Here is a 45,431-nt window from a genome sequence, read left to right as displayed (position 1 = left end):
CCGAGTCGCTTCGCGCGGAGTACGCGGAGACCGAGATCGAGTTCACCACCGTCTTCCCGAACATCGCACACACCGAGCTCGGCAAGGGCGTGTCGGGAATCAAGCTCGTGCCGAAGAGCACTCCCGAGCAGATCGCCGAAGCGATTATCGGTGCCATCGAGCGTCCTCGCCCCTACGTACACATTCCACGGGGCACGGCGATCCTCAATGCCCTGTCGCTCGCGGCCCCTCCGCGAGTACGGGATGCCGCATTCGCGCTCTTGGGTGCGGACCATGCGATGACCGACATCGACGAGAACGAGCGCAAGGACTACGAAAATCGGCTCGAGGAGCTCAAGTAGGACTGAGAATGCCGCCGGGCATTGATTGGGCAGCGCGGCGATGACGAGGAAATCGCGGCGTGGCGACATCTGCCGCGCGGCCATCGCACTGGCCGCAGCCGGCGGGAACCACGCAGTGACCCACCAGGGAATCGACGTGTACCTCGAAATTCCCCGCGGCTCGACGTCGTACTACTACAGGAGTCGAGCCGAGCTCATCGCCGCCGTCGCCCAGCACCTCGCGGAGGAGTCGCGGGCCGAGTTCTCCAGGACCCTCGTGAACGCGGCCGAGGTGGTGGAGGGGCGGGAGTCGCGCAGCTCCGCCGTCATCGGCGAGTACACGGAGCGGCTCGCTACCGAGAGGCGCGAGGAGTGCAGGGCTCGGATAGCGCTGCTGCTCGACCCAGACTGCGGCGACGAGCAGCGCGAGGCGCTCGCCACCTGTCTGTTCTCGCGGGGGGCCGCCGTGGAGCTATGTGCCGCGCGCGGGGAATCTGACCCCGATCGCGCCGCGACCGCGCTACTCGACGGGCTCGAGGGGCGGATCGCCCGGCTTCCGCTCTTCGCGTCGGGTAAACAGGCCGCGCCCGGCCCCGGGCGACATGCCGAGGCCGGGCGCGGAAGGGCGCGTAATGACGTCGCTACTCGGAGATGTGCAGCTCAGGGCGACCCGAGGGCACGGCCGCGGTGGCGCGGGTGTGCAGCTTCTGGCCGGGCACAGTGTTCTTGTCCGTGACACGGACCTCGGCCTTCCACTCGTCTTTCGTGACCGTGACGCCGACGAAGCCGCGCTGGGCATTGCCGAACTTGAACGCCGGACTGAGCTTCTTGTAACCCTGGTTGGCGGCGTCGTTGTCCTCGCCGTCCTTGCCCGAGGCGATCGACGTACCGGCGAACTCGACGCCCACGGCCGGGGAATCGTCCTGGTAATCGCGGCGCAGCTCGGAGAACGCGTTGCGGTGGATGTCGCCGACCATCGAGACGAGGTTCTTTGCTCCGCGCTCCTTCGCCCCGTCGAGGATGCGGTGGCGGGAGGCCTCATATCCGCTCCACCCGTCCATGGAGACGTTGCGCTGCCCGTCCTTTTCGCGCGGCAGATCGGAGATCACGGTCTGGTGGGCGAGCACGTTCCACGCGGTGGGCGAGTCGGTGAGGCCGTCGAGGATCCACTTCTCCTGCTCGTCGCCCGTGATGGTCCGCGAGGGATCGGCCGTCTGCTCGTCCTGCGGGCTGTCCTTGTCCCCGTGGAGCTGGTCGGAACGGTACTGGCGGGTGTCGAGCACGGAGAAGCGCGCGAGGTCGCCGTAGTCGAAGCGGCGGAAGACCGTCATGTCCGGACCGGTAGGGGCAGTGACCCGTGTGGGAGTGTGCTCCCACCACACCTTGAACGCCTGGGCGCGGCGCAGGAGGAACTCGGCCGGGTCGTCGTTGTCCTGGGAGATTTGGCCTGCCCAGTTGTTGTCGACCTCGTGGTCGTCGAATGTGACGACCCACGGCGCAGCGGCGTGCGCCGCCTGCAGCGGGGCCTCGCTTTTGTATAGGCCGTAGCGGAGCCGGTACTGATCGAAGGTGTACGGCTCGGCGCGGACCTCGGGGGTGAGGTGCGACATGTCCCGGATGCCGTTGTCCTTGATCTCGGCCTCGTAGATGTAGTCGCCGAGGAAGAAGATCACGTCGTTGTCGCGCTGGATCATGTCCTCGTACGCATTGAAGTAGCCGTCGGTCCACGCCTGGCACGAGGCCCACGAGAAGGAGAGCTTGTCGAGGGAGGCGCCGACCGGCGCGCTCGTCTTGGTGCGGCCCACCGGGCTCTCCGCCCCGCCCGCGCGGAAGCGGTAGAAGTACTCGCGCCACGGCTGCAGGCCTTTGACGTCGACGTGCACGCTATGGGCGTCGACGGGGGTTGCGATCTCGGTGCCGTTGCCCACCACCTTCGCGAAGGCCTCGTCCTCGGCGATCTCCCACTCCACCGCGACCGGCACGAGCGGCATGCCGCCGCCGATCTCCAGCGGCCTGGGCGCGAGGCGGGTCCAGAGGATCACTGAATCGGGGAGGGGGTCGCCGGAGGCGACGCCGAGCGCGAAGGGGGCGTCGAGCTTGGGGCCCAGCGAGCCGAGGGAGCCGGAGGGGAGCGAGCTCTGCGCCGAGGCCGTGCCGCCGAGCATGGCGGGCGTGAACGCGACGGCCGACACCGCCGCAGTCCACGTGAGGAAGGAGCGGCGCGAGGTGCCTCGCGAAATGGTGATACTGGGAATGTCGATGCGAGGTTTGTCCATGGCTGCATTGCACTCGACACGGGATGCGCGGAAGAAAAGTCGAGGTTGTCCCGGCATTAATGGCAATCGTCGATTGCATGGCCGGGAGATAATCGCCTTCTTTATTCGCTCGCCCTGTCCGCTGGCCGATTCGCTCACCGAAGGGAATGCACCATGAACGCCACGCCAGAGCCCACGGGCCACTACACCGGCGGCCGGATCGGACCGTGGTCGGGAGACCCCGACTCCGGCGAGGTGGAGCTCCAGATGACGGCGGAGGAGGGGGCACCCTCGATGCCCATTCGGATCGACGAGTGCGTTGCGCCGGAACGCATCGCGGTGAGCGCGGGCGAGGGGGCCGAGACGTGGACGCTGCACGGCGAGGTGCGAGTGGATGCGTCCGGCGCCGAAGGCGGTGGCGGCGCCGGTTCAGTGCTTGCCCTGTCGCAGGAGATCTCGGACCCGGAGCAGGCCTCTGCTATCGGGCCGGGCTGGGAGTTCTACATCGACCGACTCGTCGCGGCGGAGACCGGGGGCGATCCCGCGGAGATCGATTTCGACGCCTACTACCCGGGGCAGGCGGATTACTATCGCGGGCTCCTGGGCTAGCGCGGCCGATGCGCCTGGGCGCGCGAGGCGAAGCCGCCCTCCGGGGTGAAGGGCGGCTCCGTCGTCATATGGGGGTTGTTGTGCTCGGCCGGGCCCGGCCGGACAATCAGGCCCGATCCGGCACGGCCGGCTACGGGATGTGGAGCGGGACGGGCGTGCGCTCGACAGCCGAGACGTCGGCGGCCCAGCGCAGTGGGCCCGCGCCCGGGGTCCATCCGGTGAGAAGCGCGGAGATCTTCGTGTCCATCTGTGCGCGCAGGCGGGCGAAGGAGTCGCGGTAGTCCTCGCCGACGTAACCGAGGAGCAACCACCAGGCCCAGGCGACGGCGCCGGCGTTGGCGATGAAGTCCGGGAGGACCGCCACGCCCTCGGTGGCGAGGTCGAGCTCCGCGTCCTCGGTGGTCGCGGCGTTGGCGGCCTCGACCACGATGGAGGCGCGGATGGACATGCAATTCTCCGTGGTGATCGCGTAGGACACGGCCGCCGGGATGAGCACGTCGCACGCCGTGCCGATGATCGACTCGCGGGGCAGCTCGACGACCCCGGCGGGCAGCCCGTCGCGGTCGATCTCGCCGAAGCGATTGCGGGTTTCGAGCAGCGCAGGGATGTCGAGCCCGGCGGGGGAGTAGAGCGTGCCGAGCGCGTCGGCGACGGCCACCACCCGCATCCCTGACTCGTGGAGGTAGAACGCGGCGCCGCCGCCCATCGTGCCGACGCCCTGGACGGCGACGGTGGTGTCGGCGACATTCCACCCGCGGACGCGCGCAGCGGCGAGCGCGGCCTGGGCCACGCCGTAGCCGCCGATCACGTCGCCCAGAAGTCCACCCGGAGCCGGCGCGTTGAGCCCGGCGCGGACGCGCGCCGTGGTCGCGGCCGGATCTACAGAGCGCTCGATCGCCGCGTGATACGACTGCGCCATCCCGAGGCGCGCGAACACGGTGTCGATGAGGTGCTGTGGCACGCCGAGGTCCTCGGCGGTGACCCAGTGGCGGTCGAGGAACGGGTGCATCGCCTCGCAAAAGCGGGTGAGCACGTCGAGGGCGCGGGGGTCCTTCGGGTCGAAATCGATTCCGCCCTTGGCGCCGCCGATGGGCAGATCGAACGCCGCCGTCTTGTTGGACATGCCGCGCGCCAGATCCTCTACTTCTGTGAGGGTGCAGCCGGCGCGCATCCGGGTCCCGCCCGTGGCCATTCCCTGCACGAGGGTGTCGACCACGAGGTGGCCGGTCGCGCCGGTGATCTCGTCGATCCACTGGATCCGCATGTACGGCTCGCGGCCGCGGCGCTCCGCAGTGGGGGTGGGCGCGGGGACCGTGGCGGTGTTCGCCGCGGGAATCGGTGCAGTGGCGGAAAAGGAAGTCCGGGGGACCGCCTGTGCCGCCGAGTTCGGGTTGATCGGCGTGAACGTCATCGTCCTTCGCCTCCTTGCTGGTTCGTCGCTCCGACGGACCTTCATGGGGTCCGCCCTCGTCTTCACAATGGCCCCTGACCAGCGCGGGGTCTACTTACCTTTGTTCCCCGTGAACGTTCATTTTTAATTGACGATCGCCTCATGTTCCGGGCGTGTCGGCGCGCGGCGCCGAGGAGCCTAGTGAGCCTATTGTCGAGGCATGGAGGTCTCGCTACATCGACTCAAGCTGCTCCGCGAACTGCGGTACCGCGGCACGGTCACGGCTGTCGCGGAGGCGCTGCACTACACGACCTCCGCTGTCTCCCAGCAGCTCTCGCTTCTCGAGCGCGAGTCAGGGGCCACCCTTTTCGAGCGCAGGGGCCGGCGCCTAGTGCTCACCGAGGCCGGCTCGCTGCTCGCCGACCATTCGGAGTCGATCCTCGAGGCCGTCGAGAGTGCGGGGAATGCGATCGAATCGCTACGCGACGGGATGACGGCGACACTCACCGCCGGCGTGTGGGCCTCCGTCGCCGCGGGCTTGCTCCCTCGCGGGCTCGAACTGCTCGCCGAGCGCTCGCCGGGCATCGAAGTCCGCTCCGTAGAACTCGCCCCCGAGGCGATCTCCGAGGCGGTCCGGGACGGGAGCCTCGACCTGTCCTTCATCATCGACTATTCGAACTACCCGATGCCCCGCTCCTCGCAGCTCGAACGTGTCGCCATCGCCGCCGAGCGCCTCTACGTAGCCGTGCCCGAGAATGCCGAGGTGGGAGAGGCACCGATCGCGCTGGCGGAGCTCGCGGGGCGCGAGTGGATCCTCGCGGACGCGCAATCGCATTTCGGCCGCGCCGTTCGCCTCGCATGCCGGGAGGCCGGCTTCGAACCGGACGTGCGCCACGCCGTGGGCGAGCAGTCGACGGCGCTGGCCCTTGTCGCGGCGGGGCTCGGGGTCACGCTCGTCTCCGATCTCGGCGCTTTCGTCCTGCCTGAGGGCGTGCGTCTCGTCCCGCTCGAGGAAAGGCTCGAGCGCAACCTCTCGGTCACTTTCCGTGCGCGCGATGCCGATAGGCCCTCTCTCCGCGCCTTCGTGAAGGTGATGTCCGAGGCTGCCATCGACGTGGGCCTCGCCCCGCCGCGCGGGACCACGAGTGTGTGACCTCGAGAACTCGGCGTGATGTTGGCAAGGGTAATAGAAGTGATTTGCATCACACATAGGGCGAAAAATCTGAACACTGGCTTGGAGTGCGTGGCGTGCTGTGGCGGTCGGGTCCGAGATGTGGGCAGAGGCTTGTAGTCGGCAAAAATCCCGCTGAGCGAATGAAAATCGCGGGCGAGCGGCGACAAAGGCTGCCTGCGCGAGATAAACATTCGGAAATCTCCGCAGTTCGGCAGGTCGGAAAACCTGTCCTATGGTCGGGGTTGTGCCGGAGCAGAAAGGTAATGATCTTTCCGGCCGACAAACGAACAGGTCCCGCAAGGGCGCCTGATTGGAGGTACTGGATTCCATGGCCAACTCGATGAAGCGCACTCGTACCGCATCCGTCGCCGCCGGTGTCGGCGCTATCGGCATCGGCGTCGCCCTCTTCGCGCCGGCCTTTGCCCAGGCCGCCGATGCGGCTGGGGAGCCGAGCACCAACCAGGCCGTGACGGCTGGCGAGAACGCGGATCCCGCTGTCGGCACCGACCCGACCGGTGAGAATGCCGGTCAGACCGGTGAGAATGCCGGTCAGACCGGTGAGAATGCCGGTCAGACCGGTGAGAATGCCGGTCAGACCGACGAGAACGCCGGTCAGACCGGCGACTCGCCGGCGGGCGAGAAGCCGTCCGAGGATCCCGAGCCGGGCTCGCTCGATGAGCTCCTCGCGAAGCTCAAGGCGCTCGGCCTCGACACCGCATCTGTCGAGGGCTCGCTCGAGAACCTCCCCGCGGGCTCGCTCGACAACATCGACACTTCCTCGCTGAGCGACCGTCTCCCGGATGCATCGGAGGACGAGCCGACCGAGCCCGAGGCCCCGGCCGGCGATACTGCCGGTCAGACCGAGGACGCGGCCTTCGCGGACACCGCCGCCGATGGCAAGACCACGGAGGACCCCAATGCGCCGAAGGATGAGGAGAAGAAGGGCGTTGTCGCCGACCTCATCAAGAAGCTCCAGGGCTACGGCATCGACACCTCTTCGCTCGAGTCGTCGCTGGAGAACGTCGACACCTCCTCGCTGGACTCGCTCTTCCCGTCGGACGAGGCCCCGACCGATGAGGAGCCGACCGATGAGGAGCCGTCCAAGAACGCTCCGGCCGACGGTGGCGAGGCCGAGCAGACCCCGGCCGCAGGCGACGCCACGGCGACCGCCGGCGCATAACTCACACCGATCGACGTCCCCCGAACGCGAGGGGATGCCGAGGTGAAGGCCACCGCGGCCACGAGGATCCGTCCTCGTGGCCGCGGTGCCTATTTATCTGGGGCGTCGACAGGTATGCCTTGAGCTCAGCGCGAGCCCGGGACGAATCCTCCGGACTTGTCGACGGCGGGACCGGGCGTCCGGCCAGCGGCATACCCGCGCAGGTGGTCGAGGAACTGAGCGGCGAGAGTGTCCCGCCAGCCGGTGACGTCCCCCGACATGTGCGGGCTCACGTGTGCGCCGGGGAGGGACCACAACGGGTCCCCGGAGGGAAGCGGCTCGGTCTCGAGCACGTCGAGATGGGCGGTCACGTGGCCAGAGGCGATGGCCGCCGTCAACGCCTGTTGGTCGACGAGCCCGCCGCGACCGACGTTGATCACGTGCGCGCCACCCGGCAGCGCCGCGATCTCGCCCTCGCGGAGCAGTCCGCGCGTGGCCTCGGTGAGCGGAGCGACCATGACGAGGTGGTCGACGTCGCCGACGTGCTCGGCGAGCCTCGCCGAGTCGACGACCTCGCCGAAATCGGGATCGCCCGAGCGGGGCGTCCTGCCCGCCCCGCGCACCTCGAGGCCCACGGCGCGGAGCAGGCGCGCGATCGCGCGGCCGATCCCGCCCGTGCCCACGACGAGCGCGCGCCTACCTGCGACCCGCGTGGTCTCGCGCCAGCGCCATTCGCCCGAGCGCTGGAGCGCTTCGGTCTCGTGGAGCAATTTATCGTGCGCGAGGACGCAAGCCAGCACGTACTCGGCGATAGGGCCGTCGAAGACCCCGCGCGCATTGGTGAGAAGCACGGGCGAATCGCGGAGCTCGTCGAACAGAATCTTGTCCACCCCGGCCGCCGCGACGTGCACCCAGCGCAGCGCGTCCGCCGCGCCCCATACGGGCTCGAGCGCTCCGGAGAAAATGTCCCAGACAAGGAGAACGTCCGCTCCGGGGAGTGCGGCGCCGAGCGTCTCTGCGGTGGCGATGCGCACATCCGCGATCTCCTCGATCGCGGAGAGGTTGCCGGGTGGTTCGACGCCGTCCCGCGTGAGCAGGACGACGACGGGGCGGGCGGTGTCCGAGTGGGGTGTGGCGCTCATGGCCCCACCGTAGCCTGGCTTACTGCGCGCATCGTGCAGTTCGTCAGATTGTCGACAATCAGACCGTTGACAATCGCTCGGATGGGGCAGCACACTGTCCCCCATGAGCAACGCATCGCTGTCCCCGATCCTCAAGCAGGCGACCCCGGTCGTCGTCGACCACGCCGCCGGATCGTGGATCCACGGCACCGACGGTCGCGACTACCTCGACTTCACCACCGGCATCGGGGTCACGAGCACGGGGCACTGCCACCCGGACGTCGTGGCCGCAGCCCGCGAGCAGTGCGGGAAGATCATCCACGCGCAGTACACGACCGTCATGCACCAGCCGCTCCTCGAACTCACCGACAAGCTCGGGGATGTGGTTCCCGCGGGGCTCGACTCCGTGTTCTACGCGAACTCCGGTTCGGAAGCCGTCGAGGCCGCGCTCCGCCTCGCCCGCATGGCCACGGGGCGCCAGTACATCGTCACGGTCCAGGGAGGCTTCCACGGCAGGACGGTTGCCGCAGCGTCACTGACGACGGCCGGCACGAAATTCTCGGCCGGCTTCGGCCCGCTCATGCCGGGCGTCGCGACCACGGCGTTCCCCGGGGCCCTGCGGCTCGGGATGTCCGAGGACGATGCCGTCGACTACGCGCTCAAGGAGTTCGACTACCTGCTGGCGACGAGGATCGACCCGAAGGAACTGGCCGGCGTCGTCATCGAGCCGTTCCTCGGGGACGGGGGCTATGCGGCGGTGCCGCAGCGCTACCTCGCGGGGCTGCGCGAGCGGACCGAGCGGCACGGGGCGCTGCTCGTACTCGACGAGGTGCAAGCCGGCTGCGGACGGACCGGGAAGTTCTGGGGGCACCAGCACACCGAGGGGCTCACGCCCGATGTGCTCATCACGGCCAAGGGCATCGCCTCGGGCTTCCCCATTTCGGCGATCGCGGCGCCGCGGGCGGTCATGGAAAAGGCATGGCCGGGCTCGCAGGGCGGCACGTACGGCGGCAATGCCGTCGCGGCGGCGGCGGGAGTGGCGACCCTCGGGGTCATCGAGCGCGAGGGACTCGTGGAGAACGCTCGCGTGCGCGGCGAGGAGCTGCTCGCAGCCCTGCGCGCCGAGCTCTCCGGAGTCGGGGAATCCGCCCAGATCGCGGAGATCCGCGGCACCGGGCTGATGATCGGCATCGAGTTCGGCGACCCGTCCGCGAACGCGGGCACCCCCGATTCGGCGGAAGGCGCGCGGCTCGCCGCTGCGGTCCAGAAGGCGTGCATCGACGAGGACCTGCTCACGCTCACCTGCGGTCCCACGGGCAATGTCGTCCGGATCATCCCCCCGCTCGTCGTCACCGCCGAGGAGGTCCGCACTGGCGCCGAGCGATTCGGCCGCGCCGTCCGCCGCGTAGTGGAAGCCTAGCCGCATGGGCACCGGCCGCATGGACACCCGCGCAACCCGCGACAGGAGTGCGGGAACGCAGCGCGACGCAGCCGCCGGGCCGAGCGCGGCGGGCGCCGTCACGGGGGATGGGGCGACGGACGTAGAGCAGTGCGAGGAGCTGTGCGCCGCGCTCCGCGAGGCCGGGCTCGCGCCCGAGTCGAGCACGCGCCGGCGCGCCGAGTACTCCTTCGACGCCTCGAACTACCGCGTGGTCCCGCTCGCCGTGCTGTTCCCTCGCTCCGAGGAGGAGATCGCGGCGGCGCTCGCGGTCTGCCACCGGCTCGGCGTGCCCGCGACCGCGCGCGGCGGCGGCACGTCAATGGCGGGCAACTCCATCGGCACCGGTCTCGTGCTCGACCTATCGCGGCACATGAAATCAGTGCTCGCGGTCGATGAATCGACCGGAACGGCGACCGCGGAGGCGGGGGCTGTGCTCACGCACGTTCGCGCCGCGGTGCACGAGGCGACGGGCTCGCGGCTCACCTTTGCCCCCGATCCCTCAAGCCAGTCGCGAGCATGCCTCGGAGGCGCGATCGGCAACGATGCATGCGGGAACCACTCGGTGCGCCACGGCCGCACAGCCGACGCGGTCGTCGAGCTGCGGCTCGTCACCGCCGAGGGGCTGCGGCTCACGGCGACCCGCCACGGCGTCCGCGCAAGCGTACCCGGAGATGCCGCGGCCGAGGCGCGGGCCGCCGAGCTCACCGAAGCGCTGCACGCGCTCGCCGCCGAACATCTCGCCGCTATCCGGATCGAGCTCGGCCGCATCCCGCGGCAGGTCTCCGGCTACCACCTGCGGCACCTGCTGCCCGAGGAAGGCTTCGACGTCGCCCGCGCGCTCGTGGGCAGCGAGGGCACGTGCGCGGTGGTCACCGCCGCGACGGTCGCGCTCGTGCCGCGAGCCGAGCGCACCTCGCTCATCGTTGCCGGATACGCGGACATCGTCGACGCCGCGCGCGACGTCCCTCTACTTCTGCAGCACCGACCCACGGCCATCGAGGGTGTCGACGAGGTGATCGTCGAGACCATGCGCCAGCGCCGCGGCGCCGATGCCGTCGCCGAGCTCCCCGAGGGCAAGGCGTGGCTCTTTATCGAGGTCGAAGAGCCGGTGGATGACGACGGACGTCCCTCCCCCCTCGCCGACGCGCTCGGCGAGGACCTTCGCGCGCAAGGCCACTCGCTGGACACGCGCGTGGTCCTCGAACCCGGCGAGCGGGCGGATCTCTGGCGCGTCCGCGAGGACGGCGCCGGCCTCAGCTCCCGCCTGCAGGACCCGAAGACGGGGCGGACCTTCGAGACGTGGCCGGGATGGGAGGACGCGGCGGTGCGGCCCGAGCTCCTCGCCGGCTACCTCGCCGAGTTCCGCAAGCTCCTCGCGGAGCACGGACTCACCGGCGTGATGTACGGGCATTTCGGCGCCGGCTGCATGCACATCCGCATCGATTTCGACCTCCGTAGCGCCGCAGGCCGCGCCGTGTTCCGGGCGTTCTGTACCGATGCCGCGCGGCTCGTTGTCCGCCACGAGGGCTCGCTGTCCGGGGAGCACGGGGACGGGCGCGCCCGGTCCGAGCTGCTGCCGCTCATGTATTCCGCGGAGATGCTCGAGGCATTCGCGCGGTTCGTGGAGATCTGGGACCCGGCAGGAATTCTCGCTCCGGGCGGGCTGCGTGCGACACGACCCATGGACGCCGATCTCGCGCTGGCCGGGATCGGGGAGGCGCCTGGCGGAGGCGGCGCTGCCGGGGGTACGGCCGACTCCGAGCTGTCTACGTCCGGCGCTGCCGCCCCGGTGCGCGGGCCCGGACCCGACCTCGGCCTCCTCACTGCGGCCGACGGGCGGCACCCGGTCCAGGCGTGCATCGGCGTGGGCCGCTGCCGCGCGAGCTCCGGCGGGGTGATGTGCCCGTCCTTCCGCGCCACAGGCGACGAGAAGGACTCCACCCGCGGGCGCGCCCGGGTCCTGCAGGAATTCGTCCGCGGGGAGCGGATCGACCGTGACTGGTCCTCGCTGGAGGTCGCCGAATCCCTCGAGCTCTGCCTCTCGTGCAAGGCATGCTCCTCGGACTGCCCCACGGGCGTGGACATGGCGACGTTCAAGTCCGAGTTCCTCCACCACCGCTACGCCCGCCGCCTCCGGCCCATCGCGCACTACACGCTCGGCCTGTTGCCGCTGTGGCTGCGCTTTACCCCCTACGTCGCCGGGCTGCTCAACAAGGTCGTGGCCTCGCGGATCGGAGCGGCGGGCGCGCGCCTCGGCGGCATCGGGCGCGACCGCACGCTGCCCGAATTCGGCTCCGCGAAGGCGCTACGGTCCGAGATGGCGCAGGTTCCCCGCTCTGTGTGGTCGGCAGACGACGCGAACCCGCCTGTCTTCGGTGCCAAGCTCGCAGAAAGATTCGGCCTCACCGGCCGCTCCGGAACGCCGACATCCGCAGCCACCCCGCACGCGGGCCCTATGGAAGTAGTGCTGTTCCTCGACTCGTTTACCCGCGGCTTGCGCCCGCACCTCGCCGGCGCGGCCGCGCGCGTGCTCGGCGGCGCGCACGTCTCGGTCGCATGTAGCGCCGAGCACTGCTGCGGGCTCACACACGTGACCACGGGCCGACTCGGCGCCGCCCGCCGCACGCTCCGGAAGACCGCCGCCTACCTCGATAGACTGCGCGGGGAGGGCGGCGCCGAAGTTCCGGTGGTCGTCGTGGAACCGAGCTGCGCGGCCACCCTGCGCACCGAGCTCCCCCGGCTGGTCTCCACGGAGGCCGAGGGCGTGTCCGCCGAGGAGGCGGCCATGGCGCGGAGGGTCGCCGGCCGCGTCCGCTCCGTGGCCACGCACCTCGCGGATCTCGCCTCGCGGGACGCGGCGCCGGAGTGGCCCGGGGGAGTGGCGCCGTCCGCCGTCATCGTGCAAACGCACTGCCACGAGTACGCGGAGTTCGGCAATCGGGTGCAGCGGCAGGCGCTCGCGGGACTCGGGGTGAGGGAAATCATCGAGGCCACCGGGTGCTGCGGGATCGCTGGCGATTTCGGGTTCACCGCAGGGCACGAGGCCGTGGCCGATGCCGTCGCCGAGCAGGCGCTCGCTCCCGCGCTGCGGGCCCATCCGGACGCGCCTATCCTCACGGATGGGTTCTCCTGTCACGCTCAGGTCATGCACCTGTCCGCGACCGATCCCACCACGCGGGCCGCCGGAGGGGCGCCACGGCGAGGGGCTCACCTGCTCGAGCTCCTCGACCCCGGAACCGGATCCGGCTCCGACCCCCACTTCGGCCCGGAAGCACAGCACGCGACACGACCAGGAGGACACGAATGAGCCGCTCAGTTTCCGAGATCATCGCTTCGCTCGGCACCGGGATCCACATCGACGGGCAATGGCGTGACGCCGCGTCCGGCGACACATTCGAGGTGGACAACCCGGCCACGGGCGAGGTGATCGCCACGCTAGCGAACGGCGGGAAGGCCGATGCCGACGCCGCGATCGACGTGGCCGCCGCGAAGCAAGCCGAGTGGGCGGCCGTTCCCGCGCGCGAGCGCTCGGAGATCCTGCGCCGCGCCTACGAGCTGCTCACCGAGCGCGCCGAGGAGCTCGCCCTGCTCATGACCACCGAGATGGGCAAACCGCTTGCCGAGGCGCGCGGCGAGGTCGCCTACGGTGCCGAGTTCTTCCGCTGGTTCGCCGAGGAGGCCGTGCGCATTCCGGGAGACGCCCGCCTCAGCCCCGACGGCAAGACACGGTTCGTCATCACACACGAGCCGGTCGGGCCGTGCATCCTCATCACCCCGTGGAACTTCCCTATGGCGATGGTGTCGCGGAAGATCGGACCGGCGATCGCCGCGGGCTGCACCATGGTCTACAAGCCCGCCGAGCTCACGCCTCTCACCTCGCTGTACGTTCTCGACGTGCTGCGCGAGGCCGGCCTCCCCGACGGTGTCCTCTCTGTCGTGTGCACGACCGACGCCGGCTCCGTGGTCGAGCCGTGGATCGATTCCGGTAAGGCGCGCAAGCTCTCCTTCACCGGCTCTACGCCCGTAGGGAAGCTGCTCCTCGAGCAGTGCTCGCGCGGCGTGTTGCGCACCTCGATGGAGCTCGGCGGAAACGCCCCGTTCATCGTCTGCGAAGACGCAGACCTCGACGTGGCCGTCGACGCCGCGATGGCCGCGAAGATGCGGAACATGGGCGAGGCCTGCACGGCCGCCAACCGCATTCTCGTCCACCGCTCGGTGCTGCCAGACTTCTCGGCGAAGCTCACCGAACGGATGTCTGCGCTCAACGTAGGCGACGGCGCGGCGGATGGCACCGATGTCGGCCCTCTCGTCGCGGGCAAGGCCGTGGACAAGGTGGTCGAGCTCGTCGACGATGCGGTCGATCGCGGCGCCGAGGTCCTCTGCGGCGGTTCGCGCCCCTCGGGAAACGGATACTTCTACCCGCCGACAGTCCTCTCGGGCGTTTCCGCCGAATCACAGATCATGACCACCGAGATCTTCGGCCCCGTCGCAGCGCTCGTCCCGTTCGACACGGACGACGAGGCGATCGAGATCGCCAATGCCACCGAGTTCGGACTGGTATCGTACGTGATGTCAGAGTCCCTCGACCGCGGGCTCTCCCTCTCGGAGCGGCTCGAGGCCGGCATGGTCGGCCTCAACACCGGGCTCGTCTCGAACCCTGCCGCGCCGTTCGGCGGCATCAAACAGTCCGGGCTCGGTCGCGAGGGCGGGCTCACCGGAATCCAGGAGTTCCTCGAGACGAAGTACTTGGCCATTCCCGTTCGATGACGGCGTAGGTGCCCGGCGCGGCGAGCGCTCCGGGCACCGTCGGTCCTCCTACCGGCCCGCTGCGGTGGTGCTCGTGGTGATCGAAGTCGCGAAAAGCTGATCGATCCCGCCGGCGGCAATGACGTGCTCGGCGACGAGGCCCAGCCCCACGATGATCATGGCGACGCCGGCCACACGGGTGGTGAGGTGTGCGATGCGCGGCCGGGCCGCGAAGAGCCTGCCCGCGCCGAATCCGAGCATCGTGTAGAAGCTGCCGGCGAGGGCGACGTAGAGGATCCCGAGCGCGCCGAGCTGCAGGGGCAACGGCCAGCCGTGATCCGGGGAGGCGAACTGCGGCAGGACCGCGACGAAGAGAAGTAGCCCCTTGGGGTTGAAGCCGCTGACCCCCATCCCGCGCACGACGTGGCCGCGGTCCGGCGCGGGAGCCGCGCCCTCCGCCGTCGTTCCCGAGGCTTCGCCCTTGCTCCGCAGCGCGGAGACGCCGAGGTAGACGAGGTAGCAGGCACCGAAGATGGTGATGAGCGTGAGCGCGACGGGGACGTTCGCGATGATCGGGCCGGCGCCGACGGCGACGAGCGCAGTGAGGACGACGTAGCCGAGCATGAGCCCGAGAACGGGAGGGAGGACGACTCGGTCCTTGGTGCTCGCGCCGAGGACGAATATCCAGTCGGGCCCGGGCACGGCGATGAGCGCGAGCGCGATGCCCGCGAAACCCATCAGTACTGCTAGATCCATGGAAAACCCTCCTTGCGCACCTCCCGATTTTATCGGGAACTGCGCAGAATGGGTTTCCGAGTTTTCTTCGAAAGCAGTGCGTTTGTGGAAAGATATTCGCTATGGATGCCGTAGATCGGAAAATTATTGCTGAACTGCAGGATGATGGGCGATTAAGTGTCACCGAGCTGGCCGCGCGAGTGGGGCTCACTGTGTCGCCGACGCATCGGCGCGTGCGGGACCTCGAAGAGGCGGGCGTGATCGTCGGGTACCGTGCCGTCGTCGAGCCGCGCACGATCGGGCTCGGCTTCGAGGCGCTGTGCTTCGTGACGATGAAGCAGGAGGATCGCGCAACGCTCCTTGGTTTCGAAGACGCGGTAATGGACGTCCCGCACGTGCTGCAGGCGCAGCGGCTCTTCGGCGATCCCGACTACCTTCTGCGTGTGCGGACCGAGGACATGGACTCGTACTCCCGGCTCGAGGACGATGTGCTCTCGACGCTGCCGGGTGTGATGCGGCTCAACTCCACGCTGGTGATGAAGACCTTTGTCGCCGAGCGGCCGTACCCGACGAACCTGTAGATGCGGGGTATGCCTCGACGAGGCGCGGCTAGACCTGGAGCCGCGCGAGGCCGTCGCGCATGTGTTCGGTGAGGGCCTCGCACGCGCGCGACGTGTCTCCGGCGCGGATGGCCTCGGCGAGCTCGCGATGCTCGGCCACGCGGTCCTCGCCGGGCGCGTACGTCGACTGCATGGCGCGCAGGCACATCGAGGTCTCGACGATCACGGTTTCGTGGACACGCGAGAGCCGCTCGCTCCGCGCCGCCTCGACGAGCTCGTGGTGGAAGTCGAGATCCGCGGCCACCATCTCGGGGGAATCGGGGCCTTCGGAGAGCGCGGACATCCGGGCGATCACCTCGTCGAGCGCCGCGGCTGCGGTGTCCTGCACCCCGAGCTCGATGATCCGCTCGATAGCCGAACGCTCGATGGTCGTGCGCAGGAGGTACATGTCCGACACGGCCTCCGGCGTCAGATCCGGGACGAACAGGCCGCGATTGCGGTGCGAGACGAGCAGGCCTTCCTGCGTGAGTCGCTGCATGGCCTCCCGGAGCGGGCCGCGGCTCACGCCGAGCTGGCGCGCGAGCGACGCCTCGCCGAGCTGGGTACCCGGCGGGAACTCTCCGGCCGAGATCGCCCGGCGGAGCGAGCGCGCGATGAGCGCCGGCGTGGACTCCTGGACGACGGGCTCGAGGCCCGTGCCCTGGAACTCGGGGGAGGGGGCTTGCGCGTCGGCGGGCATCACGGTGTTCCCGGAGAGCAGGCATGGACGCGGGGCCGCGGGACGCGCCCGGCGAGCGGGCGCTCGAGCGCCGCGCCGACGCGGACGAGGAGCTGATCGGAGAAGCGGGGGCCGACGAGCTGGACGCCCACGGGAAGCCCGGCGTCGGTCACGCCGCAGGGGAGCGTGAGGGCGGGCTGCTGGGTCATGTTGAAAATGTAGGTATACGGCGTCCACGAGGTCCAATCCGGGCTGTGCCAGCCGGGCGGGACATCGGAGCCGACCGCGAACGGCGCATTGGGCATGGTGGGCGTGACCAGCACGTCGTAGCTCTCGTGGAGCGCGCCGAAGCGCTTGCCCAGCGCCATGCGCACGGCGACCGCGTCGAGGTAGTCCTGCGCGGAGTAGCCGTTGTACCTGGACAGGGCATCGCGGAGGCTGGGGTCGACGTGCTCGACTGCGTCTTCGCCGAAGGGGTGGAGCACGGCGGCGGCGCCCTCGAACCAGAGGACGTGGAAGGCATCGACGGGGTCGGAGAGGCCGAGGTCGACCTGCTCGACCTGCGCGCCGAGTTCGGCTAGCGCGCGCACCGCGCCCTCTACTTCCCGCTCTACGTCCGTAGCGTTGTGGCCGTAGCCGAGGTCGGGGCTGTACGCCACGCGGAGTCCGGCGAGCGGGGCGTCGGCGGGCGCGGCGCCCTCCTGAGCGGCCTCGAGGTACCCGCCGGGCGCGCGCACGGTTGCGGACGGCGGCATCGCGGACCAGTCGCGGGAATCGGGGCGGACCAGCGCATCCATGTAGGCGGCGGTGTCGGCGACAGTGCGGGTCATGGGGCCGGCGTGGGCTAGCGTGCCGAAGGGGCTCGACGGGAACATGGGCACCACCCCGTACGTGGGCTTGAGCGCTACGGTTCCGGTGAATGAGGCGGGGATGCGCACGGAGCCGCCGCCATCGGTGCCCACGGCGAGCGGGCCGAGCCCCGCGGCGACGGCGGCCGCGGCGCCGCCGCTCGAACCGCCGGGTGTGAGGGCCGGATCGTGCGGGTTGCGGGTCGCGCCCATGAGCGGGGAGTCCGTGACCCCCTTCCACGCGAACTCGGGAGTAGTGGTCTTGCCGACGACCACGCAGCCTGCCTCGAGCGTCGCCGAGGTGGCGGGGGCGTCCTCGGTGTAGCGGGAGCGATCCGCGGCGCCCTCGGCATCGGCGAGGAGCCGCGAACCGCGGAAGGTGGGCAGTCCATCGGTGAGGAAGATGTCCTTGATCGTTGCCGGCACCCCATCGAGCGGGCCGCGCGCCTGCCCCTCCTGGATCCGGGCCTCGGCGGCCCGCGCGGCCGTTCGTGCGCCCTCGGCATCGACGAGGCACACAGCGTTGAGTTGCGGGTTGACCCTGTCGATAGCGGCGAGGACCTCCTCGGCGGCCTCGACGGGGGAGAGCGATCCGTCGCGGTACGCGGCGGCGAGCTCGAGCGCGGACAGACCGCAGGTGTCGGAAGAGGTGGAGATGTGGCCAGCAGTCATGGGTGGACCGCCTTCCTCGGAGAGTGTCGATTGTCGACAATCCTACAGCTGAAAATCCCCGCGTCAATGGTTTCCCGGGCCCTCTTTCCGGTCTGACGGCGGACGCTTCGGCGGGTGACCGCCTCCCGCGTCTCCCTCGATCCCCGCAGGTATTCTGCGGTCGTGATCCGCCGTCATCCGCACTGCACACCCCGCTCCGCCATTTCCGTGCTCTCGTTGGTCGTGGTCGCCGGGGTACTCACTGGATGTGGTTCCGGGGAGAACCCGGCCGACGGTGAGGCCGCAGGTACGTCGAGTCCCGCCGCTACGGCGGGCGCCGGCGCGGACAGTCAGGGCGGGGAGAAAACGTCGCCGTCACGCTCTACCTCCGTAAAGCCGAGCGCCACACCCACCCCGACAGAAGTCGAATATTCCGGCTCCGGGGAGTGGGAGTACGCCCACGAGGCCGAAAAGCCCGACGGCGAGGGCGCGCCGATCCCCATCGCCATCCGCGTGGAGAAGGGGCTGCCCATCGACCTCGACGAGACCGCGCAGTTCGTGATGAAGACGCTGCGAGACCCGCGCGGTTGGGAGCCGCTCGACCACGTGTCGTTCGAGCTCGTCCCCGACGAGAGCCAGGCGAGCGCGGTGGTGAGCGTGTCGAGCCCGGGAACCACCGATGAGCTCTGCTCGGGGCTGACAACCAACGGTTACACCTCCTGCCGCGTGGGTGGGGTCGTGGCGATCAACGCCAACCGCTGGCTCGGCGCGACCTCGGACTTCTCGGATGTGACCGTCTACCGGCAATACGTGATCAACCACGAGGTCGGGCATGCGATCGGCCACGACCACGAGTACTGTCCGGGCCCGGGGCGCCCGGCGCCGGTGATGCAACAGCAGACCCTCGGCATGCAGGGATGCACCGTGAATCCGTGGCCGGCGGTGCGGTAGCCGCCCGAGATAGGCACGAGAGCGCGTCACCTCCGGCGCGCGCGGGAACTGGCATTTCACCACGCGATGAATACTGTGGACGCGACACCGAAATGTCTGTCCCACGCCGTTCCCGAGCCTCAGAGGACCCATTCGCAGTGCCCTTTTCCGCACGCCCGACCTCGCCACCGGCGAAGCAGACGATGCCCCGGCGGGCAACGTACAGCTTCCTCGCCGGCGCCGAGTTCGCGCTACGGAACCCCGGAGCGGACCTCCCCGGGGTCAACGACTGGGATGCGGGCCCCAACGAGCGGCGCCCGGTCCCGGTGATCCTCCTCCACGGGACGGCCGGCAGCGCCTCGACGAACTGGATCACCCTCGCGCCAATGCTGCGCTCGGCGGGGTTTTCCGTGTTCGCGCCCACGTACGGCGCCATCGAGGGAGCAGAGTTCCCACTCTCCGCGTTCGGGGGGCTGCAGAAGCTCCGCAACGTCTCGGTCCCGCAGGTCGCCACGTTCGTCGACCTCGTCCTCGAGGTCACGGGCGCCGAACAGGTGGACCTCGTCGGCCACTCGCAGGGCTGCGTGGTCGCCGGCGCGGTGGCGAAACACGAGCGCCCCGGCAAGGTGCGCAAGGTCGTCAGCCTGGCCTCGCCGTGGCACGGGGTCGGTTCGAAGCGGGTCGAATGGCTCGTGACGGCGACCCACATCAGACCCCTCATCGGCACGGTCTCGAAGGTCGGGGAAGACCTCGTGCGAGGCTCGGATTTCCTCCGCTGGCTGTGGGATCCGGACGGCACCCCGTATGCCGAGGGCATCGAGTACACGAACATCGCCACGCGCTTCGACGAGTTCGTCATCCCCCACACGACCTCGCTCGTGGCGCCGCCGAACGACGAGTCGTATTCGGTGCGCAATATCGTGCTCCAGCATGGATGCATGCTCGATTTCGTCGATCACGCGGCGCTGCCCTCGGACCCGCGGGCCGTGGACTTCGTGATGCGCGCGCTGGATCCGGACTCGAAGAAGCGGATCCGCTGCCTCCCTGTGGCCCCAGTGCACGGCGGTGTGCTGCCCGCAAGGCTGTCGGACATCCTCTAACGGCAAATTCGGAGCGCGGGAGTACCGCGACATTGGAACCGACTCGAACAGTCCCGAGAGTGGGTGCGCTATGAGGGAAATCCCTGCGTCCGCCGTCATGGGAGAGGACAATGGGCAGCGAGCCACCGGCCGCATTACCGGCCGCATTTCCCGCGCACGATGGGAGGAGCGAGGACATGGACGCGATTGCTCTCATACCAATCGTTCTACTCGGGCTCGTCGACGTCGGGATGGTGGTCCTCGGCTACCGCGCGGCAAGCGGTGCGCTGCGGCGCAACAGGCTGGTCGGAATCCGCACCCGCGCGACGCTCGCGAGCGATAAGGCGTGGGCCGTGGGGCACTCCGCCGGTGGACCCGCGATGGCCTTCGGCGGGGTCCTCGCTCTCGTCCTTCTCGTCCTGCCCCTCGCCGTGCTTGGAGTGGATCAGGTGGGAGTCCTAGTGTCTGTGGTGCTCTCGTGCGTGGCTCTACTCGTGTCGTGCATTGTCGCGAGCGTGCTCGGCGACCAGGCCGCGCGCCGCGTGCGCGATTCGAGCGGCCGCCGCGCCGAGTCCCACTGAGGGCGCGGCCGACCGCCTATCCTACGTCGACCATCCCCGAACTCGACCGCCCCAGACCCCGACCGAGACTCACCCCGACCCAATCGGAGAGCCATGCGCATTCGAATCGTGTCCGGCGATATCACCGCCTTCCCCGCGGACGCCATCGTCAACGCGGCAAACAGCAGCCTCTACGGCGGCGGAGGGGTCGACGGCGCCATTCACCGCGCCGGCGGCCCGGAAATCCTCGCCGAGTGCAAGGAGATCCGCCGCTCCACCTGGCCCGATGGGCTGCCCACGGGACGCGCCGTGGTTACCGGCGCGGGGGAGCTCCCCGCGCGGTTCGTCGTGCATACCGTGGGGCCCGTCCACGGCATGGATGACGGCACCGCCCTCGATTCCTGCTACGCCGAGAGTCTCCGCGTGGCGGTGGAGTCCGGCGCGCGGACGATCGCGTTTCCGCTGATCTCGGCCGGGGTCTACGGCTGGCCGAAGGACGATGCGATCCGCAGGGCACTGCGCGGAATGGCGGACGCACCGGAGGGGATCGACGAGGCCACGCTCGTGCTGTTCCACGACGGCGACGTCGCCGAAGCCGAGACGATCGCGCGGGAATTGGAGATCTCGGTCGGCGAGTAGCTGCGGGCCTGCGCCGCTACACGGGTTCGAGGAGGAACACCGGGATCGTGCGCTCGGTGCGCTTCTCGTAGAGATCGAAGTTCGGCCACACCGCGCGCAGCTCCTGCCACGCCTCCGCGCGCTCGGGGCCCGAGAGTTCGCGCGGCCGGTATTCGCGCTCCCCGCGCTGGTGTCCGCGTCCACGACCGCCACGTCCCTCGACGACGACCCGGTCGGCGGCGCGCACGTTGAAGACCCACTGAGGTGTCGAGGCTCCCCCGAAGTACGAACCGGCGATGATCCATTCCTCGCCCACCGGGGCCGCGAGGAGGTTCGTGCTTCGCCAGGCCCCGCTCTTTCGGCCGCGCACGTGCATAGTCACGCTGGGCAGGCCGGCGATGTCGAGTAGTGCGAGGCGCCCCCGGCTCACCCGCTGGATCGCCTTGTCGACGATCACGATTTGCGGCAGATACCGTGGCAGCCATGGAATCGATCCGACCTTGACCGCAACCGGCGTGAGTAGCCCCATGCCTTGATCATTCCACCGCCATTCCGGCTCGACAATGAAGAGAACGGGGGAGGATAGAAGGGCCGAGCACACCAACGAGGAGGAGCCCGCAATGAACAGCCCCGAACCAGGTATCGCCACGGTGGAGATCCCCGCCGACGAGCCGGCCAGGGTCCGCGCGCTGTGTGACCGCCTCGGCATCCCCGGGCTCGTCGACGTGCACACCCACTTCATGCCGCAGAACGTCCTCGACAAGGTGTGGGCCTATTTCGACAGGGCGGGCGAGTCGATGGGCACACCGTGGCCCATTGCCTATCGCACCGACGAGGACTCCCGCGTCGCGCGCCTCCGCGAACTCGGCGTCGTCCGCTTCACCTCACTGCTCTACCCGCACAAGCCCGGCATGGCGGAGTGGCTCAATTCATGGTCCGCGAACTTCGCGTCCCGCAACCCCGATTGCGCGCATTCGGCGACCTTTTATCCCGAGCCCGAGGCGGGCGAGTACGTGGCCGGTGCCATAGATGCCGGCGCACGGATCTTCAAGGCCCACGTCCAGGTAGGCGGCTACGACCCCACGGACCCGCTCCTCCACGCCGTGTGGGGGACGCTCGCGGAGGCGGGGACGCCCGTCGTCATCCATGCGGGTTCCGGCCCGGAGCCGGGCCACCACACGGGCCCGGGCCCGATCGCCGAGGTGCTGCGGCGCTTCCCGCGGCTGCGCCTGGTCATGGCACACATGGGCATGCCCGAGTACACCGAATTCCTCGATTTCGCCGAGCGCTACGAGCACGTCTCGCTTGACACCACCATGGTGTTCACCGATTTCTCCGAGCGCATGAACCCGTTCCCCGCGGGCGAGCTGCCGCGGCTGCGCGCGCTGGCCGACCGCATCGTGCTCGGTACGGATTTCCCGAACATCCCGTACCCGTACGTGCACCAGCTCGACGCGCTCGAGCGGCTCGAGCTCGGCGACGACTGGCTGCGCGGGGTGTTGTTCGAGAATCCGGTGCGGCTCATCGGAGCGCCTGACGCCGGAGCTTCCCGCTAGCCTCGCCGTCCCGCCCGTGGTCTGTAGTAGGGCCGTCGCCTATGGGCGCTCGGAGGAGAATCTACGGAGGTAGAGGAGCTCGACGAGGGAGAGCGCGGCGATCGCCGCGCCGAACACCGCGCTCGCGCCGACCAGGCCGATCCCGCGCGAAAGAACCCCCGCGAGGATCGGTGGTACCGAGATGGCCACGTAAGCGGAGACGAAGAACGAGGTGGTCGCGCCCGTGCGGTTCTCCCGGCGGCTCGCCGCATTGACTGCGCGCATTCCGGTCATGAAGAGCATGCCGTGTGCCGCTCCGGAGACGAGCGAGGACGCGATGAGGAGTGCGAGGGAATCTGCGGCGAGGGCGCCGACGAAGGCGGCCATGCCTACCGCGAGGAGGATCGCGCCGGCGAGGATGAGCGTGCGGTCGGGTAGCGAGCGCAGGCAGATCTGGGTGATGGCGGAGGCGCCGAACACAGCGAAGATCGTCGCCCCGATTACGGCGGAGGACGTGATGTGAAGTTCGGTGTGCATGAAGCCGGGGACGAGCGCCGAGTACAGGCCGCACATCGCGAAGCTCGCGAATCCGCCGATCCACGAGGCGGCGAACATGCGCCGCGCCTCGGGAGGAATCGCGGGAAGCTGGAGACGGAACGTCGCGGAGTGCTCGCCGCGGGCTCGCCGCGTACCGTCGTTGACCGCGAGCAGCGCGGCGCCGGCGAGCACGGTGAGCACCGCGTGGACGAGAAAAGGGGTCCACAGAGGGCGAGGGGCGAACTCGCCGAGCAGGCCCGCCATGAGGATGCCGAGCCCGAGGCCACCGATGTTCGCGGCGGTGGCGGCGGCGGCGGCGAGTACCCCGCGTCCGGTGGGGGCATTCTCGAGGACGGTGACGGTCCCTGTGGCCGTGAGGATTCCCGCGGCCAGGCCGGACAGGACTCTACCGATGTAGATCAGCCACAGCGGCGAACCTATGAGGAACACGATCGCCGAGGCGAGGGTCAGCGCGATCCCAGCGGCGAGCAGCGGTTTGCGTCCCACGAGCTCCGAGATGCGGCCGAAGAGCACGAGCGCTGCGAGGACGCCACACGCGTACACCGCGAACAACACCGTGGTCTGCGTATCGCCGAAACCGAAGCGGGCGGCGAACTCAGGGTATAGCGGGGTGGGCAAGGTCGTGCCCATCATCACCACGGCGAAGACGTACGCCGAGGCGGCGAGAGCGATGGGCGAGCCCTCGACGGGGGCGGTGCGAGAAGTGGAGCTGGGCCGGTTCATATGACCGGTGTACTCCGCCGGCGGGTCGGCGTCACCCGGCAAAAAGCGAACAGCCGTAACAAACATGATCAATTCGCGATAAAAATAATGTGCGAATGCCGCACGAGACCACGAGCACGAGAACCGAATTGGGAGCTCCAGCTATAAAGCTCAGCCGAAAGCTCACGGCCGTCGCCGCAGCCTCCGCGGCCGCCCTCGCTCTGTCTGCCGCGCCCGCGCAGGCCCAGTCGGCAGCGCCCGACTTCGACCCGCTAGGCAGTATCGAGTCCGCGTCCGTCAACCCGGTCCAGACCGCCCAGGCCTCTCTGGTCTTCCCGCTCGTCGGATCGTTCTTCCTCGGGTGCGGGCTCTCCGAGGCGGTCGGCGGAGCAGACAACGGTGGCTGCACCTTCTAATTCGATAGCGCGGCGGAGCCGGCCACAACCGAGCTGAAGCCGCCGCGCACCTGGCCACGACCGCGCTCAGCCCCGCCCGCGAAGGGCGGGGCCGACGTGTATTTCGGCCCCCTCGCCGAGCGGCCTCCGAACCGACCACTGCACCTCGAAGACGCACTCGGACATCACCCACCGGCCGCCCTCGACCACGTACGTGTCGTGGTAGACGCCCGTGGCGAGGTATTCCGTGCCCGCGACGCGGTCGATCTGGCGGAACTTCTGTGTCCACGTTCCCGTGGCGTGGCTTGGACGTTCGCCGTCATCCGGCTCCGACACCTCGATGCTCGGCATAAATGCGTGGTGCATATCGAGCACGACGGGCCCGCCGTCCGGGTGCTCCGCGAGGGCGATCTGCCGGAAGATATCCGCCATAGCGTCGGGGTCGGTCTTGCCGAGCGGACCGTAGTCGAGATGCCCACCGGCGGCGACGAAGGAGGAGCGGAAGATCTCCACGTCCTTCCCGTCACATGCCCGCAGGTAGGAGTGCTTGAGCGCGACGATCTCGTGCTCGGCCTGCAGCCGCTCGGCGATTCCCAGTGCCATCGGTGCTCCTCCCGCGGGGCGATCGGAACTCCCGCGCCCCGGCCTCTGTGCCTGCAGCCTCTACGCCTTGAAGTAGACCATCTGGTGCGCGGTGGCGAGGAGCTTTCCGTGGGCCGACCACACCTCGCTGGTCTGGTCGAAATAGCTCCGGCCGAAGCGGCGTGCGGCGCCGGTCACGAGCGAGTAGCCCTCCCCGAGCGCCTCGAGCTCGGGGAGATCGGCGAGGTAGTGGATCGTGATGCTCACTGTTCCGGCGGGCAGGAACGTCCCCTTACGGAGGAATGCCCGCGGGTAGAGGGTGTCGGTCTGCGAGGTCACGGAGTACACGTCGACGGGGCGCGGCGGGTTGTCGCGCACCCAGAAGGTCGTGCGCGAGGAGTCCGACTCGCCGTCGGTCTCGCTCGGGATGCCGCCCTCGATCATGCGCTGCTCGTAGCGGGCGTTCCAGGCGATGCCCGGGTAGTCCGGCGAGGGCTCGATGGACTCGGCGGGCGGCACCACGGGCACCTGGGCCTCGGAGTCCGTCCACGTCTCCTTGCGCACGGCCGTCACAGCCGTGGCGGTGGTGCACACCTGCTCGCCCTGCGTCTGGGTGATGACCCAATGCTGATTCGACCGGTTCGTGCGCACCGCCTCGACGGAAACCTCGAACTCTCCCTCGGCCACGGGCCCCGCGTAGTTGACCGTGAGGGTGATCGGCTCGCCGTGGACGTTCGGCTGCCGGAGAACAGCCCGGAGGAGGACTGCGGCGGTCGTTCCGCCGAACGGGCCGACCATGTTCCAGTACTCGGGCGTCGTAGCGCCGCGCAGGCGGCTCGGATCGGAGGGGTCGACGGGCTCGAGCGCGATGGCGGCATCGAGCGGGTGGAGGGCGTCAGAGGTGGTCATACCCACAGTGTAGGCAAGGATTTATGATCTGGACCATAGTTTCTGACGGCGGAGGCCGCGATGCCCAGGCCGCCCACCTCCGCGCCCGGCCGGTGTTCTGTTGCTTCGACTTCGAAATGCGGAACGCCGCAGGCCCCGGGGACCTGCGGCGTTCCGTAGCTCGAGTGGCGAGCCGTGCCGTGATGCGTCGTGCCGGCAAGCCGGCACGGCCGGAGAGCTCTAGAAGTTCTGCGGGTAGCTCGGCTGCGCGATCGTCTGCTGCGCGTAACCGCGGGTGGTCGCGAGGTAGATCACGGCCGCGCCGATGAGCGTGAGCGGGTAGGTGATGATCGAGCCGATGAGCACGAGGCCGCCGACGAAGGAGATGAGCATGAACACGATCGCGCTGAGGATGCAGAGTCCGGCATTGCGGATAGCGATGTCCTTGGAGATGGAGAAGCTCTTCGCGAACGAGTGGCCGTCGACCGCAGCGTAGACCGCGAAGTAGAAGAAGTACATCAGCACGAGCGAGATGATGGGGCCGATGAGGGGGAGGAACTGAAGCACGCAGAAGATGACTGCCCAGACGATGACGACCAGGATGAACTGGCCGAAATTGCGGAGCTTGAAGAAATCGCCGACGGACAGGCGTTCTCCCGATGCGCTGCGGAGCGCCGCGAGGATGCCCATGTTCGACAGGGTCCCCATGAGGACGACGGCGAGCACCGTGGACAGCGCGATGCCGCCGAACATGCTCCCCGCCGAGAGGGTGGTGAGCTCACCGTTGGGGTTGTTTGAGGCGTCCTCGATGGCCGGGAGGAACGACATCATGAAGGGGATGAAGGCGACGAACATCGCGACGACGTACGCGATGCCGAAAACGATCCACCCCGCGACGTTCGAGGCGAAGCCGCTCCACGCGCGAGAGAGCACGGTGCCGACGTCGAGGCCGTTGGCGACACCGACCTCGCTGGAGCCGGGGCCGGCGTAGGCGCCGGTCGCAGGGATGCCCGGGGCACCGTACGCGGCCTGCTGGTATCCCGGCGCGCCGAAACCGGCGTCGCCGTAGCCCTGGCCGAACTGCTGGCCCTGCGCTCCGTAACCGTAGTTCGGCTGGCCCTGCTGGCCACCATGGCCGAAGCCCTGGCCGGCGTTCTCGCCGTAGCCCTGCCCGTAATTCTGGCCATAGTTCTGGCCGAAGCCCTGGGCGTTGGGATCCTGGCCGTAGCCGGGGTTCTCGCCTGAACCGTAGGGATTGTTCCCGCTCTGATTGGGGTCGTACGTCATGGTGAAGCGGCCCTCTTTCGCATCGAATGAATGTTGGGGTCTTTTCAGCTATGGCTCAGCTAACCTTCGCACAAAAGCTGATCCATCGCTATGGATGCAGGCGAAATGGAAAAGGTTCCCCGCCTGCGGGAAATCGCGGCGGGGAACCTTCGTGAAACGTGCCCTTTTCTTTCAACCCGAGGGCACCGCGTTTGGGCGTTACCAGCTCTGATTCTCGGTGGGGCCGTACGGGAACGGCGGTTGGTACGGCTGTCCGGTGGGCTCCGCGACGCCCCGGGTGGCCGCGATGTAGATCACGGCGCCGGCCACGAGGTACATGGGGCCGGTGACGAAGAGCCCGAGGCCGAGCATCAACGCCCCGGCGATGAGGAGCAGGCAGAACACGAGGCCGCTGATGAGGCAAAGGCCCACGTTCTGCGAGAAGATCTGCCACGAGCGGGTAAACGAAGTCTGCAAGTCGAGCCCGTCGACCGCGGCGTAGACCACGAAAAAGAAGAACACCTGGAAGAACGCCGCGAGGATGCCGCCCACAAAGGGCGCCCATTGCAGTGCGTAGCCGAAGAGCTCGAAGACCGAGTAGACGACCATGAAGTTTCCGAGATTGCGGAACGTGAAGTACCCGCCGACCTCGAAATGCTCTCCGCTCGCGCGGCGCATCGCTGCCTGGAGGGCCATGTTGTAGATCGGCCCACCGATGGCGATGGCGATGACGAGGGTGATCAGCTCCGTCTGCCATTCGCCGGCCCCGCCGAGCACGGAATCGAAATCGGATGCGGACACCGCGTCGTGCGTGACGCCTGTCGCGGAAGAGAAGGCGAACAGCGCCACCCCGCAGACAATGCCCACGGCGAGGAGGGCGAGGCCGAAAACGATCCACCCACCGGGATCGGCGGCGAAGCCCCGCCACGCGCGATCGAAGACCTGGCCGAAGTCGACGCCGCGGATGCGGAAGCGGCGCGGGTCCTGGCCGGCGCCGCCGGGCTGCATGCCGCCGCCCTGTGGGAATCCATCGTGCTGGTACCCGCCCTGGTGATACCCACCCTGCTGGTGCCCGCCTTGCGGATACCCGGCATAGCCGCCCTGCGCGCCGTAGCCCTGCCTGCCAAAGTTCTGCCCGTCGAAGCCCTGCGCGCCTTGGCCAGTTCCTTCGTAGCCGCCATACCCGTCGTACCCGTACCCGTAGCCGTAGGGGTTTCCCGGGTCGTAGGGGTTCCCGCCATTGCCCTGCGGGTTCTGGCCTCCCCATTGGCCCTGGTTCGGGTCGTACACGTGATCACGCAGCCTCTCGCAGCTCTCGGTTGCCCAGCGGGTGGTTGCTCGACAAATACCTCGACAAATATGAGAACGCCCCCACCCTACGGGCGGGGGCGATCCACGACTGGGCGCTACCGTGTCGGCGAAACCTCGCGCGAAAGTCGCGTCCGTGCACTACATGCGCTTCGTTACTTCGGTGGCATCCGGATGCCACCGTCGACGCGGATCACCTCGCCGTTCATGTACGGGTTGTTGACCAACTCCATGACCATCGAGGCGAGCTCGGAGGCATCGCCGAGGCGCTTGGGGAACAGGACGTTCTTCCCGAGGTTCGCCTTGAACTGCTCGGAGGCCTCGCCCTCGCCGTAGATCGGCGTGTCGATCAGGCCCGGAGCAACGGCGTTGACCCGGATGCCGGCGGCCGAGAGGTCGCGGGCGATCGGGAGGGTCATCCCCACCACGCCGCCCTTCGAGGCGGAGTAGGCGGACTGGCCGATCTGCCCGTCGAACGCGGCGACCGAGGCCATCGAGACGATCGCGCCCTTCTCGCCGGTGTCCGAGGGATCGTTCTGGCTCATCACGGTCGCGGCGCGACGGATGGCATCGAACGTGCCGACGAGGTTGATCTCGATGACCTTCTTCCACAGGTCGAGATCGTGCGCGGACTCGACCGAGCCGTCGCGGCCGATGGTGCGTGCTGCCGAGCCGATGCCGGCGGAGTTGACGAGGACGCGGAGCGGGCCGGCCTCGCGGGCGGCGTCGACGGCGGCCTGGACCTGCTCGGTCTTGGTCACGTCGACGGGCACGAAGACGCCGCCGACCTCCTTGGCGAGTGCCTCGCCCTTCTCGGCGTTGAGGTCGGCGATGACTACGGTCGCGCCCTTTTCGGCGAGCTTGCGGGCGACGGCTGCCCCGATGCCGGAGGCCGCGCCGGTGACGATGGCGCTTGAGTTGTTGAGATCCATGCGAACCAATCTAGGGAGTGTGTCGGGGGCGCGCCACGGGTTGGCGCAAAAAAAACGGTGCAAGAAAATCGGTCCGCCCGCGACAGACGGCGGCGTAGGGGAGGCGGCCTCCGCCGTCATCGGCGAAGTGGTTCTTCGGCCAGGGCCCGCGCGAGCAGCGACCAGTCCTCAAGCGGCGGGACGAAGATCTGCGTGCCGAGGACCTGGACGAGTACGTGTGACGCTCCGGCATCGAGATGTGCGCGCACCGCGGCGATGGTCTGCTCGACCCCACACGGCACGAGCGTCTCCTTGAGCCGCGCCGAGCCGCCGCGCACGAAATCGGTCTCGTCGAAGCCGAGGCGCGCCCACGAATTCCGATAGTTCGGCAGGCCCGTGTAGACCTCCAGGTGCTCGTGCGCGCGCCGCGCCCACTCCTCTTCCCCCGCCTCTGTGCCCCTGACGACGGACGGCGCGATCACCGCGCCCTGCTCGACCACGAGCAGCGGGCCATCGTCGGCGCTGCCGCCGAGGATCTCCCTGGCCTGCGCTGTGTGCTCGGGGGTCGTGAGGTACGGGTGCGCCCCCGAGGTCCGCTTGCCGGAGAGGGCGAGCATCTTCGGGCCCAGTGCCGCGAGGACGATCTCGGGGAGCTTTTCCTCGCCGGCGACCTCCGGCGCCCGGGCGTAGAGGTGCTCGACGTACTCGGTCATCGCGGCGAGCGGCCTGGAGTAGTCGTGGGAGCGCCGCTGCACGAGCGGGGCGTGGGAGACGCCGAGGCCGAGGACGAAGCGGCCGGGATACATCGCCTCGTAGGTGCGGGCGATAGAGGCGCTGGCCGCGGCGTCGCGCGCCCAGATGTTCGCGATGCCCGTGCCCACCTGCATCCGCTCGCTTCCCTCGAGGAGGATCCGCGCCTGCGCGAACGCCTCGCGCCCGTAGGCCTCGCCGAACCACAGGGACTGCCAGCCCTGCCCGTCGAGCTCCACGGCGATCGCGCGGCACTCGGCGACGGAGTCCTGGGGGAAGCCCGCGGTCCACAGGCCGACGCGGTCGAGGAGGGTGCCGGTGGTGGGCCGGGACGGTGTCGAAGACTGTGTGGGGGAGGATGCCGAGGACGGTGCGGGGGTCGGACTCTGGTCCGAGAAGTCGGAATCTGCCATAGCGCCATTATGTGGCGGTGATCACGTACGCGTCCGAGGGCGTCCCACAGACGAGGGTGCCGCGGCGTTGATAGTGTCCGCGCAGTACGCGGCCCGGTCCCTTTTCTCTTCGGGTCGCCCTATACGTATCCTGACATGTGGAACAGTGAGGATACGTACCGGTAGACGACGGTCGATCAGAGGTCAACGAGGAGCCCAAGCGAAATGACAAGCACCGTGCCAGGTATTTCGGACGCCCCGACGGAGCACTCCGAGCTGCGCGCTTGGGTCGCGGAGATCGCCGAGCTCACCACGCCGGCAGAGGTCGTGTGGGTCGACGGCTCCCAGGAGGAGTCCGATCGTCTCACCGCCAAGCTCGTGGAGTCCGGGGCGGCGATCAAGCTCGACGAGGAGAAGAAGCCCAACTCCTACCTCGTGTCCTCCGACCCTGCCGACGTCGCGCGCGTGGAGTCGCGGACCTTTATCTGCAGCAAGAACGAGGCCGACGCCGGCCCCACGAACAACTGGGTCCACCCCGCCGAGATGCGCGCGGAGATGACCGAGCTGTACCGCGGCTCGATGGCCGGCCGCACGATGTACGTCGTCCCCTTCTGCATGGGCCCGCTCGATGCCGAGGATCCGAAGCTCGGGGTGGAGATCACGGACTCCGAGTACGTCGTCGCGTCGATGCGGATCATGACCCGCATGGGCACCGCCGCGCTCGAGAAGATCGGAAACGACGGCGCCTACGTCAAGTGCCTCCACTCCGTCGGCGCCCCGCTCGCCGAGGGCGAGGCGGACGTCCCGTGGCCGTGCAGCGAGACCAAGTACATCACCCACTTCCCCGAGGACCGCGAGATCTGGTCGTACGGTTCGGGTTATGGCGGCAACGCCCTGCTCGGCAAGAAGTGCTACGCGCTGCGCATCGCCTCGGCTATGGCCCACGACGAGGGCTGGCTCGCCGAGCACATGCTCATCCTCAAGCTCACCAGCCCCGAGGACAAGGTCTACTACGTGGCCGCGGCGTTCCCCTCGGCCGCCGGTAAGACCAACCTCGCGATGATCCAGACGACGCTCCCCGGCTGGAAGGCCGAGACCTGCGGCGACGACATCGCGTGGATGCGCTTCGGCAAGGACGGCCGTCTCTACGCGGTCAACCCCGAGGCCGGTTTCTTCGGCGTCGCGCCCGGCACGAACTACTCCTCGAACCCCAACGCGATGTACACCATCGAGAAGGGGAACACCGTCTTCACCAACGTCGCGAGGACCGACGACGGCGACGTGTGGTGGGAGGGCCTCGAGGGCGATCCGCAGCACCTCATCGACTGGCGCGGCGAGGACTGGACCCCGGGCACGGACGTTAAGGCCGCGCACCCGAACTCCCGCTACTGCACCCCGATGGACCAGTGCCCCTCGCTCGCCCCCGAGTGGGACAACCCCGAGGGCGTGCCGATCTCGGCGATCCTCTTCGGTGGCCGCCGCAAGACCACGGTCCCGCTCGTCGCGCAGTCCTTCGACTGGGAGCACGGCGTCTACCTCGGCGCGACCCTCTCCTCGGAGCGCACCGCGGCCGCCGAGGGCGTCGTGGGCGAGGTCCGCCGCGACCCGATGGCCATGCTCCCCTTCATCGGCTACAACGTCGGCGACTACCTGCAGCACTGGATCGATCTCGGCAAGAAGGCGGACGCCGACAAGCTGCCGAAGATCTTCCTCGTCAACTGGTTCCGCCGCGGCGCCGACGGCCGCTTCCTGTGGCCGGGCTTCGGCGAGAACACCCGCGTGCTCAAGTGGATTGTCGACGCGCTCGAGGGCCGCGCCGAGGGCAACGACACCGCGATCGGCAAGGTGCCCACGGCCGCGCAGATGGACATCGAGGGCCTCGATGTGACCGCCGCGGATGTCGACGAGGCGCTCGCCGTCAATGAGGACGAGTGGAAGGACGAGGTTCCCGGCATCGCCGAGTGGCTGCAGTTCCTCGGCGACCGCGTCCCCGACGAGGTGCACGGTCAGTTCGGTGCGCTCAAGGGCCGCCTGGGCGTGTAGGCCGAGGCGCCGGGTCCGTCCGGCGTCACGCACGATTTTCCGGTTCCCGCCTCCGCGCGCGACCCGCCATGACGGCGGGGAGCGCGCTGAGGCGGGAACTTTTTCGTGTCCGGGGTGCTCGTACTTGCGTGTGCCGCGCGACAGCGCGCGGGATCCGTGGCGAAAGGCCCGCGGACCTGCGCGAGGAACGGTCGCCCACGCGGCAGCGATAGACCGCTCGAGCACGCTTTCGAATATGACGACGGACGAACCCGAAACCCCAGGAGCGAACGATGTCCCAGCCGCCGAATGACTCCCCGTACCCCGGCAACGGCCCCTCCGGAGGTAGCGGGCCCGCAGGGGGCGGCGGCCCCTCTGGGGGCGCGAACCCGTACGGCTCGCAGAATCCGTACGGAGGTTCGAATCCGTACGGTGCGCAGAACCCTTACGGCGAGAATCCCTATGGTGGCGCGGGTGCGGGTGCGGGGTCGAACGGCGGCTACCAGTCGGCGGATCAGATCGGCAAGGGTTCCGGCGCGCAGGGCGCGGGCAGCCAGGGCATGGGTGGCCAGGGCATGGGAGGCGAGCAGGGGGCCGGCCCCTACGGGCAGCCGCCTGCCGGGAACCCCTACGGACAACAGCCTCCGGCGAACCCGTACGGTCAGCAGTCCGCAGGGAACCCGTACGGCGGCAGTGGCGGCTCCGGAGGCCCCGGAGGCCCCGGAGGCCCGACGGGTCCGAACGGTCCGGGTGGATTCGACACCAACGAGGGCGGTAGCAGCAAGGGCGCGATAATTACGATCGTCGCGGTTGCCGTGGTAGCGCTCGTCGTGATCGGTCTCGGTGCGTATTTCCTCACCCGCGGAGGCGACGAGGGCAGCAACGAGGCGGCCACCGAGACGAGCACGTCCGAAGAGGCGGGAGCGTCCGCAGAGTCGAGCGCGCCGGAGGCGGAGAGCAGCGGTGATTCGGGCGCGGCCGGCGCTCCCGCAGAGGCCTCGGCTGTCGGCACGCCGGGAGCGCAGATCGAAATCAGCGTGGAAGCAGACGGGCCGGTGGACATTTCGGCCTACCTGCCGTCGGGGAACGTCAAGGAAGACAACGTCGAGCAGCCGTGGAGCAAGGCCGAGACCGAGCCTTCTCCGATTTCGTACAACTCCGTCCTCGTCCATCCGCACGATTACGGGAACTCCGACTTCACGGCCAAGTGCCAGATCAAGGCGGACGGGAAGGTCGTCGCGGAAAACGAGTCCTCGCTCGCCGACGGCTCTGTCAAGTGCTCGTACACGACCGAAAAGTAGGCGAGAGAGGGCAGCCTGTGCGCCCGGACGGGCGGCATGAGACCGGTCGATCTGTGGGCGTGCCGGTTTTCCCTGCGGCACGAACACGCCGCAATAGCAACATAATCGAGCGTTTTTCCCGCTAGGCTGATTCCTGAGAATGCTCCCGCAACCCAGGAGGAAGCATGTCCCAGCCACCCAACGACCGAAACGCCCAGCAAGGCGGCCGTCAGCCGGACGGGTTCGGACGCCACGAGGCGCCCTCGGATCCGTCGTCGAACGGGGCCTCGGGTCGCCACGACAGCGGGCAGAACGGGGCATCGACTCCGCCGCCCGGTTTCGATGCGCCCCGGCAGGAGCAGTTCGGCGGTGGGCGTCACGAGCAGCCGGGGCAGGGCGCAGACAACCCGCAAGGGCCCGGATATCCGCAGGGCGGCGCTTACCCGCAGGGCGGCGGGCAGCCCGGTGGGTACGGCTCGACCGGGCAGGGCACAGCAGGTCAGGGCTATGGGTCCGCCTACGGGCAGGGCCAGTTCGGCCAGGGAAACCAACACGGCCAGCAGGGGCCCGCGGGGCAGCCCGGTCAGTTCAGGCAGCAGGGCGGGAGCCCGGCGCCCGGCGGCGGCCGCCACGAGTCCCCCGGGGCGGGCGGGCAGCAGCCCGGCGCCTTCGGTGGGCCCGGGGGCGGCACCGCAGACGCCGAGACCACGCGCATTCCGCAGCCCGGCGAGACCGGCCAGTTTGGGCAGCCGGGCCAGTCGGGCCAGCACAGTCAGCAGGGCGCGCACGGCGACGGGGCCGAGGGGACCTATCCGCTCGGTGCGAAGGACAACGGCCCGACCGGCCCTGATCGCGCCCAGCTCCCGCACCAGGGCTATGGCGATTCCGCGCCGACCACGGCCTTCCCCGCCGGCTTCCCCAACGCCGCGCACGTGGGCGGACCGAGCCAGCACGGCACCCGGCACGAGGGCGACTACGAGCCCGACTGGCAGCGCGAGCGCGAGGCCGGCGGCGATGCTGCGGTCACGGGCAATCCCAGCAACCGCGGGCGCCTCTTCGCTGTCCTCGGCGTGGCGGTCGTGGTAATCGCCCTGCTCGCGATCATCGCGTGGGCCGTCTTCGGTAGCGGCGGCTCAGACGATTCGGGCACCGAGACCTCGACGACCCAGTCGTCCACCCCGCCGTCGGAGGCGCTCTCCTCCGCGGAGGCCGTGCCGCCGGAGAACCCCGGTACGGGCGAGGACCCCAACGCCCCGATCGCCACGCCGCAGTTCGTCCCCGCGCCCGGAGACGGCGCGGCACCGGCCCCCGAGGGCGGCGCGCCCGCAGAGGGCCAGGACGGCGCCGCGCCGGCGCCCGAGGGGAACCCGGCCGAACAGGGCACGGACCTCGGTGATCAGCCGGCTCCCGAGGCACCCGCCCCTGCCGACCAGCCGGCCCCATAGCCGCCGCAGAATTCTAGGCCCCGCAGGGCCAAAGGTTTCGGCAGGAAGAGCAGCACAACCAGACCCGCGCCACCACGTGACCGTCATCGACGGACACTCGGCGGCGCGGGTCTCGTGCGTTTCATAGAATCTCTTCCGAGATAGATAGTCCGGTCGAGAAAAGGAGTAGACGTTGAGCACCACGGCAGGCGGCCACGAGAAGCGCGAGTTCCAGGCGGAGACGCGACAACTCCTGGACCTCATGATCCACTCGATCTACTCGAACCCGGACACCTTCCTCCGCGAGGTCGTCTCCAACGGCTCCGACGCGCTCGACAAGCTGCGCCTCGCCGCGCTCACGGAGGAGCTCCCCGGCGTCGACACCTCCGACCTGCACCTCGAGCTCATTCCCGACGCCGGAGGTGCCGATTCCGCTCGGCGGCTCACGATCACCGACAACGGCATCGGGATGTCGCGCGACGAGGTCGTCGACCTGATCGGCACGCTCGCGAAGTCCGGCACCGCCGCGATGCGCGAGCAGCTCGCCGCCGCCCGAGCCGCGGCGAACGCCGCCGAGGGCGAGATCTCGGAGCAGGCCACCGCGGACCTCATCGGCCAGTTCGGCATCGGCTTCTACTCGACGTTCATGGTCGCGGACACCGTGACCCTCGTGACTCGCAAAGCCGGCGAGCAGGAGACCACGCTGTGGCGCTCCGCCGGCGAGGACACGTACGACATCGCGACGGCCACCCCGGCCGATGCGGCCGCCGAGTTCGCGAAGCTCGGCTACGCCGGGCCCGTGCCCGAGCAGGGCACCGTGATCGTCCTCGATCTCAAGCCCGCCGGCGGCGACACCGAGCTCCCCGACTACACCGACTCTTCCACGCTGCGCCGCGTGGTGCGGACCTACTCCGACTTCATCGCCTGGCCGATCCGTATGCCCGTGCCCGCGAAGGCGAAGGACGAGGGGGCCGAGGACGCCGAGGCCGACGCGGAGTCCGACGTCACAGGTGTAGAGGATGCGCCCGGCGAAGAGACACTCAACTCCCAGAAGGCCCTGTGGACACGGCCGCAGGCCGAGGTCTCCGAGGAGGAGTACACCGAGTTCTACCGGCACGTCTCGCACGCTTGGGACGAGCCGGCGGAAACCATGACGATCCGCGCCGAGGGCAGCTTCGAGTACCAGGCGCTCCTCTTTATCCCGAGCCAGCCGCCGTTCGATCTGTTCTCTCCCGATCACCGCCGGGGCGTGCAGCTCTACGTTCGTCGAGTGTTCATCATGGATGACGCCGAGGCCCTGATTCCGCAGTACCTGCGCTTCGTCAAGGGCGTCGTCGACGCGGCGGACCTGTCCCTCAACGTCTCCCGCGAAATCCTCCAGCAGGATCGGCAGATCGCGGCGATCCGCAAGCGCATCGTCCGCAAGACGCTGCAGACGATCAACGCCATGCGCGAGAACGAGCCGGAGAAGTTCGCCGAGTTCTGGCAGCACTTCGGCTCGGTGGTCAAGGAGGGTCTCATCGACGGCGACGGCCGGGACCAGATCCTCAAGTTCGCCGAGTTCGAGTCCACGCGCGCGGGGGAGAAGTCCGGCGACGCCGAAGGCCCGTCGCGCACGACCGCGGCCGAGTACATCTCGCGCATGGTCGAGGGCCAGACCGAGGTCTACTACATCACGGGCGCTTCCCGCGCTGCCGTGGAAAACTCCCCGCACCTCGAGGCATTCCGTGCCCGCGGGGTCGATGTCCTGCTGCTCACCGATCCGGTCGACGAGGTGTGGGTCGACGCTGTCGGCGACTTCGAGGGCAAGCCGCTGCGCTCGATCGCCAAGGGCGATGTCGACCTCGCCAAGGTCGGGACCGCACCGCAGGGGGAGTCCGAGGCGGAGGAGAAGAAGGAGGACGCCGACTACGCGGATCTGCTCTCGTGGCTCGGCGAATCGCTCTCCGACCAGGTCAAGGAGGTGCGACTCTCGCACCGTCTCGTCGATTCCCCGGCGTGCATGGTCGGCGACACCTTCGATCTCTCGCCGCAGCTCGAGCGCATGTACCGGGCGAACGGCATCGACGTCCCGACCTCGAAGCGAATCCTCGAGCTCAACCCGAAGCACCCCGCCGTGGAGAAGCTGCGCTCCGAATTCGCCGCGACCTCGGACTCCGACACCACGGCGCGGGAGGCGCTCGCCAACACGGCCGAGGTGCTCGCGGGCATCGCGGTCCTCGCCGAGGGCGGCGAGCTCTCGGACCCGGCGGCGTTCGCGAAGCTCCTCGCCGGCCGGCTGTAAGGGGGGCGCGTCCCCCGGCTCGGCCACTCGCCGCCCGAAACATGCAATTTTCGTTGATTTTCCGGCGCTTCAGGCCGGAAGTCGACGAAAAGTGCATGGAACGCGGGATGGCTCGGCCGGGCCGGTTCGCCGACTCGTTGCGGGACGCTCGATACTCAAGCGATAATGATTATTGATTGAGAATCGACTGAACGTAGAGCGCCGACCCGCGAAAGGCCGACCATGCAGCGTGAACTCCCGAACCGCTCGGATTCGAACAGGGGACGGAGTGGTCGGCGCTTGGTGTCGACGGCCGCGGTGCTGGGGATCGCGGCGGGCTCGGCCGCAGCGCTCGCTCCGGCCGCGAGCGCGAAGGACGGGGCGCAGCTCGCCTGGGGGCCGTGCCACGAGCGCGTGCTCACGCCCTCCGCGCTGTGCGCCCCGCTCGAGGTGCCGCGGGATTACGACGATCCGGACGGCGAGAAGATCACGGTCACGATCATGCGCCAGCCTGCCGCCGATCCGTCCGCCCGTCGGGGAGTCCTCTTCGGGAACGCCGGCGGCCCAGGCGGTGACTCGCTCAACTTCTTCGACGACGGCCTGTTCCAGTGGCCGCAGGAGCTGCGTAACGAGTTCGACCTCGTCGTAGTCCAGCCTCGCGGTCTCCCCGATGCGACCCCCGTCGAATGCCCGGGCGCCGAGACCATCGATCCGATCACCGCCGCGACCAACTACGGCGGGGCGCTCCGCGCGGCCTGCGACTCGGCCCAGCCCGGCTACGCCGAGCACATCACCACCGAGAACACCGCTCGCGACTGGGACGAGGCGCGCAAGGCGCTCGGAGAGGAGCGCATCGACATCGACGGCCTCTCCTACGGCACCACCCTCGGCTCCGTGTACGCCACGCTCTTCCCCGAGCACACCGACAAGCTGCTCCTCGATTCGGGTGTCAACCCGGACCGCGCGTGGAACGGGCTCATGGACGACCAGGACGGCGCCTACAAGGCGCGGATGAACGACATGTTCGCCTGGATCGCCGAGAACGACGATCGCTTCCACCTGGGCACCACCGCCCTGCAGGTGTACCAGCGCTGGTCGGACCGGGTCGTCACCGAGGCGGGGGTCAACCCCACGCTCGCTCCGCCGCCCGCGCAGGTCGGCGACGTCCCGCCGCCGTTCACCGCGCTCGCGCAGCAGTACATCGACGGCGTCAACCTCACGGGCCCGGCTCGCGTTCAGCTCGAGAACCTCGTGGGAATGCTCACCAATCCCGGGGCGAACCAGATGGCCTCGACGGTTCTCGCCCAGACCCGCGGCGCCGTCCCGCAGTCCGCGCTGTGGCCGAACATCGCGCAGATGATCAGCGACGGCGTCCCGGAAGGGGCGGGAATGGAAGAGGCGATGGCGCAGGACGCGCTGCAGGCGAGCAACATGCAGCGGATCGTCATGTGCAACGAGAACCAGGTGCCCGCCAACCCGCTGAGCTACCCCGAGTTCCTCTGGACCAGCTTCGTCTCCGGCGACATCTTCGATATGTACGGCGCGACGTTCACCTCCGGTGCGGCCTGCGCGGGATACGCGCCGGTCACGAAACTCCCCGCCGCCACCGGCGAGCAGCTCGAGACCAAGCCCCTGCAGCTCCAGGGGCTCCGCGATCCGCAGACGCCGTACGGCCCGAGCCTCGCCCTCGCCGATCGCATGCAGTCGCACGTGATCACCGTCGGCGGCGGTGACCACGGCCAGTTCGCCAAGGGCAACGAGGTCGTCGACGGCGCGGTCCTCGAGTACCTCCGCACGGGGCATACCGACGTGACCGAGGCGCCGGCACCGCCGATCCCCGCGGCACAGGCGTAGCCCGGCGTCAGGGATGGGCCTGGTCGGCCCGGCGAGCCTGCCCGGCCCACTTCGGGGGAGTCCCTCGGGCTACTCCTTACCCGCGAGTAGGGTTCGGTGTATGACCTCCCCCGCGAAGCCCTCGGCCAAGCCCACCCCCACCCTGGCCCTGTGGAACAAGCTCTCCGCGAAGCCCCTCGGATCGCGCCTGTTCTCCGCCGCCGTGAGCTTCAAGGCTCCGTACTTTGGCACGGTGCTGCCGCACGTCGTCGAGATGCGTCCGGGCAAGGCCGTGGTCACGGCGCCGAAGTGGTGGGGCATCCAGAACCACATAGGCACGTTCCACGCGATCGCCGCGTGCAACCTCGCCGAGATGGCGATGGGCATGCTCGCAGAGGCGACCGTGCCCACGACGCACCGCTGGCTGCCCAAGGGGATGACGACGGAGTATCTCAAGATCACGAAGGGGGGCCTCACTGCTACCGCCGAGCTCCCCGAGCTGCCGGACTTCGACGCAATTACCGAGGGCCGCGACGTGCTCGTCCCGATCACCTTCTCCGACGCGGAGGGCAAGGAATCCGTCCGCGCCGAGATCACCATTTGGGTGACGCCGAAGAAGAAGTAGACCCGGGCCCGCGCCGCCACTGCCTCGCGGGGCGGTGCGGCGCGTCCATACGGGGCGCCCCGAGAGTCGAAATATTGCGATAGACAGATCTGTCTAGTTCTACGGACTCGGAGCCTCCGCGAACGCGGAGGCGCGAGGAGGGGGCAGATGACGAATTTCGTGAATCTCGACGAAGCCAAGACGGCCGCGGCCGCCGACGAGAAGGGCGCGCTGGGAAGGCTCTTCGCATTCCCCAATCCGGTCAACGACTACGCCGCGCGCTGCACCGCCGCTCTCGTCGTGCTCCTCGCGGTCGCGACTATCGCGAGCCCGCAGCCCGCTGCGACCTGGCTCGCCGCGATCCTCGCCGCCGGCTTCGTACTCCGCGTCGCCGGAGGTCCCCGCTACTCGCCGTTCGGCCGGCTCTCCGTCCACGTCCTCGCCCCGCGAGTGAGCCGCGAGCCCAAACTCGTCGCCGGACCGCCGAAGCGCTTCGCGCAGACCATCGGCCTCGTGTTCTCCGGCGTCGCGCTCGTCCTGTTCCTCGTCGACGCCAGCGTCGCCGCGCGCATCGTCCTCGGGCTGCTCGTGGTCGCGGCGCTCCTCGAATCCGCGCTCGGGTTCTGCCTCGGCTGCTGGATGTTCGCGAAGCTGCAGAAGACCGGGATCGTGCCGGAATCGGTGTGCGTCGAGTGCGCGAACATCTGGAACCGGCCGTCCGAAAAGGCGCAGGCGTAGCGCTCGCCCCATCTCCAGCACGCGGCGACGTGCGGACTTCGCCGATACGTGGCCGACTCTCCCGCAATCGTCCTAGCCTGGTGGGCGATGGCGCCGGGCCCGGCACAACCACGCTCGTCCGCCGTCATAGACAACGGGCAGAACCCCGACGAGCGGAGCAGGAGCCATGAGCGGAGCCACCAGAATCGAAGAAGACCTCCTAGGCGAGAAGGAGGTCCCCGCGGACGCGTATTACGGGGTGCACACGGCGCGGGCGATCGAGAACTTCCCGATCTCCTCGGCGACGATCAACGACATCCCCGACTTCATCCGCGGCATGGTGGCGGTGAAGAAGGCGACGGCGCTCGCGAACCGCGACATGGGCGTGCTCCCCGAAGAAAAGTGCGAGGCCATCGTGTGGGCGTGCGACCAGATCCTCGTCGAGGGGCGGTGCATGGACCAGTTCCCGTCCTGCCAATTCCAGGGCGGCGCCGGCACGTCGATCAATATGAACACCAACGAGGTCGTCGCCAACCTCGCGCTCGAGCACCTCGGACTGCCGAAGGGCAGCTACGACGAGATCAGCCCCAACGACGACGTCAACCGCTCGCAGTCGACGAACGACGCCTATCCCACGGGATTCCGGCTCGCGCTGTGGGCCGCGCTCATCCGCTACGAAGAGGCCGTCGTGGTGCTCCGGGAGGCGTTCTACGACAAGGCCGAGGAGTTCCGCGACGTCCTCAAGATGGGACGCACGCAGCTCCAGGATGCGGTGCCGATGTCGCTCGGTCAGGAGTTCGGCGCGTTCGCCGTCAACCTCGACGAGGAGTCCGAGGTCCTCTCCAACGCGGCCCGCTCGCTGCTCTCGGTCAACCTCGGCGCCACCGCGATCGGCACTGGGGTCAACACGCCCCCGCACTACCGCGACGCCGTGATCGCGCACCTCGGCGAGGTCACCGGACTCCCCGTGACGGGCTCGGAGAACCTCATCGAGGCCACTCAGGACACCGGCGACTACGTGCTCGTCCACGCGGCGCTCAAGCGCACGGCCGTGAAGATCTCGAAGATCTGCAACGACCTCCGGCTCCTGTCCTCGGGTCCGCGCGCGGGGCTCAACGAGATCAACCTGCCGGAGATGCAGGCGGGTTCGTCGATCATGCCGGCGAAGGTCAACCCCGTCATCCCCGAGGTGGTCAACCAGGTCTGCTTCAAGGTCATGGGCAACGACGTCACCGTGTCCGCGGCGGCGGAGGCCGGGCAGCTGCAGCTCAACGTCATGGAGCCGGCGATCGCGCAGGCGATGTTCGAGTCCATCGGCCTGCTCACCAACGCATGTAAGACGCTCGCCGAGAAGTGCGTCACGGGGATCACGGCGAACGAGCAGATCGCGCGCGATTTCGTGATGAACTCGATCGGTATCGTCACCTACCTCAACCCCGTGATCGGGCACCACAACGGCGACCTCGTGGGCAAGGAGTGCGCGCGCACCGGCCGTGGCGTGCGCGAGGTCGTCCTCGAGATGGGGCTGCTCGGCGAGGAGGAGCTCGACGACATCCTATCCCCGCAGAACCTCCTGCACCCCGAGTTCAAGGGCCCGCGCTACCTCGACAAGATGCGCCAGCGGAAGAACCCCGGTTCGCGCTAGTCGGATATCGCCACGGGCCGGTCTCTGCCTCGCCGCCCGAACCCGCCACGGTTTGACAAAAAGCGTTGTTCTGTCTAGGTTCTGGGCCACAGGACAACGAAAGAGGTGGGCGGGTGGGCCACGTTCGTGGAGGGCGGTTCCTCGTGTTCGCGGCCGTGGGTAGCGTGCTCGCCACGGTCTCCGGGGTTGCGACGGCGCAGAACGGGATCAACCTCGCGGCCGGATCGGCGCTGGCCACGGCATCGGTCCGTGGGCTCGACGCGGACGGAGTCGAGTTGCTCCCCGCGCACGGCCCCTTCGGCGGCACGGAGAGTCCGTCGATGATGATCCGTCTCTCCGACGTCCGGGTCGACTCGGTGTGTGTCCGCTTCCGCTCGCTCGATGTGCCGCTCCTCGGCGAAGTAGCTCTGGTCGGCCGCCTCGACAAGGAGGATGCCCTTGGGGCGAAGAACATCGTGGTCGACGCCAATCGCATCCAGGGCGATCTCCTGCTCGACGGTGTGGCGATCGGCAACGGCATCGGCGGGCCCACGGATCGCACGGACTCCGGAGGCATCGCGGTCACGGGCCGTGCGCTCGATGCCCCGGGCATCGAGATCGACACGATGGGGGTCACGGCCGACCAGGTCACCCTCAAGGGGATCGATATCGGCGTCGAGCGGGGTCCGGGCACGTGTTGACGCCGAAGTTCGCAGCCGGAGGGCGGCCCTGGGCGGCGATCGTCCTCTTCGTCGCCGCGGGGGCCGCCGTGCTCGGTTCCTTCCTCCTGCAGGGCTCCATCGCGGAGCTCGGCATCGGGTTCACCACGTCGACGGCGCCCGGCGCGCTGCTCACGGGGCTCGGAATGCTGGGTTGCGCTGCGTCGATGTACTCACAGCCCACGACACGCGTGCTCGCCGGGTGGCTCGGCGGGGCGCTCGCGCTCGTCGCGCTGCCGGCCGCGAACTTCGGCGGCTTCGTCGTGGGCACGCTGCTCGGCATGCTCGGAGCGGCCGCGTCGCTCGCATGGACGGATTCTCCGAGGTCCGAGAGGCCCGAGAGGCCCGAGAGGTCAGAACTGCCCGAGCGGCACCCGAAACCCGAGCGGCGCGATCGGCATCCACAGGCTGCGCGGCAAGAAATGTGCACCGGCCCGCGCCGTGCCGACGAGTCATAACCGCCGCCGAACTCGGTCACGGGCGGAATTCAGGCTAATGTAACGGTGCCGTCGATAACGGCGTTATTCTCGTGTGGCGCCCCCCGGCGCAGACGATATCGATAGTTAGATTTAGGATCCGAGGACGATTACGACGATGGCTTTCGCTCACAACTCCATGCCGACTCGCGCGGCAACCCCGCGCTGCGCCCTCCGCCGTGCATCCGTGGCGCTTCTCGCCGCGGCCACGCCGGCGCTTCTGGTCGCCCCCACGGCGTCCGCGCAGGGCTCCGTGATCGACGGGATCGATGTCCCGCCGTTCCAGACGCAGCAGTTCCAGGCACCGCAGTTGCCGCAGCTCCCGCCCATTCCGCAGCTGCCCCAGCTCCCGCAGATCCCCGATATCGCGACGCTGCAGTCGCAGGTCGTCCAGGCCATCCTCAATGCGGTCGCCGGCATGCCCAGCATCCCGGGCATCGGCTCTCCCGAGGCGATTGCGGCCGGTTCCCTCCAGGGCGCCGGGCTCCCCGTCAATGACGTGGCCGGTCCCTCGCAGACGGACCCGGCGGCGATGTCGCGCGAGGTCTTCGACGCGACCAACGCCTACCGGCAGCGCGTCGGCGTACGGACCCTCGTGTGGGACCAGCACGCCGCGGACGTGGCCACGGCGCACGCCAAGTACCTCTCGCGGGTCGGCGGCGTCGCGCACAACCAGGGCGCGCTCAACGAGGGCATGGGCGAGAACATCGCCGCGAGCTCGGATCCCTGCAACGCGGCCTGCTTCGTCACGCTCTGGGACAACTCGCCCGGCCACCAGGTCAACCTCCGCGACCCCGAATACCGCGGCCTCGGCGTCGGCGTGGCCGTGAACAACGGGCGCGTGTGGGTCGTCCAGGATTTCACGTACTAGGCCGAACCCAGAAGTTGCCAGAGCGCCCGGTTCGCGGGCGTCTCACCAGGAATGACGGCGGAACCCGCCCCTCCCCGAGGGGTGCGGCGTCCGCCGTCATTCCCGATTTTCCCTCGTTCTCGCCCGCCTCGGGCCGAGACGGGCCCCAGTTCGATCCACGCTGAGCCGAAGCGTTGGGGTCGGTAGACCGATCTGTCTATGTTGATCGCGTTCAACCAAACCCGCCCACCGCCTCGGCCCATCCTTCGAGGCGCTCCACGGAAATAGGATCGCCCGCACATGCGCACTCTCATCGTCTTCATCCTCGTCGGCATCGGCGCCCAGCTCGTGGACGGGGCACTGGGCATGGCGTTCGGGGTCACGGCCACGACGTTGTTGCTCTTTTCTGGCGTTGCCGCAGCGCAGGCGAGCTTCGCTGTGCACCTCGCGGAGGTGGGCACGACCCTCGCGAGCGGTCTGAGCCACTGGCGCTTCGACAATGTCGACTGGAAGATCGTGCTCAAGCTCGGCATCCCCGGCGCAGTCGGAGGCTTTACCGGCGCGACGCTGCTGTCGAATCTCTCCACGGAGGCCGCCGAGCCGTGGACCACGGGCATCCTTCTCATGATCGGCGTGTACCTGCTCGTCCGCTTCGGCTTCGGGCTCGGCGCATCGCCGGTGCTCAAGCGCTCGGAGGAGCGGCAGCAGAAGGCCGGCTTCCTCGTCCCGCTGGGCCTCGTCGGCGGCTTCGTCGACGCCTCGGGCGGCGGTGGCTGGGGCCCCATCACCACCTCGACTCTGCTGTCCTCCGGGCGAACCACCCCGCGCCGCGTGATCGGCTCGGTCTCTGCCTCGGAGTTCCTCGTCTCGCTCGCCGCCTCGATCGGGTTCCTCCTCGGCCTCTCCGATCAGCTCGCGGAAATGGGCTGGATAGTCCTCGGCCTCCTCGCCGGTGGCGTGCTCGCGGCGCCGCTCGCCGCGTGGCTCGTCTCGCGGATTAACCCGGTCGTGCTCGGGACCTTCGTCGGCGGCCTGCTCGTGATCACCAACCTCTTCAAGTTCTCCGACATCCTCTCGATCCACGGGGCGGTCGTCGCGGTCGTGTTGCTCGCGGTCCTTGCCGTGACGGTCGCCCTCGGGCTCTCGGCGCTCCGCCGCTCGCGGGCCGGGCAGCAGGTTGGTGCCGGAGACGGCACGGGCGGCACGAAGGGTGCACACGCCGAAACGGGCGACTCGCGGGGGGACGGTGAGGGTGCCGGGAATGTCGACGGTGTCGCACATGCGCCGACTGCCGCCCTCGCCGATTGAGTTCGGCCCCGTAGATCGTCCAACTGCGGCGCTTCCGGAATTATCAACGTATTCCGGCGGCGCCGCCGTGTTTTGCCTACAGTGAGCCTGGTTACAGCGCGGCGTTTCCT

39 protein-coding genes and 1 pseudogene are annotated in these 45,431 nt (G+C 69.0%); 26 read left to right on the top strand and 14 right to left on the bottom strand.

What is annotated here, in order from left to right:
- A pseudogene (locus tag V7E05_RS03495) lies at window positions 1-341 on the top strand (hypothetical protein); the annotation flags it as partial.
- A 620-nt stretch (window positions 342-961) separates the two neighbouring features.
- Here V7E05_RS03495 and V7E05_RS03490 read toward each other — a convergent pair.
- The gene (locus V7E05_RS03490; RefSeq protein WP_333618285.1) at window positions 962-2,596 is read right to left on the bottom strand and encodes an alkaline phosphatase D family protein; all 1,635 of its coding nucleotides are present in this window, start codon (window positions 2,594-2,596) and stop codon (window positions 962-964) included.
- A 153-nt stretch (window positions 2,597-2,749) separates the two neighbouring features.
- On the opposite strand from V7E05_RS03490, the gene V7E05_RS03485 reads away from it, so the two are divergent.
- Window positions 2,750-3,184 (top strand): transcriptional regulator, encoded by a 435-nt coding sequence (locus V7E05_RS03485; protein ID WP_333618284.1) that lies wholly within the window; start codon window positions 2,750-2,752, stop codon window positions 3,182-3,184.
- 130 nt (window positions 3,185-3,314) lie between these two features.
- Here the strand turns inward: V7E05_RS03485 and V7E05_RS03480 are convergent, their stop codons facing one another.
- A complete protein-coding gene (locus tag V7E05_RS03480) occupies window positions 3,315-4,595 on the bottom strand; it encodes a Glu/Leu/Phe/Val dehydrogenase dimerization domain-containing protein (protein WP_442891583.1) in 1,281 nt (426 codons plus the stop codon).
- 199 nt (window positions 4,596-4,794) lie between these two features.
- Between V7E05_RS03480 and V7E05_RS03475 the strand changes: the two genes are divergently transcribed.
- Both V7E05_RS03475 and V7E05_RS03470 read left to right on the top strand, forming a co-directional pair.
- The gene (locus tag V7E05_RS03475) at window positions 4,795-5,727 is read left to right on the top strand and encodes a LysR family transcriptional regulator (RefSeq protein WP_333618283.1); all 933 of its coding nucleotides are present in this window, start codon (window positions 4,795-4,797) and stop codon (window positions 5,725-5,727) included.
- A 349-nt stretch (window positions 5,728-6,076) separates the two neighbouring features.
- On the top strand, window positions 6,077-6,928 hold the full coding sequence (locus tag V7E05_RS03470) for a hypothetical protein (protein ID WP_333618282.1): 852 nt from the start codon (window positions 6,077-6,079) through the stop codon (window positions 6,926-6,928).
- Window positions 6,929-7,053: 125 nt separating this feature from the next.
- On the opposite strand, the gene V7E05_RS03465 is transcribed toward V7E05_RS03470, so the two are convergent.
- Window positions 7,054-8,049: a D-2-hydroxyacid dehydrogenase gene (locus tag V7E05_RS03465; RefSeq protein WP_333618281.1), complete on the bottom strand. Its 996-nt coding sequence runs from the start codon at window positions 8,047-8,049 to the stop codon at window positions 7,054-7,056.
- A gap of 103 nt (window positions 8,050-8,152) precedes the next feature.
- Between V7E05_RS03465 and V7E05_RS03460 the strand changes: the two genes are divergently transcribed.
- The 3 genes from V7E05_RS03460 to V7E05_RS03450 are packed head-to-tail and all read left to right on the top strand — an operon-like array spanning window position 8,153 to window position 14,236.
- Window positions 8,153-9,448: an aspartate aminotransferase family protein gene (locus tag V7E05_RS03460; RefSeq protein WP_333618280.1), complete on the top strand. Its 1,296-nt coding sequence runs from the start codon at window positions 8,153-8,155 to the stop codon at window positions 9,446-9,448.
- A gap of 4 nt (window positions 9,449-9,452) precedes the next feature.
- The gene (locus tag V7E05_RS03455) at window positions 9,453-12,776 is read left to right on the top strand and encodes an FAD-binding and (Fe-S)-binding domain-containing protein (RefSeq protein ID WP_333618279.1); all 3,324 of its coding nucleotides are present in this window, start codon (window positions 9,453-9,455) and stop codon (window positions 12,774-12,776) included.
- Complete coding sequence (locus V7E05_RS03450; protein WP_333618278.1) at window positions 12,773-14,236, top strand: NAD-dependent succinate-semialdehyde dehydrogenase; 1,464 nt, start codon at window positions 12,773-12,775, stop codon at window positions 14,234-14,236. Before V7E05_RS03455 ends, V7E05_RS03450 begins: the two co-directional genes overlap by 4 nt.
- A gap of 48 nt (window positions 14,237-14,284) precedes the next feature.
- Here the strand turns inward: V7E05_RS03450 and V7E05_RS03445 are convergent, their stop codons facing one another.
- Window positions 14,285-14,971, bottom strand: coding sequence for a LysE family translocator (locus V7E05_RS03445; protein WP_333618277.1), 687 nt, complete (start codon window positions 14,969-14,971; stop codon window positions 14,285-14,287).
- A 101-nt stretch (window positions 14,972-15,072) separates the two neighbouring features.
- Here V7E05_RS03445 and V7E05_RS03440 point away from each other — a divergent pair, with 101 nt between their 5' ends.
- Window positions 15,073-15,531, top strand: coding sequence for an Lrp/AsnC family transcriptional regulator (locus V7E05_RS03440; RefSeq protein WP_333618276.1), 459 nt, complete (start codon window positions 15,073-15,075; stop codon window positions 15,529-15,531).
- A 28-nt stretch (window positions 15,532-15,559) separates the two neighbouring features.
- Here V7E05_RS03440 and V7E05_RS03435 read toward each other — a convergent pair whose 3' ends face one another.
- Together V7E05_RS03435 and V7E05_RS03430 are read right to left on the bottom strand one after the other, a co-directional pair.
- On the bottom strand, window positions 15,560-16,249 hold the full coding sequence (locus V7E05_RS03435) for a GntR family transcriptional regulator (protein WP_333618275.1): 690 nt from the start codon (window positions 16,247-16,249) through the stop codon (window positions 15,560-15,562).
- Window positions 16,249-17,748, bottom strand: coding sequence for an amidase (locus V7E05_RS03430; RefSeq protein WP_333618274.1), 1,500 nt, complete (start codon window positions 17,746-17,748; stop codon window positions 16,249-16,251). Before V7E05_RS03430 ends, V7E05_RS03435 begins: the two co-directional genes overlap by 1 nt.
- A gap of 114 nt (window positions 17,749-17,862) precedes the next feature.
- Between V7E05_RS03430 and V7E05_RS03425 the strand changes: the two genes are divergently transcribed.
- The 4 genes from V7E05_RS03425 (at window position 17,863) to V7E05_RS03410 (ending at window position 20,935) form a co-directional block, all read left to right on the top strand.
- Window positions 17,863-18,678, top strand: a complete 816-nt coding sequence (locus tag V7E05_RS03425) for a DUF3152 domain-containing protein (protein WP_333618273.1) — start codon at window positions 17,863-17,865, stop codon at window positions 18,676-18,678.
- A 137-nt stretch (window positions 18,679-18,815) separates the two neighbouring features.
- Window positions 18,816-19,757, top strand: a complete 942-nt coding sequence (locus tag V7E05_RS03420) for an esterase/lipase family protein (protein ID WP_333618272.1) — start codon at window positions 18,816-18,818, stop codon at window positions 19,755-19,757.
- Window positions 19,758-19,933: 176 nt separating this feature from the next.
- On the top strand, window positions 19,934-20,317 hold the full coding sequence (locus V7E05_RS03415; RefSeq protein WP_333618271.1) for an SdpI family protein: 384 nt from the start codon (window positions 19,934-19,936) through the stop codon (window positions 20,315-20,317).
- A gap of 93 nt (window positions 20,318-20,410) precedes the next feature.
- Window positions 20,411-20,935 (top strand): O-acetyl-ADP-ribose deacetylase, encoded by a 525-nt coding sequence (locus tag V7E05_RS03410; RefSeq protein ID WP_333618270.1) that lies wholly within the window; start codon window positions 20,411-20,413, stop codon window positions 20,933-20,935.
- 16 nt (window positions 20,936-20,951) lie between these two features.
- Here V7E05_RS03410 and V7E05_RS03405 read toward each other — a convergent pair whose 3' ends face one another.
- Window positions 20,952-21,443, bottom strand: coding sequence for a nitroreductase family deazaflavin-dependent oxidoreductase (locus V7E05_RS03405; RefSeq protein WP_333618269.1), 492 nt, complete (start codon window positions 21,441-21,443; stop codon window positions 20,952-20,954).
- Window positions 21,444-21,534: 91 nt separating this feature from the next.
- Here V7E05_RS03405 and V7E05_RS03400 point away from each other — a divergent pair, with 91 nt between their 5' ends.
- Window positions 21,535-22,470, top strand: a complete 936-nt coding sequence (locus tag V7E05_RS03400; protein WP_333618268.1) for an amidohydrolase family protein — start codon at window positions 21,535-21,537, stop codon at window positions 22,468-22,470.
- A 39-nt stretch (window positions 22,471-22,509) separates the two neighbouring features.
- Here the strand turns inward: V7E05_RS03400 and V7E05_RS03395 are convergent, their stop codons facing one another.
- Complete coding sequence (locus V7E05_RS03395) at window positions 22,510-23,730, bottom strand: MFS transporter (protein WP_333618267.1); 1,221 nt, start codon at window positions 23,728-23,730, stop codon at window positions 22,510-22,512.
- 95 nt (window positions 23,731-23,825) lie between these two features.
- Here V7E05_RS03395 and V7E05_RS03390 point away from each other — a divergent pair, with 95 nt between their 5' ends.
- On the top strand, window positions 23,826-24,125 hold the full coding sequence (locus tag V7E05_RS03390; protein ID WP_333618266.1) for a hypothetical protein: 300 nt from the start codon (window positions 23,826-23,828) through the stop codon (window positions 24,123-24,125).
- Between the two features lie 66 nt (window positions 24,126-24,191).
- Here the strand turns inward: V7E05_RS03390 and V7E05_RS03385 are convergent, their stop codons facing one another.
- The 6 genes from V7E05_RS03385 to V7E05_RS03360 form a co-directional block, all read right to left on the bottom strand.
- Window positions 24,192-24,707 carry a nuclear transport factor 2 family protein gene (locus V7E05_RS03385; protein ID WP_333618265.1) on the bottom strand — a complete coding sequence of 172 codons (516 nt, stop codon included), beginning with the start codon at window positions 24,705-24,707 and terminating at the stop codon, window positions 24,192-24,194.
- A gap of 60 nt (window positions 24,708-24,767) precedes the next feature.
- A complete protein-coding gene (locus tag V7E05_RS03380) occupies window positions 24,768-25,595 on the bottom strand; it encodes an acyl-CoA thioesterase (protein WP_333618264.1) in 828 nt (275 codons plus the stop codon).
- A gap of 219 nt (window positions 25,596-25,814) precedes the next feature.
- Window positions 25,815-26,861 (bottom strand): EI24 domain-containing protein, encoded by a 1,047-nt coding sequence (locus V7E05_RS03375; RefSeq protein WP_333618263.1) that lies wholly within the window; start codon window positions 26,859-26,861, stop codon window positions 25,815-25,817.
- Window positions 26,862-27,059: 198 nt separating this feature from the next.
- The gene (locus tag V7E05_RS03370) at window positions 27,060-28,130 is read right to left on the bottom strand and encodes a hypothetical protein (RefSeq protein WP_333618262.1); all 1,071 of its coding nucleotides are present in this window, start codon (window positions 28,128-28,130) and stop codon (window positions 27,060-27,062) included.
- Window positions 28,131-28,303: 173 nt separating this feature from the next.
- Complete coding sequence (locus tag V7E05_RS03365) at window positions 28,304-29,080, bottom strand: SDR family oxidoreductase (RefSeq protein WP_333618261.1); 777 nt, start codon at window positions 29,078-29,080, stop codon at window positions 28,304-28,306.
- Window positions 29,081-29,196: 116 nt separating this feature from the next.
- Window positions 29,197-30,222 carry a TIGR03620 family F420-dependent LLM class oxidoreductase gene (locus V7E05_RS03360; RefSeq protein ID WP_333618260.1) on the bottom strand — a complete coding sequence of 342 codons (1,026 nt, stop codon included), beginning with the start codon at window positions 30,220-30,222 and terminating at the stop codon, window positions 29,197-29,199.
- Between the two features lie 204 nt (window positions 30,223-30,426).
- Between V7E05_RS03360 and V7E05_RS03355 the strand changes: the two genes are divergently transcribed.
- The 12 genes from V7E05_RS03355 to V7E05_RS03300 all read left to right on the top strand — a co-directional run bounded on the left by V7E05_RS03355 (window position 30,427) and on the right by V7E05_RS03300 (window position 45,321).
- A complete protein-coding gene (locus tag V7E05_RS03355; RefSeq protein WP_333618259.1) occupies window positions 30,427-32,244 on the top strand; it encodes a phosphoenolpyruvate carboxykinase (GTP) in 1,818 nt (605 codons plus the stop codon).
- A 272-nt stretch (window positions 32,245-32,516) separates the two neighbouring features.
- Complete coding sequence (locus V7E05_RS03350; protein ID WP_333618258.1) at window positions 32,517-33,524, top strand: hypothetical protein; 1,008 nt, start codon at window positions 32,517-32,519, stop codon at window positions 33,522-33,524.
- A 164-nt stretch (window positions 33,525-33,688) separates the two neighbouring features.
- On the top strand, window positions 33,689-34,948 hold the full coding sequence (locus V7E05_RS03345; RefSeq protein ID WP_333618257.1) for a hypothetical protein: 1,260 nt from the start codon (window positions 33,689-33,691) through the stop codon (window positions 34,946-34,948).
- A gap of 172 nt (window positions 34,949-35,120) precedes the next feature.
- Entirely contained in the window at window positions 35,121-37,211 is a 2,091-nt protein-coding gene (gene htpG, locus V7E05_RS03340; RefSeq protein WP_333618256.1) for a molecular chaperone HtpG, read from the top strand.
- 282 nt (window positions 37,212-37,493) lie between these two features.
- Window positions 37,494-39,044 (top strand): alpha/beta fold hydrolase, encoded by a 1,551-nt coding sequence (locus V7E05_RS03335; RefSeq protein WP_333618286.1) that lies wholly within the window; start codon window positions 37,494-37,496, stop codon window positions 39,042-39,044.
- Window positions 39,045-39,144: 100 nt separating this feature from the next.
- On the top strand, window positions 39,145-39,648 hold the full coding sequence (locus V7E05_RS03330) for a hotdog fold domain-containing protein (protein WP_333618255.1): 504 nt from the start codon (window positions 39,145-39,147) through the stop codon (window positions 39,646-39,648).
- Window positions 39,649-39,795: 147 nt separating this feature from the next.
- On the top strand, window positions 39,796-40,365 hold the full coding sequence (locus tag V7E05_RS03325; RefSeq protein ID WP_333618254.1) for a DUF4395 domain-containing protein: 570 nt from the start codon (window positions 39,796-39,798) through the stop codon (window positions 40,363-40,365).
- A gap of 166 nt (window positions 40,366-40,531) precedes the next feature.
- Window positions 40,532-41,989 carry an aspartate ammonia-lyase gene (aspA, locus tag V7E05_RS03320; RefSeq protein ID WP_333618253.1) on the top strand — a complete coding sequence of 486 codons (1,458 nt, stop codon included), beginning with the start codon at window positions 40,532-40,534 and terminating at the stop codon, window positions 41,987-41,989.
- A gap of 113 nt (window positions 41,990-42,102) precedes the next feature.
- Entirely contained in the window at window positions 42,103-42,669 is a 567-nt protein-coding gene (locus tag V7E05_RS03315; RefSeq protein ID WP_333618252.1) for a DUF6230 family protein, read from the top strand.
- Entirely contained in the window at window positions 42,663-43,145 is a 483-nt protein-coding gene (locus tag V7E05_RS03310; protein WP_333618251.1) for a DUF6114 domain-containing protein, read from the top strand. Before V7E05_RS03315 ends, V7E05_RS03310 begins: the two co-directional genes overlap by 7 nt.
- A gap of 136 nt (window positions 43,146-43,281) precedes the next feature.
- Window positions 43,282-44,034 carry a CAP domain-containing protein gene (locus tag V7E05_RS03305; RefSeq protein ID WP_333618250.1) on the top strand — a complete coding sequence of 251 codons (753 nt, stop codon included), beginning with the start codon at window positions 43,282-43,284 and terminating at the stop codon, window positions 44,032-44,034.
- Between the two features lie 279 nt (window positions 44,035-44,313).
- Complete coding sequence (locus tag V7E05_RS03300) at window positions 44,314-45,321, top strand: sulfite exporter TauE/SafE family protein (protein WP_333618249.1); 1,008 nt, start codon at window positions 44,314-44,316, stop codon at window positions 45,319-45,321.
- Window positions 45,322-45,431 lie beyond the last annotated feature (110 nt).

The organism is Dietzia sp. (assembly GCF_036741115.1).
GTDB lineage: Bacteria > Actinomycetota > Actinomycetes > Mycobacteriales > Mycobacteriaceae > Dietzia.
The sequence above is the reverse complement of the archived record's forward strand: the minus strand, read 5'-3'. Positions and strand labels throughout refer to the sequence as shown.

What these genes read in the sequence shown, in the direction of transcription:
- V7E05_RS03410 (WP_333618270.1), top strand. Translation starts at nt 20,411, where the DNA reads ATGCGCATTCGAATCGTGTCCGGCGATATCACCGCCTTCCCCGCGGAC.
- V7E05_RS03385 (WP_333618265.1), bottom strand. Translation starts at nt 24,707, where the DNA reads ATGGCACTGGGAATCGCCGAGCGGCTGCAGGCCGAGCACGAGATCGTC.
- V7E05_RS03350 (WP_333618258.1), top strand. Translation starts at nt 32,517, where the DNA reads ATGTCCCAGCCGCCGAATGACTCCCCGTACCCCGGCAACGGCCCCTCC.
- V7E05_RS03345 (WP_333618257.1), top strand. Translation starts at nt 33,689, where the DNA reads ATGTCCCAGCCACCCAACGACCGAAACGCCCAGCAAGGCGGCCGTCAG.
- V7E05_RS03430 (WP_333618274.1), bottom strand. Translation starts at nt 17,748, where the DNA reads ATGACTGCTGGCCACATCTCCACCTCTTCCGACACCTGCGGTCTGTCC.
- V7E05_RS03475 (WP_333618283.1), top strand. Translation starts at nt 4,795, where the DNA reads ATGGAGGTCTCGCTACATCGACTCAAGCTGCTCCGCGAACTGCGGTAC.
- V7E05_RS03325 (WP_333618254.1), top strand. Translation starts at nt 39,796, where the DNA reads ATGACGAATTTCGTGAATCTCGACGAAGCCAAGACGGCCGCGGCCGCC.
- V7E05_RS03485 (WP_333618284.1), top strand. Translation starts at nt 2,750, where the DNA reads ATGAACGCCACGCCAGAGCCCACGGGCCACTACACCGGCGGCCGGATC.
- V7E05_RS03460 (WP_333618280.1), top strand. Translation starts at nt 8,153, where the DNA reads ATGAGCAACGCATCGCTGTCCCCGATCCTCAAGCAGGCGACCCCGGTC.
- V7E05_RS03405 (WP_333618269.1), bottom strand. Translation starts at nt 21,443, where the DNA reads ATGGGGCTACTCACGCCGGTTGCGGTCAAGGTCGGATCGATTCCATGG.
- V7E05_RS03480 (WP_442891583.1), bottom strand. Translation starts at nt 4,595, where the DNA reads ATGACGTTCACGCCGATCAACCCGAACTCGGCGGCACAGGCGGTCCCC.
- V7E05_RS03415 (WP_333618271.1), top strand. Translation starts at nt 19,934, where the DNA reads ATGGACGCGATTGCTCTCATACCAATCGTTCTACTCGGGCTCGTCGAC.
- V7E05_RS03330 (WP_333618255.1), top strand. Translation starts at nt 39,145, where the DNA reads ATGACCTCCCCCGCGAAGCCCTCGGCCAAGCCCACCCCCACCCTGGCC.
- V7E05_RS03400 (WP_333618268.1), top strand. Translation starts at nt 21,535, where the DNA reads ATGAACAGCCCCGAACCAGGTATCGCCACGGTGGAGATCCCCGCCGAC.
- V7E05_RS03465 (WP_333618281.1), bottom strand. Translation starts at nt 8,049, where the DNA reads ATGAGCGCCACACCCCACTCGGACACCGCCCGCCCCGTCGTCGTCCTG.
- V7E05_RS03375 (WP_333618263.1), bottom strand. Translation starts at nt 26,861, where the DNA reads ATGACGTACGACCCCAATCAGAGCGGGAACAATCCCTACGGTTCAGGC.
- aspA (WP_333618253.1), top strand. Translation starts at nt 40,532, where the DNA reads ATGAGCGGAGCCACCAGAATCGAAGAAGACCTCCTAGGCGAGAAGGAG.
- V7E05_RS03305 (WP_333618250.1), top strand. Translation starts at nt 43,282, where the DNA reads ATGGCTTTCGCTCACAACTCCATGCCGACTCGCGCGGCAACCCCGCGC.
- V7E05_RS03435 (WP_333618275.1), bottom strand. Translation starts at nt 16,249, where the DNA reads ATGCCCGCCGACGCGCAAGCCCCCTCCCCCGAGTTCCAGGGCACGGGC.
- V7E05_RS03395 (WP_333618267.1), bottom strand. Translation starts at nt 23,730, where the DNA reads ATGAACCGGCCCAGCTCCACTTCTCGCACCGCCCCCGTCGAGGGCTCG.
- V7E05_RS03490 (WP_333618285.1), bottom strand. Translation starts at nt 2,596, where the DNA reads ATGGACAAACCTCGCATCGACATTCCCAGTATCACCATTTCGCGAGGC.
- V7E05_RS03470 (WP_333618282.1), top strand. Translation starts at nt 6,077, where the DNA reads ATGGCCAACTCGATGAAGCGCACTCGTACCGCATCCGTCGCCGCCGGT.
- V7E05_RS03450 (WP_333618278.1), top strand. Translation starts at nt 12,773, where the DNA reads ATGAGCCGCTCAGTTTCCGAGATCATCGCTTCGCTCGGCACCGGGATC.
- V7E05_RS03440 (WP_333618276.1), top strand. Translation starts at nt 15,073, where the DNA reads ATGGATGCCGTAGATCGGAAAATTATTGCTGAACTGCAGGATGATGGG.
- V7E05_RS03360 (WP_333618260.1), bottom strand. Translation starts at nt 30,222, where the DNA reads ATGGCAGATTCCGACTTCTCGGACCAGAGTCCGACCCCCGCACCGTCC.
- V7E05_RS03355 (WP_333618259.1), top strand. Translation starts at nt 30,427, where the DNA reads ATGACAAGCACCGTGCCAGGTATTTCGGACGCCCCGACGGAGCACTCC.
- V7E05_RS03300 (WP_333618249.1), top strand. Translation starts at nt 44,314, where the DNA reads ATGCGCACTCTCATCGTCTTCATCCTCGTCGGCATCGGCGCCCAGCTC.
- V7E05_RS03365 (WP_333618261.1), bottom strand. Translation starts at nt 29,080, where the DNA reads ATGGATCTCAACAACTCAAGCGCCATCGTCACCGGCGCGGCCTCCGGC.
- V7E05_RS03380 (WP_333618264.1), bottom strand. Translation starts at nt 25,595, where the DNA reads ATGACCACCTCTGACGCCCTCCACCCGCTCGATGCCGCCATCGCGCTC.
- V7E05_RS03445 (WP_333618277.1), bottom strand. Translation starts at nt 14,971, where the DNA reads ATGGATCTAGCAGTACTGATGGGTTTCGCGGGCATCGCGCTCGCGCTC.
- V7E05_RS03455 (WP_333618279.1), top strand. Translation starts at nt 9,453, where the DNA reads ATGGGCACCGGCCGCATGGACACCCGCGCAACCCGCGACAGGAGTGCG.
- V7E05_RS03390 (WP_333618266.1), top strand. Translation starts at nt 23,826, where the DNA reads ATGCCGCACGAGACCACGAGCACGAGAACCGAATTGGGAGCTCCAGCT.